The following is a 54,471-nucleotide window of genomic DNA, read 5'->3' as shown; positions in this document are numbered from 1 at the left end:
CACCGGTAGGCCCTCGGCACGAGCCGAGGCGATGGCCCACTCGTGCTCGATCTCGGCCTGGCGCAACCGCCACGCCGCCCGACGCACCCGGCGCCGCAACCGTCGCTCCCGCCGTACCTTGGCCTCCGGGGAGGATCGGACCGGGTTTTGGCGCTAGGAACGCGATCTTGACGATGATTCGGTGACGGCAGGCACTTGCCCTGGTTGAGGGCCATGGCCGACTCGGCCACGGGCCCGCGCTGCAGAAGTATGCTAACGTGCGTTACTATAACAAGCGTTAACCTACTTGGAGGGGGAGCAGTGCTGGATCAACTGGGACGGGCGCTCGCCGCGGAGGACGCCACTGCCGTGTCCGTGGTGCTGGCCGAGGACGTCACTCTGCGGGTCGCGGTGCACGACGAGCCGATCGAGGGGGCCGGTGCCGCCTCTCACGTCATCGGGGCTGTACTCGACGGGGTGCTGCACGACATCGAGGTGTCGGCGACCATCGGCGGCGTCGGCGACACCTCGGTTCTGATGTTCAGCGCCCAGGTCGCGGGCCACCCCGGCCGGGCCGACGGGCTGCTCGTCGCCCGCCAGGACCGGGACGAGCGGATCTCGGATCTCACGGTGTTCGTCCGGCCGCTCGCGGCGTTGCAAGCGCTGGCCGACGAGATGGGGCGGCGGCTGGGTGTGCCGCGCCCCGGCGGTGTCGTCTGATGGCCACCCCATCGCTGCGCAACTGGATCCCGGCCGCGATCCTGTCCTCGCCGCTGCACCCGGTGATGAGCCGGAGGAGTCTCCTGCTGAGCTTCACCGGGCGCCGCAGCGGCGTCCGCTACGTCACCCCCGTCAACTACCTCCAGCGTGACCGCGAGCTGCTGATCACCACGAAGGGGGGGTGGTGGCGCAACTTCGACGGCGGGGTGCCGGTAGAGCTGCGGCTGCGGGGCCGCCGGGTCGCGGCGACGGCCGAGGCGGTGCGCGAGCCCACTGTTGTGGCCGAGGCGCTCACCGCACTCGTGCGTGACCAGCGCGCGTACGGGCGCTGGGCGCGGGTCCGGGTCGGCGCGGACGGCATCCCGGACACCGCAGACGTACACGCGGCTATCGCGAGCGGCCGAGTTCTGATCCGCGTGCTACTGGACGGCGAGACCATCACCCCATGACCGCAACGCACCGCAGGCGCCGTGGCACCGGGCACGAGCTGCGTGAAGTGGTGGTCCAGGTGGCCGCCGACCTGCTGGCGCAGCTCGGCGACGCCGACGCGCTCACCATGCGGGCCGTCGCCGCCGCCGCAGGCGTCACCGCACCCTCGGTCTACCGGCACTTCCCGGACAAGGAGACGTTGCTGCGTGTTGTCATCGCCGAGCGGTTCGCCGAGTTCACCGAACAGCTCGAAAGCGCCGCCGTGTCCGCTGCCAGCGACCCCGTCGCGCGGCTCGAGGCGATCGCCAAGGCGTACGTCCGGAGCGGTCTGGAGCAGCCGGGGCACTACCGGGTGCTGTTCAGCGCCATGAACGCCGGCCCGGCCGGGCTGGGGCTCGAACCCGGCGCTGCGCATCCCGGCGCGGCCTCCTACAAAGTACTGGTCGATGCGGTCAGCGCGTGCCTGTCGCCCGCCCGCCGCGATGCGGCGTTCGTGCTGGCCACCGAGCTGTGGGCTTCCCTGCACGGCGCCATCGACCTGCGCATCACCAAACCCGACATGCCATGGCCCGAGCCCGATGCGCTGATCGAGACGGCATTGACCGCCGTGCGAGCCGCGTCGCCGCCGGGGCCACTACCCGCGGAGTCGCCGTGAACCTGCTCGTCTTCGTCACGCTGGCCGTCACCGGTTTCGTCGCCTGTTCCGAGTTCGGCTCCTATGCCTTCGTCCATCCTGTGCTGCGCCACCTGCCCGGCACCGAACGCATCACCGTCGAGAAGGGCCTGCTCAAGACGTTCGGGCGGGTCATGCCGGTCGGGATGACGCTGTGCGTGGTGCTCGCGGTGGCCGTCGCGATCGAGGGCAGCGGGCCCGGGTGGCTCGCCTGGTCCGCGGTGGTCGCGTTCGCCGTCGCGGTGGGGTTCACCGTCACCGTCAACGTCCCGATCAACATCGCCACCGGACGCTGGGACCCGGCGAACCCGCCCGCCGGATGGGAACGGACCCGCCGCCGCTGGGAGTTCTTCCAGGGCGTGCGCTCCTGGCTGCTGCTGATCGGTTTCGTCCTGGTCTGCGCGGCAGGCACCGCCTGATCAGCGCGCCGCGGCAGCCACGAGCGCGCGTGCGGGTCTGCCTGAAGACGCCCCACCAAGTTCCAGCGCGCCGTACCGGCCCCGCCAGCACCACAGCCCGTTGTCCCGACCTGCGGCAATTCAAGGCAGGTGCTCGCCCCTACCACGTCAAATATGAATACGGAGGCAACCATGGGCTTCTCTCGAATCACCGGCATCGCCGCCCTAGGCTTCGCCATCACGATCGTCCTCGCCAACGCGATCATGGTGCCTGCCGGCCTGCCACTCACAGGTGCCGAGATCGGCGAGGTCACCGCGTTCTTCGGCACCGAGGGCGATATCGTGGCCATCGCGTCCGCGCTCACTCCCGCCGCCTGGCTCCTGGCCACCTTGTTCGGCGCGGGCGCGGTCTCCGCGCTGCGGCGCTTCGAACGCGGCCGGGGCGAAGCGTGGTCACTGCTCGGATTCACCGGCCTGGCACTGCAGAACGCCACCTTCGCCGCGGTCATCGCGACCCGCCTCGCGCTCACCTCGACGGCCGCGCGCGACAGCGCCACGACCGCAGGGCTGTGGGTCCTGCACGACGCGCTGTTCACCCTCAACGGCACCTTCCTGGCACTGGCCCTCCTCGGCCTGTCCGTCGCCGGACTGCGCGCCGCTCTCATCCGGCCCTGGCACGGCGCCCTGGGGCTGGCATCGGCCGCGCTGCTGTTCGGCTCGGCCACCCTCACCCCCCTGGTCATCGACCACGCCGGCCCCCTCGGTCTCCTTGGCCTCGTCGGCTGGCTGATGTGGGTCGCCTGGATCGTCGCGTACGGCATCACCCTGATCCGCCTGAACCCGGCCTCGTTGTCGCACGAGGTGGGCTGACCAGTCGACGAGGGCCCCTCCACGACAGAGTCGGCGTCCTCCTCCCGAACGTGTCCCCAGCCCCAAGGTGAGCCGATCTGCGCAGGTCACGGGACTTCCGAGAAAGTTGGTTCTCGGAAGCGGAGACGGCCACGACTTCCGAGAACACGCACAGCTGAGAGGCGAAAACCCAGCCCGGCACTTCCGAAGACAGGATCGCGCCGCTAGTTGGCGGCTGGGAACACGTTCGGGAGGAGGACGCCATGTCACAGAGAGTGCTACCGCCAAAATCCGGTCCGATCCTCCCCAGAGGCCGACGCGCGGTGGGGTGGTAGGGGCCGGAACCGGCCGCAGAGCCGCATGCCCGGCCGGCGGCACGTCAGCGGCCGCCTTGACCCCTATCAGAACAATTCGGTAATTCTGTAGGGCGATCCAGGCGGTGAACCGTTCGGCGGAACCGTCTGCCTCACACCTGCTGGAGCCCGATCACCCGTAGCATGTCGAGGGCCGTCGCTTCGGGGGTTCCCGGTTCGGCGGAGTACACGAGCACGGTCTGGCTGCTGTCCGGGAGCAGGAGGGTGTCGCAGTCGAGCGTGATCGTACCCAGTCCGGGATGGCTGATGGTCTTGGTCGCGGTACGCCAAGGGGAGGAGTGCCCCTCCCGCCACAGCTCGTCGAATCGCCCGTTGCCACGGCGTAGTTCCGCGATCATCCGGATCAGGTCGGGGTCATTGGGGTAACGGGCCTGTGCGGCGCGCAGCGTGCCGACCGAGGCGCGGGCGGCCGCGTCGTCCTCGTCCGGGCCTGCGGCGACCTGGCAGCGGCTGCTACCGAGAAAACGCTGCCAGATGAGGTTGCGTTGCCGCCGCGGCCACGCGGACATGTCGCCTTGAAGCGCCGCCCCGAGAGGGTTCCAGGCCAGCACGTCGCCCTTGGCCGACAGCACCAGCACGGGCAGATCCGCCATACGGTCCAGCAGCCGAAGCACGCTCGGCCGTACGACCATCGCGATGCGCCCGGCCCGTGGCGGCTCGTGGCCGGCGAGCCGGAACACCAGGTCGCGATCGTCGTCGCCGAGCCGCAGGGCCTGGGCCAACGCGGCGATGACCTGACTCGAGGGCCGCGGCCCGCGCCCCTGCTCCAGCCGGACCACGTAATCGACGCTCAGGCCCGCGAGCATGGCCAGTTCCTCCCGGCGCAGACCCGGCACCTGGCGGCGCGTCCCCGCCGGCAGTCCGACGTCCTGCGGCCGCACCCGAGCCCGGGCTGTGCGGAGTATTTCGGCGAGTCCGGCGCGGTTCACTGTTCAATCATGCCCGTAGATCGCTTCGGCCGGGTGGTACCGCAGGTCCTATGCCTCAGCGGTCCTGGTGGGCCTGGAGCGCTTGCACCGATGATCGGCTCATGACAGAGATGAGGACGGTGGCGTTGGTCACCGGAGCGAACAAGGGGCTGGGCCAGGAGACCGTCCGCCAGTTGGCCGGCCGGGGATGGCAGGTCTTCCTGGCGGCGCGGGACCGGGAACGCGGTCTCCGGGCCGCCGGCACGCTGGCGGGTGAGGGGCTCGATGTGGAGTTCGTCGAACTCGACGTGACCTCGGACGAGTCCGTGTCGGCGGCCGTGAAGGCCGTCGCCGGGCGGCTGGACCGCCTGGACGTGCTGGTCAACAACGCCGGAGTCGGCGGCCCGTTGCTGGATCCGGCCGACATGGACGCCGACGCGCTACGCGCGCTGTATGAGGTGAACGTGTTCGGTCAGGTGCGGGTCACCCACGCGTTCCTGCCGATGCTCCGCGGTTCGCAGCAGCCCCGGATCGTCATGGTGTCCAGCGGTCTCGCCTCGCTGGCCCACGCCGGTGACCCCGCCCGCCCTGAGTTCGGCTTCCTGAGCTTGGACTACGCCTCGTCGAAGACGGCGCTCAACATGATCGTTTCCCAGTACGCCCGAGCGCTGCCCGGGTTCAAGGTCAACGCCGCGGATCCGGGCTTCCCCGCCACCGACATGAACCATCACATGGGCACCGACACCGTCGCCGAGGGGGCCACCGCGATCATCAGGTTGGCTACCTTGGACCCCGGCGGACCGACCGGAGGTTTCTTCGACCGCAACGGTCCCATCCCGTGGTAGGAGCGAAGATGGCAACGATTCTGACGATCGGGCTGCACCCGAATGCGATCGACTACACCAAGCATCCGGGCCTCGATGAGGCGACGCTCACCGCACGGATCGAGCAGGGCCACGCGGCTCTGCGGGCGGCGGGTTTCGACGCGGTGTCGTGTCTGATCGGCAGCGACCCGGACGCAGCGGAGAATACCGTCCGCGAACGGCTGTCCGAGGGCCCCTTCAGCGTGGTCATGATCGGAGGTGGGGTGCGGATGGCACCTGAGCACACCCTCCTGTTCGAACGGCTGATCAACGTTCTGGCGGTGGCGGCTCCCGGAATCCGGTTCTGCTTCAACACTTCACCGGAAACGACGATCGACGCCCTTCGTCGCTCGCTCTAACCCGTGGGGATCAAGAACTCGAATCGCTCCCGGTGCAGAGCCCTTCGCCGGATGCGGCGGAAGGGCCGAGAGGGCAGAGCGGTCGGTCCGGACCCCTGGGACCTCTTGTCCAGCCGACCGCTGTGGCCGGCGACCCTCTCGCACCTGGCCCCGCCCCCCAGCAGGGAAGATGTTCCTGACAACCGCAGCCACGTTGCTGGCCTGACACTCCAAACTCGTGGCGAACGGGGGGACTACAGCAACGCCGCCGTCCCGAATGCCATCTACCTCGGCTGCGGTCAAGGCCCTCATCCTGCGTATGGCTGCGGAGAATCCCCCGGAAGTTCACCGTCGTAACCACGGCGACACCCGCCTCGGCCATGGGACGCCCCCTTCTATGGTGAGGAACGGCGCCAGGGCAGTGCGGCCCCGGCGGCCGTTCCTCGCACCGGCCGTCGCCAGGACACGGCAACTGCCCCTTCCCTACCCGGCGCCCAAGTTCGAGCAGTTCGCTGGGCTGCGCCGATGTCCCCCGTGGGTTCTCCCAGGTCAGCCGGAGCGTTGTTCGCGGATCTTCGTCGAGACCGGCCGTTGCTCGCGTTGGCGGGGCAGGTCCACTTGTTGTGTGACGCCGGGAACAGACCTGGTCCGCCGAACATCCGCCCCATCAGTAGACACAGGAGACGAACAATATGAAAGCCGGGCCAAGAAGACCAGATCAAGCCCTTTGTACGAGGTCCAACACCAGACAGGCCCCGTACTCGGCTGAGCAGCGCACCAGCTCTCCTGTCCCGGCCGGCCGGCAACCATCCCCGATCGTGGGTGACTACCTCATAGACCCCGGCAGATCCACAATCCGGTTCAGGACCCGCGCCCTGTTCGGGCTGCTTCCGGTGCGCGGGACGTTCATGATCGGAAGGGGGGCGATCAGCGTCCAGGACCCGCTGGAGGACTCGTCCGTCGTGGTGGAGATTCCCACGGGCACCTTCACCAGCGGACTGCGGATGCGCGATCGGCACGTGCGTGCGGCGGACTTCCTCGACGTGCACACCTACCCGACGATGTCCTTTCGAGGGGGGCTGCCCGATCAAGGGCAAGCACCGACGGCGTTGCACGGGCACCTGACCGTGCGGGAGGTCGGTCGGCCACTCAGCCTGACCTTCCTCTCCGTGACAAGCACCGATACCCTCCTTACGGCCGAGGCCACGGCCACGATCGACCGCTACGCCTTCGGTCTGACGAAAGGTCGCGGTATGGCCGCCAGGCATCTCAGGATCGCCATCCAGATCGTCGCCACCCGCGACACCTGATGTCCCTCACCCCGCAGTCGGAGACCGTCACGATGGACGGCGGGGCGACAGGACGCGGCGCGCGCAGGGGTCGTAGGTAGTCGCTGAGCGCGGCGTAGCTGCCGCGGTAGCCAAGTTGGTCCATTTGCCCCCCACAACAGTTCCTCGGGTGAGGCGGCATGCGCGTAGCGGATCACGGTGTTGTGGCTCATCCCGAGTTGGCGGGCGATGGCTCGGGGGGCAGAGAGATTTGGAACGGAATCCGGCGTTAACGGGGTTCCCGCTGGTCGGTGAGCCCCTGCTATCTCCCGGTTGCAGAGGAGGCTCGCGCCCAATTCCGGTCGATCTCACAGCGCGACTTTGATCTACGCCGTGTGACGGTAAGTAGCGGTTGGTAACGGTTGTGTTGCTCTGATGACGCTGTGTCTTTTGGGTCGTACGTTGCGTGCATGCCTGTCGACTTCCTGAGCGACTCAGAAGCGGCGAAGTACGGCCGTTACGACGGTCCGCCCTCCCGGGCTGAGATGGAGAAGATCTTCTTCCTCGACAATGAGGACCTGGCCCTCATCAAGGGGCATCGAGGCCGGCACATCAGGTGCGGCTTCGCTCTCCAGCTCGTGACCGTTCGCTACCTGGGGTGCTTCCTGGCTGATCCGCTGGAGGTTGCCGAACGAGGTCTTGGACGTCGTCGCCGCCCAGTTGGGGATCGAGGATCCGTCCTGCGTGAAGCGTTACACCGAGCGGGACAAGACGCGGCTGGAGCACACCTGGGAGATCGCCAAGGCGTTCGGGCTGAAGGACTTCGCCTCCGGTGAGGCAGAGCTGGCGGGCAAGGTGCGGGCGCACGCCTGGAACACCAGCGACGGCCCGACTGCGTGCTTCCAGTACGCGGTGCGCTGGCTGCGGCGAGAACGACGTGCTGCTGCCCGGGATCAGTACGCTGACCCGGCTGGTGGCGCGCGAGCGGGAACGCGCCGCGCCACCGCTATCCGGCTTCCGGGTCAATTCTGTCCGTGTTGCTGCGTGGGACGTCGGGGCCCCGAATAACTGCCCGGCCTCCGCTCAGTGCTTTCCGCCAGCTCTTCCGCCAGTGCTTCCGCTCAGCTCTTCCGCTCACTCAGGACGCAGAACTCGTTGCCTTCCGGGTCGAGGAGGGTCACCCAGTGCTGCTCGTCCTGCACGGTGTCGAGGCGCCGGGCACCGAGGGAGAGCAGCCGGGCGACCTCGGCCACCTGGTCGTCGGGGCGGAAGTCGGGGTGGAGCCGGTTCTTCGACGTCTTGCCCTCGGGGACAGGCACGAAGAGCAGCCCCGGCATCCGGTCCGGCTCAGGCCGGATCTCGATGATCTCCTCAGATTCGTCGACCACAACCCAGCCGAGAGCCTCGGCCCACCAGCGCCCGAGAGCGACAGGGTCGGCGGAGTCGACGATGATCTGTTCCCATTCCAGTGCCATGGGCTTGAGCATAGACAAGACCGGCGGCCCGGCCCGCAAGGGGTCGAGCCGAGCTACGAGCACAAGCGGCCAACGGTCGATCATGTTCGTGACCGCGGAAGTACGGCTGGCCCCGAGTCGTACGGCGGAGCTCGAACCCCCTCGACGTTGCAGCAGGCCAGAGCGCTCAAGATCCACCCATGGCCGGAATTCCCGTCTGGACGGCGGAGTTGCCGCCGCCGACCACCACGACGCGTTGCCCGGCGTAGTGCTTGGGGCTGCGGTAGCCGGCCACGTGCAGGGCTTGTCCGGTGTAGCCGTCCTGGCCGGGCAGGGCGGGGATGTAGGGGTTGCCGAACGAGCCGCTGGCCGCGATCACGCCCATGACGCGCAGCGTCTCCCCGGCGGCGGCGTGCACCAGGAAGCCGCCCGCGCCGTCGGCCTCGACCGCGGTGACACGGACGCCGGTGCGGATCTCGGCGTCCAGGCTGTCGGCGTAGCGCTGCAGGTAGGCGACGACTTCGTCGCGGGTGGGGTAGCGATCGTTATCTTAGGTTCTTGACCTCTTCTCGCAGGTCAGAGCGATATGATCTTGTCAGGCACGTAAGGCACGTTGACCGGCTCTGAAGGCATGTTGCGCCGAAGGCGTGCCCGGGTGTTCGGCGAAGGCGGGCCATGGCTGAGGCGTAGGCGCGTTGGCTGCGTCGCGGCATGGCCAGGAAGGCGGCCGCGGCGAGAGGTGACCTGCCGCCGCGCAACGCGGTGATCTTCGGTGCCGCCCTCATGCCGGTCGCCACGTCGGTACAGCGTCCGGGCGCGATGTACCGGATAACGTGCCCAAGTCGCGCAGCGGCCAGGAGAGTGGAACTCGGCGGCTGAGGGAAGCCGTGCCACGCATAGGCGACCAGGCCGGCAGCGCCCAGGGCGAACCTGTGCCAGGGTCCCCAGCCCATGCACCGGGACCAGCTCAGGATGAGCAGCGTCATCGTGGCGTAGAGCGTGAGGTAGAAGCCGACCGTGATCCACGCGGGCACGATGGACTCCAGCTTGATCCCCACCATGGCGAGCAAACTGGGGAGCCAGAACGCCAGCCCGGCCGCGATGGTGATCGCGAAGACGGTCCACGGGCTGGGCGGCGTGGCCGGGAGGAGGGGGCGGCGGAATCGAACGGACAGGAACGCGGCGATGATCAGGGCGACGACCGTGATCAGCGTCCAGGTGATCTGAGCGGCCGACAACGGGTAGATGGCCGCACCTGCCATGGCGATGGGCACCGCGCCGCCTAGCAGGAACAGGACGGCTGACACGGTGAGGCCGACCTTGGCCCGACATAGTCGGGATCGAACAGCGAACGGGTGAGCAGGCCCTCCTCGATCACGGCATAGGCGAGCCCGAGCAGGATGACCCCCGGCCACCCCAGCCGCCATCGGCGGGCGACCTCACGGATCAGCAGCGCGCCACCGCCATAGAGCGGAATCAGCCCGATGATCATCGGTAGGGCGTTGATGGCGATGTTGCCCAGCAGATACTCGCCGACCAGCGGCGCGAGAACCAGCAGGCCAAGTGCCGGAAGAATGCGTTTGAACACGTCTAACCTCACCGGTTGTAGAGCCTGCGTGCCCACAGATAACTGACCAGGGCGATGCCCGCGCTCCACACCGCCGCCTTCAGGAAGCTGGACCCGGCCGGACGCCCGGCCAGCCCGGTGGCGCACGCGTCGACCGGGCGGTCAGCCGGGTGCCGCCGGGGCACCGACGAGCGACGCTCGGATCACGACGCGGCGTAGTCGGCGAGCGAGGGCTCCAGCATGCCGAAGGCGCTGTCCGCCTCCGCGGTGACGGTGGCGGAGATCCGGGCGTTGTCCTGGCCAGCGAGGGTGAGTTCCTGAATGCGCTGGAACAGGGTGCGGTGCACAGCGCCGAGCAGGGCGGCAGCGGCGCGGGGGGTGATGTCGTCGCGGGTTGCGCCGGTGGCCTCGGCCAGGGCGTCGGCCAGGGCTGCCTCGCGCAGGTCGTGCAGGTCGCGCAGGCGGGCGGAGAGGGTGGGGCTGGTGGCGATCATGCGGGCGAAGTCGGGGCCGGAGAACCCGGCGACCGGTTCGGTGGCCGCGGCCGCGTCGCTGAAGGCGCGGCGCAGTGCCGTCAGGGCCGACTCACCGGCCTGGCGGTCGGTCACGGTGCGGGCCAGGGAGGCGATGAAGGCGTCCTGGTGGTCCAGGGCCAGGTCTTCCTTGCGCGGGAAGTAGTTGGTCACCGTCTTCTTGGCGACCCTCGCGGAGGCGGCGATCTCGGCGATGGTGGTCGGCTCGAAGCCCTGGGCGAAGAAGAGGCGGGTGGCGTGGTCGGAGATGAGCTGCCGGGTCTCCTGCTTCTTCGATTCCCGCAGGCCGGCAGGGGGTGCGGACGAGGTGGCGTCAGTAGTCATGGAGCAATCTTATATCCGTAGCACTTTTATGTTGACACCCCTGAGGGATCCGGGGTAAGTTTACGTCCGTCGCAAGATTTTTACGAGAGGACCGAACTGAAGTGCCGATGCCGAACCCCGCCTCACGCCCCTCCGCATTCCGGCCGTCAGGTCCGACCCCGGCCGAGCGCGACGGCCGCACCCCCGCACCGCCCCGCGGCGACCGGCGCCCGCCCGTCCAGGCGCCCCCCGCACGCGCCCGACGGGTTCCCTCGCCGGTCTGCAATCTGCCGCGCCGCTCCGGCTACTGACCCGCACCCGACCGGCACCCCCAACTCCCCCTCCCGGAAACCACTGAGGAGAAACACCTTGCAGATCACCGCCTCCACCGTCTCGCTCACCGTCGACGACGTCGCCGCCTCCCAGCAGTTCTTCACCACCCACCTCGGCTACACCGAGCAGGCCGCCGCCGACGGCTTCGCCTCCCTGACACGCCAGGATGCGGCCGTCGACATCGTCCTGCTCGCCCGCGGCAACCAGGTGCTGCCGGCCGACCAGCGCGACCAGCACGCCTCCGGCCTGATCCTCGCCTTCACCACCGCCGACATCCAGGACGAGGAGAAGCGGCTGCGCACCGAGGGCGTGAAGATCACCATGCCGCTGCGCGAGGAGCCCTGGGGCGAGCGGCTCTTCCAGATCGCCGATCCCAACGGTGTCGTGGTCCAGTTCGTCGAGTGGACGACGCCGGACGCCTCCTGATCACGCGACTGCGGCCAGCAGGGATCCGCCTCTACCTGCCCGTCACCGACATGAAGCCGCTGCCGTACGCGCTGGTGTGGCGGCGATGCGGAGAACGACCTCATCCGCGCCCTCGCCGGCGTGGCCCGTGACGTGGGACCACTGCCGTGTTGAGACCGTCAACCAGCGGTTAACGATCGTTGCGGTCACCGCCGTTGATTCGCGGTACGGCCCGACGTGATGCTTGGTCCATCCCAAGCACACGCTCATAGGGAGGTAGAGCGGGATATGTCATTTTCTGGTGCTGTGACGTGAACATCGCCTCTTCCGCCGTGTCCCTGACCGTCGCCGACCCGCCCGCTTCCAGCCGGTTCTTCACCATCCATCTCGGCTTCCGCGAGATCCTGGCCGGCGAGGAGTTCATCGCGCTGGGCCGTGACGACGGGGCCGTCGACCTGGTCCTGGTCGAGCGCGACCTCGAGCGATGGCAGCCGGGACAGGGGCTGGCGGACCTGATCGTGGTGTTCACGGCAACCGGCCTCGCCGCCGAGTACGAGCGGCTGCGCGGCGAAGGCGCCCCCATCACCATCCCGCTCCGGCGGGAGCCGTGGGTGAGCTGCTGATGCAACTCGTCGACCCCAACGGCGTGAAGATCCAGCTCACCGAGTGGATCAGCCCCATCACGCACTGACTCCCGGGCCGTGTCAGCGGCCGCGTCAGCGTGGGGACAGCCCGCTACAGCGCGGTCGGCGATGGTGGATGACACCAGCGTCCGTCCGTTCACCTGACTAACGATTTCTGAAGGAGTGCATCACCATGTCGATCACCTTTTCCGAGCAGGACAAGCTCACCCTGCGCACCGCCGCGTGGGGCGCCGTCTCGCTGATGTCCGCCGCCGGCGCCGCCGGCTCGGCGCACAAGGCCGCCACCGAGGGCTCCATCGCCCTGATCTCCGCGACCGGGCCGGTCGGGCACGTGCTGGCCAAGGCGCCCACGGGCGTGAAGTACGGCAAGACGGTGGCGGAACTGGCGGACCAGGTGCTGCCCGCGCTGACCGCGTCCATCAGCTTGCTTCAGGAGCGTGATTCGGCCGAGGCCGACAATTTCCGCCGCACCGTCCTCGTCGCCGTCGAGGCCTCCACCCGGCCTCAGCATGGCGAGCCCGGCCCCACCATGGCGGAGATGGCCCGCAAGATCACCGAAGCCCTCGACGTCGTCTCGGCCGCAGCCGGGCAGGACCGCCCGGAGCTGCAGAAGGTCATTCAGGAGATGGCCGATTCCGGTTTCACCGGGGTGTCGCTGCGCGTGCACGACGAGCGGGGGGAGTGGACCGGCAGCGCCGGGGTGGCCGAGCTGGGCGGGATCGAAGCTCCGCCGGTCGACGGACACGTCCGGATCGGCAGCAACACCAAGACGTTCACCGCCACCGTGGTGCTGCAACTGGTGGCCGAGGGCCGCATCGGGCTCGACACCCCGGTGGACGACTACCTGCCCGAGCTCGGGCTGGACCGGCGGATCACGGTGCGGATGCTGCTGCAGCACACCAGCGGGGTGTTCAACTTCACCGGCGAGGTCTTCGAGGACGGCACGTTCGTGCCGGGCATCCCCGCCACCATGGCCGGCAAGGAATGGGTGGACAACCGCTTCCACAACTACCAGCCCGAAGAGCTGGTCCGGCTGGCGCTGTCCAAGCCGGCGCGGTTCGAGCCGGGCACGGACTGGAGCTACGCCAACACCAACTACGTGCTGGCCAGGCTGCTGATCGAGAAGGTCACCGGCCGCCCGGTGGCCGAGGAGATGCACCGGCTGATCCTCGGGCCGCTCGGCCTGACGGGCACCATTCAGCCGACCAGCGAGACGGACATCCCCGCCCCGCACGCCCACGCCTACTACCGCTATGAGGAGGACGGCCAGACCCGGACGGTCGACGTCACCCGCCAGAACCCCTCCTGGATCTCCAGCGGCGGCGACATGATCTCGACCACCCGGGACCTGCACACGTTCATCTCCGCGTTGGTCGGCGGCAAGCTCCTGCCGGCCGAACTGCTGGCCGAGATGTGCACGCCGGAGTCCAAGGCCGGCTACGGGCTGGGCGTGTTCGTGCAGGAGACACCGGGCGGCGGCACCGTCATCACCCACAACGGCGGCATGGCCGGCCACGCCGCGCTGCTGTACAGCACCCCCGACGGCAGCAAGACCCTGACCGCCACGCTCAACTACGTCGACGACGCCACCATGTCCTTGGGAGCGGCCTTCCAGCAGGCCACCCAGCGCCTGGTCGCCGAGGTCTTCGGCACCGAATAGCCCGTACCGGCTCAATAGCCGCGGCCGAGCACCACAACCACGCCCGGGACGTGCCGGGCGGCGAGCTGACGGGACACCCGGCCGCCTACCGGCCTCCCCACTCCCGCATTGCCCGGCGAACTGTTCGCCGTGAGCACGACACTGAAGACGAGGAACCATGAAGACCCAACCCCTACCGGCGACCAAGGTCCTGCGGCGCGTAACCGTCACGGCGCTGTCGGCCGCGCTGCTGGCCGCAACGGCCACCCCCGGGCCGGCCACCGCGGCCAGCAGCGTGACCGTGCCGGCGGCCGCTGCCGGGCAGGACCGCCCCGACCTGCGGAAGGCCATGCAGGCGTTCGTCGATGCCGGTTTCACCGGGGTGCAGTTGCGCGTGCACGATGAGCGGGGCGAGTGGGCCGGCAGCGCCGGAGTGCGCAAGCTGGGCGCGGCTGCCAAGCCGCCCACGAACGGGCGGTTCTGGACGGGCAGCGTCATCAAGACCTTCGTCGCGACCGCGGTGCTGCAACTGGTGGCCGAGGGCAAGCTCGGGCTGGATGCCCCGGTGGCCGGCTACCTGCCCGAGCTCGGCCTGGACGGGCGGATCACCGTGCGGATGCTGCTGCGGCACACCAGCGGCTTGTTCAACTACACCGGCGACTTCGACCCCGACGGGACGTGGGTGCCGGGCATCTCCGCCGCGGGCAAGGACTGGCTGGACAACCGGTTCCGCAGCTACCAGCCCGAAGAGTTGGTCCGGCTGGCGCTGGCCAAGCCGGCCCGGTTTACCCCGGGCACCGACCAGAGCTACGCCAACACCAACTACAGCCTCGCCGCGCTGCTGATCGAGCAGGTCACCGGCCGCACCTACGCCGAGGAACTGCAGCGACGCATCGTGCGCCCGCTCGGTCTGAAGGGCACCATGGTGGCGGGCGACCGGACGCGGCTGCCCGGCCCGCACGCCCACGGCTACTACCGCTACCAGGACGCCGCCGGCAAGAAGCAGGTAGCCGACATCAGCCGCCAGAACCTCTCCCTGCTGGCCGGTGCCGGTGACCTGATCTCCACCACCCAGGACCTGCACACCTTCATCTCCGCGCTGAACGGCGGCCGACTCCTGCCCGACGCGCTGCTCGCCGAGATGCGCACACCGCACCCCAAGATGGGCTACGGCCTCGGGCTGTTCGTGCAAGACCTGGGCCCCGGCTGCGGCACCGTCTACCAGCACAACGGCAGCCCCCCACACGGCTACGGGACGCTGATGTACAGCTCGCCCGACGGCAAGACGACCGTGACCGGCTCGGTGACCTGGGTGGACGAAGCCACCAGGGGACCGGCGGCGGCCGACTTCCAGAAGCTGGTCGACACGCTCGCCAAGGACGTGTTCTGCAGCGGACAGGCCAAGCCGGCTCAGTAGACGCGGCCGAGCACCGCAGGGTAACGCCTGTTGAGGGTGAACTCCTTGCGCTCGTACCTCAGGGTGAGCGCGAACCGGGCCACGCCGAGCTCGCCCAGCTCGGCGTGGCCGATCCACCTGCGCGTCCCAGGGCCGGGCAGGCACAACCGATCGACGACCGCGTCGGGGACGAAGCTGGCCTACGGGGTTGCTTGCCCGGCCTGGCGTGCCTAGTCGCAGCCTCCGCGGCCGACCACTGTCATGCCCACCAACATGCAGCGCCGACTCACCCGTGTTGAGCACTCCAGGCAATGGCATCGAACTCGGCCATTTCGGCCGAGGGGCAGGACCCGCCGCAAATTTACTTCCACGAAAGGTCGTGGGCCTGTCCGGAGAGCGCGGCGCGCCGGGATCAGCTCCGGGCTCGGGCACGAGCGCGTCTCGGCGATCACCGCCCGAGAACTCCTCCCGAGGACATCGCCGCCGCCTACGTTGAAGACCTGTGACAAGGGCTCGCCGCACAAACCGCACAGCTGCACGGCGTCAGCTTTCAGCTGTGGTCGTACTCCGGTGTCACCACGACGAACGCGCCGGCCGCCGCCAGTCACGACCCCGCCGGAGGCGCCTCGGTAGGACGCCTCCGGCGTTGCTGCCGCTCCTGACGCGTGCCTGATTCTCCTGGCGGCGCGCTGGCTACACGAGCGTCCCGCCGGAGACGTCCAGGTGGTGCCCGGTCACGTACCGGCTGTCGTCCGAGGCCAGGAAGGCCACCGTGTCGGCGACGTCCTCCGGCGTGCCCAGCCGGCCCAGCGGCGACAGGGATGACAGCCAGGCCAGCGCCTCGCCGACCAGGCGGCCCTGGTGCATGTCGGTGTCGATGACCCCGGGCGCCACGGTGTTGACGGTGATGCCGCGTGGCCCCAGTTGCTTGGCGAGCGTCGAGGTGAGCACGTCGAGTGCCGCCTTGGACATGGCATAGTCGATCGCCCCGGGCATGACCATGCCTCGCGTCAGCATTGTACCGATCGTGATGATCCGGCCGCCGTCTCGCAGCCGCGGCAGGCCGAGCCTGGTGATGAAGAACGGGGCCGTGGTGTTGACCGCGAACAGCCGCTCGAAGCCCTCCCGGGTCACGCCGTCGATCTCGGCCTGGCCGCCGAGGATTCCCGCGTTGTTGACCAGGATGTCCAGGCCGTCGGCGTGCGCGTCGAACGCGGCCCACAGTGCTTCGGCGTCTCCGGGCACGCCCAGCTCGGCCTGGACGGCGAAGGCCTGCCCGCCTGCCGCTTCGATGGCCGAGACCGCGTCCTTGGCGGCCGTGTGGTTGCTGCCGTAGTGCACCGCGACCCGGGCGCCCTGTCGTGCCAGCCGGGTGGCGATGGCCCGGCCGATTCCCCTGCTCGCGCCGGTCACCAGCGCTGTCTTGCCGGTCAATGTCGTCATGATCATGCCTTTCTGTTAAACGGTGTAGGGGGTGGTGGCCTTGGCGTCCCGCAGCACGCGCGCCCACCACGTCACCTGGTCCAGGAGGGTCTTGGCGGCCATGGCGGGCCCATGCTGGTCCTTGGGCTGTCCATCGCTGCCGAAGCACTCCCACACGCCGTGGAAGCTGATCGTGTCTCGCGTGGTGACGGCGTGCAGCTCGGCGAAGACCGCGCGCAGATGCTCCACCGCCCGCAGGCCTCCCGACAGGCCGCCGTAGGACACGAACGCCACCGGCTTGGCGTGGAACTGCGCGTTGTGCCAGTCGATCGCGTTCTTCAAGGCCGCCGGGTAGCTGTGGTTGTACTCCGGGGTCACCACCACGAACCCATCGGCCGCATCCAGCCGCGGCGTCAGACCGCTCAGAGCCGCCAGCACCTGCTCCGACGGCGACATGGACGGAGCGGCCGCACCCAGTTGCACCTCCGCCAGATCGATCACATCGACCTCGATGTCAGCGCGTTGCGCCGCCTCGCCGGCGAACCAGGTGGCCACGGTCGAGCCGATGCGGCCCTCGCGGACACTGCCGACGATGACGGCCAGCCTCAGCTGCCTATCGGACATGGTGTGCTCCATTCATCTGCGCGGCCTCTTTCAGGGCCACGAACAGCGTGTTCTCGCTCTGGGATCCAGTCAGCGGGGGCAGTGCCTGAATCAGGAAGACCGGTACGCCGGTGATGCCGAGCCGGCGTACCCAGTCGAGCTGGGCGTGCAGTTCGCCGGTCGGCACGCCGTCCATGACGACACCGACCTCGGCGGCCAGCCGGGCTAGGGTGCCGGGGTCGCCGATGTGCAGCCCGTCGGTGAAGTGCGCGCGGAAGAGGCGTTCCACCATCGGCTCGGCCTTGTGCTGGAGGGCGGCGCTCGCGATGAGCCGGTGCGCCTCGAAGGTGCCGGTGGCGATGGCTTTGCCGTACTCGAACCGCAGGCCCTCCAGTGCCGCGCGCGCGGCGAAGGTCGCCGTGCCGGCGGCGGCCTCGGGACCGAAGGTCTGCTCCAGGACGGCGAGCAGCGGCTGCCCTTCGGTGGAGGCGCCAGGGGCGAGTTCGAAGGGCAGGAACTGGGCCGTCACCTCGACGCCCTCGCTCCGGAGCCGGTCTGCCGCGCGGATGAAGCGGCTGTAGCCGAGGTAGGAGTGCGCGCAGATGACGTCCAGGACGATCTGGGCGTGCACGCTCTGTCGTCTGTTCGGCATGCGGGCCCTCACGCTGCCGCGGTGGCGGGCTCGGCGGGGGTCCGGTCGCGTAGCGGGACCTCGCGGATGAACCAGGAGAGCGCGAACGCGATGACTCCCAGTGCGGCCGCGCCGAGGGCCATGGCATGGATGCCGCTGGAGACGGCGAGGTGCGCCGCTTCCCGCACGGGTGCCGGGAACCGCTGGAGTGCCTGTGCCGTCAGCTGGCCGGAGACGATCCGGTTGCCGGTTTCGGTGCCGAGGCGGTCGATGAGCGTGTCCTGCAGCCGCGCGGTGTACAGGGCGCCGAGCGCGGCCACACCCAGCGAGGCCCCCATGGTGTGCCACAGGGTGACCGAGCCACTGGCCGCTCCCATGTCACGCGGCTCGGCGCTGTTGACGGTGATGATCGTGGTGCTCTGCATCAGCAGGCCCACTCCCATGCCACTGATCAGAGTGAGCCCCGAGGCGAGTGCCAGGTTGGTGCCGGGTTGCAGGACGAGTAGCACGAGCATGCCGGCGGTGAGGGCGGCGCCGCCGAGGATGGGATAGATCCGGTAGCGGCCGGTGCGGCTGATGAGCTGGCCGGTGCCGATCAGCACGGCGACCATGCCGAGCATCGAGGGCAGGATCAGCATGCCGCTGGCGATCGGTGAGGCGCCCTGCACCAGCTGCATGTACTGGGGCAGGAAGGTGGCCGTGACCACCATGCCGACGCCGCTCACGAAGCGCACGATCTGGGCGAGGGTGAAGTTGCGGTCGGCGAACAGCCGCAGCGGCACGATCGGCTCGGCGGCGCGCCGCTCCACGTACACCAGCGCGACCAGCGCCACCAGCCCGGCCAGAACCAGCGCGATGATCGGGCCAGAACCCCAGGCGTACTGCGTGCCGCCCCAGCTCGCGACCAGACTCAGCGCCACCAATGCGACGGTCAGCAGCAGGGCCCCCAGGTAGTCGATCCTCGCCTTGATCCGCCGCGGCTCCAGCCGTACGGCGGTGCCGATGAGCAGCAAGGCGGCGGCCCCGATGGGGAGATTGACGTAAAACGCCCAACGCCAGCTGAACTGCTCGGCGAACAGGCCGCCGAGCAGCGGTCCGGCGATGAAGGCGATGGGCATCATCGTCCCGAACAGCCCCATGAGCTTGCCGCTCTGCCGCGGCGGCACCAATTCGGCGATGAGCGCCAGGGCGCCCACTATCAGGCCTCCCCCGCCCAGCCCCTGCACCGCCCGGAAGCCGACGAGCTGGATCATGTCCTGCGACATCCCCGACAGCCCCGACCCCAGCAGGAACAGCACGATCGCGGCCATGTAGACCGGCTTGCGCCCGTACAGGTCACCGACCTTTCCCCAGATCGGCGTCGAGGCGGCCATGCAGATCAGATAGGCCGTCGCCACCCAGGAGAAGTACTCCAGACCACCGAGATCTCCCACGATCACCGGCAGGGCGGGTCCGAGCATCATGCCGTCCAGCGGGGCCGTGATCATGCCAAGCATCACTCCGATCAAGCCCGTACGAAGAGATAGGTCCACACTTCCTCCATTCGCGTACCCTGTACTCGAAATGAACCATAACCATTCAGGTACGATGTACGCAAACGGAGGGAGAGTGGCAGATGCCTGACGAGAAACCGACCAGCATTTGGATGCTCCCGGAACGTCAGGAGCGTTCCGGGCCCGGGCGACGGCCCGGCTACAGCCGGGAGCAGATCACCCAGACGGCAGTCCAGGTCGCCGACGCCGAAGGGGTGGAGGCCACGACCATGCGCCGGATCGCGTCCGAACTGGGCACCGGCGCCATGTCGCTCTACCGCTACGTGCCGAAACGCGATGACCTGCTCGATCTCATGATCGACATGGTGATGGGCGAGATCGAGCTCCCCGATCGGCCGTCCGGCGACTGGCGATCCGATCTCTCGCTGGTCGCCCATCAGACTCGCGCCGCGGGCCTACGTCACCCCTGGCTGATCACGCTGCTCACCAGTCGGCCGACCCTGGGCCCCCACCTGCTGCGCGTGCACGAGTTCGCGCTCGGCGCACTCGACCGGCTTGGCCTCGACATCGACGACATCAGCAGCTTCGTCGGCATGCTGAACGACTACGTCTACAGCGCGACCCGCCGCGAGATCGGCTGGCTGGAGGAGGCCCGCCGTACCGGCCTGGACCCGGAACGATGGAAGCGGGACTACATCGGGCCGTACGTGCGACAGATCGTCGAGTCGGGCGCCTATCCGCTGTTCACCCGATCCGTGCTGGAATCCAGGACCGCGCACCTCCCTCCCGCGGAGCGCTTCCAGTACGGGCTGGATCGCCTGCTTGACGGGATCGGCGTGCACATCACATCAGACATCTCTCGTTGATCGAGATGGACTCGCCTCCCGATCTCTCCAACAAGCTGCGGGCGGCCGAACTGCCCTCGTACGCGAGCACATCTCACGCGTCGAGGGCGCCCTCGACGCAGAGCGACTACTGGCCGCTATGGAGCTGACCAGGCAGGAGCGCGAACGCGTACGGGACTTCCGCCGGCCCGGCCTCGTCCTTCTTCCGCGCACCGCCGAGGAAGTCCGCGCCGCGCTCCGCCTCGCCGACACCCAGGGCGTGCCGCTGTCAGTGCGCTCGGGCGGGCACGGCACGGCCGGCGGCTCGACCAACGACGGCGGCATCATCATCGACCTCTCCTGCCTGGGTGGCATCCGCGTTCTCGACCGGGACCGGGCCAGGCCAGGGATCGGCTTGCCGATCGGCCGCAGCGTGGTCGTGTCTCGGACCTGGACCAGGCCCTCCCGGCCTACACTCAGCACAACCTTCCGGCCCTTGACCTCGCCGATCGCGACCTCAGTGACGTCAAAGTGGCCCTTCGGGTCGCTCTGGATCGGGGGCTTCGCCTGCGAGGTGGCCGCCTGCGTGATCGGCGCCGCAGTGCGCAACTGACCTGGGGGAACCCCGTTCCAAATCTCTCTGACCCCCGTGACCTTGGCGGCCTTGAGGGAGTCGAGCTGGGTCTGCAGCTGAGCACTGGACATCCACGTTCCGGCCCCGCCAGAAGCTCCTCGCCATAGGGCGGTCCGAGGAGACTGCTGCGCCCGGGATCGAAAATCTGTAGTGACTGGGGTAGACATTCGTTGCGGTTGGGGCTAGTGTTTCTGACATCGCAAGGAACGGATCCACGAGGGCGGCACACGAGATACCGGCGTCACGACGAGCCGCCCGGACGAGCGTGGATAGCAGGAGTGACCGGCAGAAGGTCGGACGTGTAGGGCCAGGCAGTTGATGGGGCCCGACGCGTGGACGCGCTGCCAAGCGGCCATACGGGCCGTAGCAATACCCGCAGAAGTAACCGGCAGAAGGTCGGACGTGTAGGGCCAGGCAGTTGATGGGGCCCGACGCGTGGACGCGCTGCCACATGCAGTACGGAGTGATCGGCAGAAGGTCGGACGTGCAGGGCCAGGCAGCTGACGGGGCCCGACGCGTGGACGCGCTGCCGTGGCGGCCATCGCAGGTCGTCCATGTCATGGAATCAGAAGATGCACAGATAGCGAAGGGAGTGTTGAACGCCATCAGGATCGCCCGCCACCGGTGGAGTTTCGCCGGGCGGGTACCGCAGCTCCACAGACGGGAAGGTGGTCTACGGTCACGCTTACGCGATCCCCGCATCCCCGCCCTCAGCGGGCGGCTGTTGCGGAAACGGCAATTCGGCCTCTTGGCCGGTAGATGGTGTTACACAACCTAGTTGCGGGCCCCGGCGCATCATGGCGCCGGGGCCCTCGTCCGCGTTCGGGAGGTTACATGGATCAAAAATCGACAGCGTTGGCCACCGGGCCTGATAGCAAGCCCAAGGCCACAGCCGCTACTTCCACGCTTGCATCGAGCGCCGCTTACGGCGACAAAGCCCAAGCCCGCATCCTGGCCCGCTCCGACACGGCGGCGGATGCCGGCGCCGAGGCCAAACTCGACGATGAGGACTACCCCGCCTACAGCATGGGCCGGGCCGCGGAGATCCTGGGTGTCAGCGCGGCTTTCCTGCGCAGCCTGGGCGCCGCCAAACTGATCGAGCCGCAGCGCTCCAACGGCGGCCACCGCCGCTACTCCCGCTACCAACTGCGCCTGGCGGCCAGGGCCCGCGAACTGGTCGACCAGGGCACCGCTCTCGAAGCCGCCTGCCGGATCATCATTCTGGAAGACCAGCTCGCCGAGGCGCTGCGCATCAACAACTCCCGCGACCGCCCGGCCGATGACTAGCTGTTCACTCCTGACGCGGCCTTCACCACAGCGAAGCTCCCGCGGAGGCCATCGTCATCTTGGGTAATGGGTCTCTTCTCGCAGGTCAGAACGATATGATCTTGTCAGGCCGGTCCGCGGGCGCCACCGGGCCAGGCACCGAATCGGTGAGCGGCGGGTTGAACACGATCGTCTCTGAGCTCGGCGGTGCGCAGGTCACGTCCAAGGGGCTGGCGGAGGCGGCGGTCGCGCCGAGCAGGCAGGTGGCGGTGAGCAGGGCAGCAGCGAAGAGACGGGCGATGCGGAGCATGGGATGCGCCTTTCTGCGGCCGATGTGTCGGCGGCTCGACATGGGAGCTTGAGACCGACCCTGAACGCCGACCTCGATACCCACGTCATCCGCGCAGCCGAGCACCTAGGCATCGACGACGGCACCCAGTGGCCCGAGGTCGAGGACCGCTATCGGTCCGCGCCCTGTACCGACGTGACCAGGCACTGCCCTACGACCTGCCGCCCACGGCAGTAGAGCGCGCCGAGGACCGCTGGGATGCCGCCACGTGGGCGGAAAACGTACTGGCCGACCCTCACACCCTCATCCTAGAAATCGGCACCATACGCGACATCGACGATCCGATCGACGACCCACACGAGCGCGCGGTGCTGTGCGAGCTGACCATCTGCAGCACCACGAGGGAGCCGCTGCTGGACACGCTGATCAACCCGACGTGGCCGTGGCTCCCGGCCAAGGACCTCGCCAAGCAGCAGGTCACCGACAATCAGCTGCGGGCCGCGCCGACCTTCCACCACCTCCGTCCCACGGTGGCCGATCTGCTGCGCGGCCGCCGTGTCGTGTGCCTGGACCGCGCCCGCATCTACGGCGTGCTGTTCAGCGAGCTGGAATGGTGCGCCGGGGGCGTCTGTGATGCCAACGGCGCGCTACGGGGTGAGCACCAGGACATGCTCACCAGATTGAGCACCGTCCGCTTCGCCTGCCTGCGCCTGGCCCGGTCCCGATTCGTCGGTGCCGGGGACAGCCGATGCCGCCCCCGGCTCGTTGAGGGGATCAGTGAGCCCACCCGAGCATCCGATCGCGCACACGCGGCCCTGAACATCCTCGGGGACAGACCAAGTACGAGAGAAAGGGACAGTCATGTCGCTGACCAGGGCGATCACACAGCCCCGCCCAGCGTGCCGCACGGCCACGATGGGTGTGCTCCGGAGCTGACGATGGCCCGACGCGATGCGCGGGCCATTCGTCGTGGTGGCGGGTCGATGGTGTCTCAGGCGATGGCGGGCTGGAGGAGTTCGATCTCGATGGTCAGCACGCCGAGGGCTTCCTTCTCGGGGCCGTAGATGCGTCGGATGTTGGCCAGTTGCTGTTCGCGGGGGTTCGTCGGCGCCCATCCCATCGACGAACTGGAGCACCTCAAGACGCTGCCCTCCCGCCTATCGGCCGACCACCTGCACCAGCTGACCATGCGCGGCGCCCGCCGGCCGGGCCACCACCCGCATCACCCGCGCTGGCCAGGACCGGCGGCGCCATCAGGTCGTCCCGGTCGGCCAGCCGGTCGAGGCGCAGCGCAACGTCCGCCGCGACGGCTTCATCACCGTTGCCGGCGGCACCTTCCACGTCGCCGCGACCATGCTGGGCAGCGCCTCACCGTCCGGCTGGACGGGCACCTGATGCACGCCATCAGCCAGGGAGCGCTGGTGGCCACCTGGCCTTGTCCCGTGCCCGCCGACCAGCTGGCATCGATGCGCGGCGCCCAGGCCGCGGCCACCCCGCTGCCGCCCCCGCCGCTGTCGGCCGGGTCCACCCGGGTGCAGCGCCGGGTGGGCCGGGACGGCCGGATCATGGTGGGCAACCAGCGGATGAAACTTGGCAAGGGCAACGCTGGGAAGATCGTCACCGTGGTGATCGAGGACACCTACTTCCGCATCCTGCACGGCGAAGAGGAGATCGCCACCCGACCCCGCAGGAACACCGCTCCGATCACCCAACTGAAGGTCCACGCCCGCCACTCCAACCCGGGCGAGCCGTCCAACATGTCCTGAGACCTTCGTCGCCGCCCATGCACGCTGAAGATGTCAAGCATGTCCAGAGCGCACCCGGCCAAGGAGGTCGTGAGACCCCACAATCAGATCGCCCAGCGCGGCATGGACGGCGGCCCGCCGCTCCACATCATTTATCTCAGCCACAATTGACTCAATTATGGCTGGGATATCGTGGAAGGCAATCCGGTGATGTTGGCCTCTCCTCGCCTACGCTCAGCGGCTTTCCCCGGCTCGCTCAGGATGGCCGACGTTTGGGCGCACGACGGCAGGACCCGGGGAACCAGCGGGCCGTGCAGGGCGGGGTCATGTGGCAGTGGCGCCATCGGGTACGGGCACCCCCGCGGTGGCGCAGCGACCGCGGGGTGGCTGTGCTTTACATCGCAGGGCTGACCAGTCCTGTTTGGTAAGCGATGACGACCAGTTGCGCACGGTCGCGCGCACCCAGTTTCGTCATCGCGCGGCTGACATGGGTGCGTGCGGTGGCCGGGCTGAGAAACAACTCGGCACCGATCTCGTGGTTGCTCAGGCCCTGCCCCACCAGGGCCAGCACTTCGCGTTCGCGCTCGGTCAGCACCGCGAGCCGGTCCTCCGCGGCCCGGGCAGCCGTTCGTCGCGCGGTGAACTGGCCGATGAGGCGTCGGGTGATGCGCGGCGCGAGCAGTGCCTCTCCGGCGGCGATCACCCGGATGGCCTGCACCAGCTCGGCTGGTCCGGCGTCTTTGAGCAGGAAGCCGCTGGCGCCGGCTTGCAAGGCGTCGAAGACGTACTCGTCGGTGTCGTAGGTGGTGAGGATGAGGACGCGGACCTGCTCCAGCCCGTGCGTCTCGGCGATCTGGGCGGTGGCTTGGATCCCGTCCACCTTGGGCATGCGGATGTCCATGAGGACGACGTCGGGGCGGGTGGCGCGGGCCCGTTCGACGGCTTCGGCGCCGTTGGCGGCTTCCCCCACCACCGTGATGTCGTCCTCGAGGTCGAGCAGGACCTTGAACCCGGATCGCACGAGACCCTCGTCATCGGCGAGCAGCACCTTGATGGGAGCGTTGGTCAACGGTGAGGCGGCTGCCGCGTTCATAGGCGCGACCCGGTCGGCGCGAGGGGCAGTCGTGCCCTGACTTCGAACCCGCCTGGAATCGGCCCGGCGTCGAGTTCTCCGCCCAGCAGTTGACAGCGCTCGCGCATGCCGACGATCCCGCGGCCGGGCTTGGCCGAGCTGCCCATGCCGCTCGGATGCGGGGCCGGTAGGCGCGGATCCGCGGAGTCATGACCTGGGCCGGCACGGCGGCCCTCATCGGTCACGCGGATCTCCAAGGCCTCGATCCCGGGGCTCAGCGCTACCGTCACCCGAGTCGGGCCGACGTGGCGGACCACGTTGGTGATCGATTCCTGAACGATTCGATAGGCGGCACTTCCCACCGCGCTGGGCAACGGCGCCGCTGGCGAGGTCTCCTCGAGCTTGACATCGAGTCCCGCCTCGCGTGCCTTGGCGGCCAGTTCGTCGATCTGCCCCAGCCCGGGGTACGGTCCCCGCCCGTCGTCGTCACCGTCGTCACGGAGTACCCCGAGGATGGCCCGCATCTCCCGCAGCGCCCGGGAACTGGTCTGCTCGATGGCTCTCAGCGCCTCGCGCGCCATTTCCGGCCGCTTGTCGAGCACGTGCGCGGTGACACCGGACTGGACGTTGATGATCGCTATGGCGTGCGCGACGGTGTCGTGGACCTCGCGCGCGATCCGGAGCCGTTCGGCGTCCACACGCGCCCGCGCTTCCTCCTCGCGAGTCCGTTCAGCAAACTCGGCGCGCTCCTGAGCTTCGGCCGCGATGACCTGTCGGGACCGGACGGACTCGCCAAGGGCCGCGCTCATGACCGACGCGCCGATCCGGAAGTACACCCAGCCGATGGCGGCGCGTGGCTCGATGTCGGCCGCGGCGACCAGCCAGCCGATGGCGAGCACCGAGGTGCCCACGCCGGCGATCACCAGCGACCGGCGCCCGTCCCCGTAGGCGGCGACGGTGTACAGGGCGACGAAGAGCCCGAGCCAGCCGGGCCCGTCCGGGAAGTCAAGGGTGTAGTAGACCAAGCTGGCGAGCGCGGCGGTGACGAACACCGGCACCGGCCACCGGCGGCGGACGACAACGACCACGCCACTCACGACCAGCAGGACATATCCCAGGTATCCGAGATCGGTGAGGGGACGCTGTACCACCTCGCCAGCATTGCGGACCATCGTGCCCTGAACCTGCATCACGGTGATGAAGAGCGCGAGCAACACATCCTGCGCCAGCACCGGCAGGCGCAACGACACCACACGGTGTTTCATGCCGCGATCCTACGGTTCCCGCCCGCGAGAACACTCCGCCCAGACGCGCGACCGCCTACGACGACGGATGTAGCCAGGCACGAGGTGTCTACGCAGAACTGCGTAGACGCTGCCATCCGCTGTCGGAGGCCGCAGCCGCCTCGACGGCGCGATGATCGATTCCGTGAAACCCCTCACAGGCGCTCGCGCTCGTCACCGGCTCCTCGGCCGGCATGGGCCGAGCCACCGCGCTGCACACGCTGCGGGTGCCCGTCATCCGACCGAAAGGATTCTCAATGTCCGTCCTGTTTGTGCTTGCCGCACAGGCGGCCTCGCCAATCTGTACGACGCAGGCAGAATGCGCGGGCCAGGGTATCGATACTTTCCTCGGGACCCCTGAGCGAATCTGGGCCAGCGTGGCCGCACTGGTGGCGCTGGTCGGCGTGGTCATCGGCTGGCTGGCGCTGCGCTCCATCCGTCGTATCGGCAACGGCGGGAGAAGGGGAGCCATCGTGGCCCTGGTGGTGGGGCTGACCGGCGGGCTCAACGGCGCGGTGAAACTGGCTGTCGCCGACGGTGGTCTCGGCACCGGCAACGGAGTATTCGGAGCGGCCTTGGCCCTGGTGCTTGGGCTCGTCGGTGCGGTCCTCGGCGGGCTGGCTCTGGCCCGCTCCCGCCGCACCGAGCTGAGCGGCTGACCGCAGCGAATACAAGCGCGCGATCGAGGCCCTGATGACCGTACATACCTCGATCATCGCACGGCAGCCACTTCTCGTGATCTTGTACGTACAGGCAGACAGCTCTACATCAACAAGTACGGCTGCCCTACTAGTCCGACACCTACGCCAAGGCCGCGGTCCACGTCTGCCGAAAGGTGAACGCCGCGGCCGTAACAGCAGGAGGCCGACGTGTTACACGTGATCGGCGCGGGATTCCCGCGTACCGGAACCAGATCGATGAAGGCCGCGCTGGAAAGGCTGGGATTCGGTCCCTGCTACCACATGGCCGAAATCGGGAGCAATCCCGACCACGTCGACCGGTGGCTGCCCGCCGCCTCCGGTCTGCCGCTGGACTGGGACAGCGTGCTCGGCGGCTACCGATCCACCCAGGACTGGCCGGCCAGTTTCTTCTGGCGCGAGCAGGCGGAGGTCTACCCGGACGCGAAGGTCGTCCTGACCGTCCGCGATCCGCATCGCTGGTATGTCAGCATGCAGGCTCTGATCGCCACCCGCCGGGACGTGCCGCCGGACCTGCCTGAAGCGGGGGCTGCGGTACTCAAGACGATGGAGAGGCTCCGCCCGGTTCTCGATCTCATCGGAGAGTCCACCTTCGGCGATACCTGGGACTTCCAGCGGGGCATGCCCGACGAAGAGATCGCGGTAGCGGCGTTCCACCGTCACATGGCCGTTGTCCGGAAGAGCCTGCCCACGGATCGCCTCCTGGTGTTCGACGTCCGCGAGGGCTGGGAGCCGCTGTGCCGGTTCCTGGGCGTCGACGCTCCCGCCGGCGAGCCGTTCCCGCACCTCAACGACTCCGAGATCATGCAGCGCGCGCTGCAACAACTGTTGACCGACGGCAGCATCGACTCGGCTTTCATTTCCGGCACGCACGACTGAACAGCATCATCGCGCCTTTCCACAGGACCGTCCTGCGGAGGGGCGCGGAGGTCGTCCTCGCCCTCTATCAATGCGATTCCGTGACACCCCTCCCAGGCGCTCGTGCTCGTCACCGGCCCCTCGGCCGGCATAAGCGATCAGCGCGCTGCACATGCTGCCGACGCCCGTCATTCGAACAAAAGGATCCTCATGTCCGTTCGTCACTTGCTAGCCACCGCCGCAGCGGCCCTGCTCGGAATTGTGGGGCTCGCCACACCGGCAGCCGCGCACGTTTTGGCCCAGCCCGTCGGCGCTTACACCTTGACCGCTGGGCGCCTGTGGTCCGCGGTGGCCGCGCTGCTGGGGCTCGCCGGCGTCGTCATCGGCGGGCTGGCTCTGGCCCGCTCCGCCGGTCGTATCGGTAACGGTGGGAGGAGGGGAGCCATCGTGGCCCTGGCGGTGGGGCTGGCCTGCACGGTCATCGGCGGGCTGGTTGTGGCCGCCGCCGAGGGCGGTCCCGGCGCCGGCTACGGAATAGTCGGGGGCTACGTGGGCCTGGTGGTCGGGCCGATCGCCATGGTCGTCGGTGGACTGGCTCTGGCCCGCTCCCGTCGCACCGCCTAATGAAAGGCCGGAGATGCGCTCGTTGGATCTTCCTCGATGGCTGAACGGCTGTCCGCCAGTTCCTCAACCCCGAGATGCGCCAGCACGGCGCTGTGGAAGATCACCGGAGTCGCACCTGCAGGCACCCCAGCTCGTCGTCATCGCCTACGAAACTGGCCTTGTCACGTCGCATATCCCCGAGCAGGCGCCGCCCGGAACGATCTCCGCCGGGACCGACTCTCCTCATTCGAGTTGACTGAGCACACAATTGGATATAGTTATGACTCCATGGAAAATGGGGCCAAACGCCCGTACCGCATGGGCGCCCGCGCCGCCGCCGTGGAGGCCACCCGTATACGCATAATCGAAACGGCGGCCGCGCTGTGGATGCGACGCTGGTACGACGACGTCACGCTGCAGGACATCGCCCACGAGGCAGGCGTGTCGGTGCAGACGATCGTCAACCACTTCGGCGGCAAGGACGAACTGGCCGACGCCGTCGCCGGCATGGTCGCCGAACGAACAGAGCTCACCCGCCAGGCGCCCACCGGCGACGTGGCGGCGATCGTGGCGACTGTGTTCGACGACTACGAACGGCACGGCGACGCCAACGTGCTCTGGATCGCGCAGATCGACCGCGTCCCGGCGATCGCCAGGGCGGCCGCCCACGCGCGCGACCGGCACCGCGCCTGGCTGGAACAGGCCTTCGCTGATTGCCTGCCCACCCCCGGCCCCGCCCGGGAACACGTCCTGAACCTGTACTACGCCGCCACCGACGTCAGCCTGTGGAAGCTGTGGCGGCGCGACCTCGGAGTGTCGCGCCAGGACGCCGAACATGCCATGCACGACCTGCTGGCCGCGATCAACCCGCGAAAGAGGAACCATGAGTAGCACCTTCCTGTTCGCCACCTGGGCCGGCGGCGGAGCGGTACCACCCGTCCTGTCCGTCGCCCGCGCCCTGCACCGACGTGGCCACCACGTCCGGGTGCTGGCGGACAGATCGCTGCACGGCGAGGTGGCCGCCTGCGGCCTGGAACCGATCGCCTGGACGACCGCGCCCCAGGGCGACCCCAGCGACCCGGCCACGGATGTCATCAGAGACTTCGAGGCCCGCACCCCGCTGGGAGAGTTCGCGCGACTGCGCGACCGCATCGTCTGTGGCCCCGCGGCGGACTACGCCCGCGACACCCTGGCCGAACTCCGTGCCCGGCCGGCCGACGTGCTCGTCGCCGAGCACATGCTGCTCGGCGCGTTCACCGGCGCCGAGGCCGCCGGAACCCCCCGGGCCTCGCTGGTCACCACCCTCTACCCGTTTCCCACACCGGGAGCACCACCGCCCGGCCCGGGCCTGCCCCCCGCCACGGGCCCGCTGGGAAGAGTGCGCGACCAGATTGTGACCCGCCTGATCCTCAAACCCTGGGAGAAGGGCCTGCCCGCGCTCAACTCCGCCCGCGTCGCCCACGACCTGCCGCCGCTCGCCTCGGTCGTCGAGGCGTTCGACCGTGTCGACCGGCTGCTCGTGCTCTCGCCACGCGCATTCGACTATCCTGACCGGCGCTTTCCCGCCGATCTGCGGCACGTCGGCCCACGACTCGACGACCCGGCCTGGGCCGGCGAACTGCGACTGCCGGCCGGTGACGCGCCGCTGGTCCTTGTCGGCCTGAGCTCGTCCTTCATGGATCAGCGCCCAGTCCTTGAGCGCATCGCCGAAGCCCTCGGTACGCTGCCGGTACGCGGCCTGCTGACCACCGGCCCGGCCGTGGATCCGGCGACGATCCACGCGCCTGACAACGTCCTGGTCACCGCGGCAGCCCCGCACAACATCGCCCTGTCCCACACCGCGGTCACCATCACGCACGCCGGCCACGGCACCGCCGTCAAATCCCTGGCCGCCGGAGTTCCCTTGGTCGGCGTACCGCTGGGGCGAGACCAACGCGAGGTCGCACGACACGTCGAGTGGCTCGGCGCCGGAACCACGGTGAACAAGAGCGCCTCACCCCGTACGATCGCCCGCGCCGTCGACCGAGTCCTGCGCGACCCGTCCTACCGCCGTGCGGCACAGCGACTGGCGGCTGAGATCGCCACCGAGACGGCAACCGACCGAGCGGTCACCGAACTTGAGGCGCTGACCTGACGAGCCGGCCGCCTTCGGCTTTTCGGCGAGGGTGGCCAGGTCGATGCCGCGGCCGAGGTGCTTGTGCGCATGGACCACAAGGGTGACCGCGACGCCGGTGGCCCGTAGGTCCCGGGCCAGGGTGACGGCGCGTTCGAGTTCGGGACGCCTCGTGGCGTGGGCAGCTCGATCCAGGCCGGCCCGGCGTTGCGCAGCGTGAGGCTCGGCACGTTGAGCACGAGCCACGCCGTGATTGGTCCTTGCAGTACACGATCCGGGTTTTGTCGGGATGCACGTTCGCCAACGGCACCAACGCCTCGGTGATCAAGCGGCCAGCTCGACGTCGGCGAAGTCGACCTCCTTCAGCAGGGGATCGAACGGATCCGGCCGATGACGTAGCTCGTCGGTGGCGTACGCGCCGAAGCGGCTGATATGGGCCCGCAGGTAGGGCGCGATCTGGCCGAGCTGGTCGGCGGTGATGCTCCAGCCCTCGGCGACCAGCTGCCGCACGACGTCGGAGATGTCCAGGGCGTTGTGGAAGACGACCAGGTTGGCCAGCAGCGTGTTGAACTTGATCAGCTTCTCCTGCTCTTCGGGGTCGTTGTCGGCCAGCACCCCGCCGAAGCCGAGCCACTTGGAGAACCCGTTGTAGGACTCGACCTTGTTGGTCGCCGCGGTGACCCGCGCCCGCAGGTCATGGGCGTACGCCTTGATCGTGTTAGGTGACCGTTCGATGTCTGTCAGGTACGCCAGATAGTCCTCGATCGGCTGGATCGGGCTGTCGTCGCCCAGCACGGTCCATGACTCCAGCCCTGTAACGGGCGACACGACCCGCTGTACCTGCATGCTTCCTCCGGTGATCCGCGTAATGGACGGCGGCAGAAACCACATCCAGCAGGCGGATCACCAAGGGAAAGTCGTTCGTCATGGACGTTGTAGACAGCAGCTCAAGCCTTGCAGGTAATGACCGTTTGCGAGAGCCGGCCGTTACAGCGAGCAGTTGCTCGCGAAGACGAACGTCGGGCGGTCCTCAGGAGAGCGGCCAGTTGCGTAGGGCGGCGTCGGCCATCCCCTGGAGTTCGTCGCGGCCGACACCGCTCGCGGCTTGCACGGCGATGCCGAATGCCAAGGTGGCGACGTAGCGGGCCAGTAGCCCCGGATTGGTGTCCGGAGACAGGTCGCCGTCGTCGACGGCTCGCTGGAATCGCTCTCGGATGCGGGAGCAGCCGTTGTTGCGCCAGGCGGCGAGAAGGTCACGGACCCCACGCCCGGAATCACTGGCAGTCAGGGCGCTCTGGACACCCAGGCACCCCTGGGGAGCGGCCGGGCGGGTGGTGGTTCGGACGGTGCCGGTCAGGATCGTGGTGGCGACGCCGAGGGCGGTCGGCTCCTCCAGGGCCTGTGCCAGGTATGCGCCCGGGCCTTCGGTGTAGCGCTCCAGGGCCTTGCGGAACAGTTCCGCCTTGTTGCCGAAGGCTGCGTACATGCTGGTGGTGGAGATGCCCATCGCGTCGGTCAGGTTGGCCAGGCTGGCCCCCTCGTAGCCGTGCTCCCAGAAGACCAGCATGGCCCGCTCGAGAGCTTCGTCGGCGTCGAATCCTCGCGGTCGACCGATGGGGCCGCTCTGTTTGGTCTCCACCCCAGCAGTCTACCACTTCTGCATCGATCGATGCAGAAGTGGTACGTTCGACTTCCGCATCGATCGATGCGGAAGTCCAAGGAGGTTATTCGCATGGGACTACTTGAGGGTAAGACCGCTCTCGTCACCGGCGGCGGCACCGGAATCGGGCTGGCCAGTGCCGTACGACTGGCGGCCGAGGGCGCACACGTGTTCATCACCGGCCGGCGCAAGACCGAACTCGACGCGGCCGTCGAAGTGATTGGTTCGGCGGCTACCGCGGTGATCGGCGACATCTCGAACCTGGCCGACCTGGACCGGCTCTACGAGACGATCCGCAGCCGGGGACGGGGCCTGGACGTACTGTTCGCGAATGCCTCCGTCGCCGAGTTCGTGACGCTTGAGCAGATCTCCGAGGAGCACTTCGACACCCTCTTCGGTATCAACGTCCGGGGCACGCTGTTCACCGTTCAGAAGGCGCTGCCCCTGCTCAACGACGGCGCCTCGGTGATCTTGAACGGCTCTACCAACGTGGACGTCGGCGCGGAGGCGTTCGGCGTGTACGCGGCGACCAAGGCCGCCACCCGTTCGTTCTCGCGGACCTGGGCCAACGAACTCAAGGGACGCGGCATCCGGGTCAACACCATCACGCCCGGCCCGACCAATACCCCTGGTTTGTCGGGGCTCGCTCCCGACCCGGAGCAGGCCGCCGGCCTCAGGCAGCAACTGGCTGCGCAGGTGCCGCTAGGCCGGCTCGGGCGCCCGGAGGAGATCGCCGCCGCCGTGACCTTCCTCGCCTCCGAGCAGAGCAGCTTCATCACCGGTTCGAGCCTGTACGTCGACGGCGGCCTGAACCAGATCTGAGTTCCATGGCCGCACATCCGGCGAGGATGCACCCATCACCCTGATCAACGAACGGTCCCGACGGCACCCCAGCTGCGGCGTCCTCGCCCGACTCCATACAAGACACGAGCGAGGCCACGCCGGCCGACGACGCAATAGTCTCACGAGAGGTTGAGGTAAAGGACCCATGACAGTAATCGGCATCATTGGCGCAGGTGAGGTCGGTAGCCAGGTCGCGCGTGCGGCGATCGCGAACGGCTACGACGTCGTTATTGCCAATTCACGAGGACCTGAGACTTTGAAGGATCTCATTGACAAGCTCGGCCCGTCAGCGCGTGCCGCAACCGCTGCCGGCGCTGCTGCTGCTGGTGACTTCGCAGTCGTGGCGGTCCCCCTCAAGGTGGTCAACGACATGCCTGCGGAGGAGCTGGCAGACAAGATCGTGCTTGACACGAACAACTACATGGTCTGGCGCGATGGCCATATCCCGGTCATCGACTCGGGTGAGAAGACAGTTCACGAGCTACGGCAAGAACACCTTCCGCGATCCAAGGTCGTCAAGGCCTTCAACCACATCCAAGCTCCCCGCATCACCACCGCAGGTAAAGCGGCGGGCACCCCCGGCCGTCTGGCGCTGTCGGCCTCGAGCGACTTTCCCGAAGCCGTGGAACTCGTGACGCGACTGTACGACCAGTTCGGGTTCGACGCCGCCGACAACAGCCCGCTCAGCGAGTCGTGGCGCAGCGGTCCCGGTCAACCCGCGTGGGTCGCGCACGAGCACCAGACCCGTTCCGAACTGATTGCCAACCTCGCCAGGGCGCGACGGATCATCTTGAGGTGAGTCTGTCCCTGGAGCTAACTTCCGTCACGACCTGCAGGAACTGCTCCAGTTCCTTCATCTGCTGGCTGTCGGTCGCGGCCTGTTTCCAACCCAGGTACTTGGCGACCTGGCCCACATGATCGGACTGGGTCTGGGCTCGCTGCCCGTATCCCCGCAGCGCCCCTGGATGCAGGCCCAACGCGGTCGCCAGCCGGGCCACCGCCTCCGGCGGTGCCGACCCCACCTCATCGGGCACAAACCCCAGCCACGGCAGCGTCGCGACCATCACGGCCATCCCGAGCCGATCGGCTGGGCCTCGCCCCCGCCCCGGATCCACGAACGCCACATCCGCAGGCGTCAACGTGAAGTGCGTGATCAACTCATCGCGGCCGATATCCGGGAATGACCGCAACTGCTCCAACTGCTCGCTGGAGAACATCTTCTCCGACACCAACCACCCAACGCTCTAGACCGGACAAACCGGAACAGAACGTAGCGGAAACGAGCTCGGACCCCTACATCGACCCCAGCATCACCGCAGCTCAGAGCTATATGTGTTGGATTCTTCGACAGGACTACTGGGACCCCGTGTCAGCCGAACGGGATGACGTTCCAGGTGGTGGCGCACTGGACGCTGTGTCCATGGTGACGCGGCAGGTGCTGGATCTCGTCGAAGCAGCCTTCGGCTTGTTCGATCACCGGGACCAGCCCGCCGTTTAATGGACGAGGAGGCGGCCCGTCATGCCGACGGCTCGGTGGATGGTGTCGGCGCAGTAGAACTCGTACGTTCCGGGGCGGTCCGCGATGAAGCCGCCGATACCGGTATCGCCGCCGTCGGTCTGCACGAAGGCGTCGAACTCGTCGAGCGTGAAGTTGTGCGGGATGTCGGTGGAGGTCAGGGCGACGGCGATAGGTTCGCCGGCGCGGACGTGGATCTCGGCGGGCTCGAAGGCGAAGCAGTGGCAGGAGACGGCGATGCGGCGGGCGCCTTCAGGGGCGGCGGCGTTGGCGCGGGCCATCTTCTTGAGGTTCATGGTGCCGACAGTCAGTCGGGCCATGTCGCCGAGGGGTACGACGCCGGTGGCGTCGCAGTCGATGGCGAGCTGGGTGGGGTCAGGGAAGGACGCGGTCATGATGCCGCCGAACTCCAGCGGTTCCAGGCGCAGCAGCCCGGCTTCGACGCCGTACTCGATGACGAGGTGGTGGTTGAGACGCACCCAGTGCTCGCCGATGCGGATCTGGTGGGCGAGCGGGTCGGCGGGGATGCTGTCCGGCGGGCAGGCGTCGGTGCGAACGTTACCGTCGTTGCCCAGGCGGCCGCGTACGACGAAGAAGCCGAAGCTGTTGTGGGGCCGGCCGCCGGGGTGGATGTCGGTGGTGTTCTGGTGCGGGATGAGGGTCTTGACGCCGTCGGCGGTGGGCACCTGGCGCACCGGGGAGCTGAGTGCCTGGTGTTCGACGGTGCCGGTCAGATAGGTGCGCAGCGAGGGAAGTTCGGGCGAGGCCTGCGAGGGTCCGGTGCCGCCGTAGTAGTCGGGCAGGATCAGGTGGTGGACGAGCGGCATGCCGAGATACCAGCCGTAGATGGCGCGCTCGCCGGGGGCAGGGCCGCGGTCGGGGGCGCCGGCGATGCGAGCCGCGACGCGGAAGCGGTCGGAGGCAGGGGAGGTGATCCGGGCGTGCAGCTCACCGTCCGGGCGCAGGCGCAGGTGGCCGCGGCGCAGGCCGTACTCGACGACGGCGTGGTTGTCCAGCGGCACCATGATCTTGCCCATGGGGATCGCGGAAGCGGCTTCGCCGTCCGGGGTTTCCACGCGGTGGCGGTGTAGCGTGGCCGGTTCTCCGGGGGCCGGTATGCGGTCCAGGAGCAGGCGGTCGGCGGTTTGCAGAAGCGTGCCGGAGACGCCGGGCTCCTCGGCGGGTCCCAGCGTAACCGGCAGGCCGAGGTGCCAGGCCGTTGTCGCGTGCATCGCACTCCTTGGCAAGGGTGGGGGCCGGTGCTCCCGGCCTCCACGAGAACTATCGGGGTTTGTGTTCGATCCAGCCGACGCCGCCCCAGCCGATGTCGGTGGTGGCGAGCAGGCCGCAGTTCAGACCGAGCTGGATGATTTGACCGCTGGTGAGGTCGCGCCAGGTGCCGCCGAGCTTGATGGCGTAGGCGAGGGGTGCTCCGGCCAGGCTGCCTTCGGGCATCGGGCGGGTGCGGACGGTGGCGGCGGTGGCGTTGGGCCCGGGGATGACCATCTGGCCGTAGCCGTCGGCGATGGACAGCGTCCAGCTCGGCCACACGTGGTCGTGATCGGGCATGTAGCCGACGCCGGGGATGGGCAGGCCGGGGGCGAACGGTGTGTCGCCGATGTTGCCGACGAGGTAGATGGTCATGTCCGGCCGGACGGGCGAGGGGGCGGACGGGCCGGTGCCGACCGGTGCGGGGATCTGGGCGTAGTGGTCGACGACGTAGCCGCCGAACCAGGCGTCGCGGTGCTCGTCCCAGGTGCAGGACGGGTTACCGGGCGGGCAGGCCAGGGCGGGTGAGGCGGTGACGGCCAGCATCGAGGCGATACAGGCGAGCAGGGCGAGCAGGCGTCTCATGCCACGTTCTCCTTGATTTCGGAGGGGTCGGCGAGCGGGATCTCTTTCAGCGCCAATGAGCCGATCAGACACAGCACGCCGACGGCCACGGCGACGAGGAAGGTGGCGGCGACGGCGTGCGCGAACGTCTGCGCGATGCCGTCGCGCACCTCGGGCGGCAGCTGGGCGAGGGCTTGCGGGCTGCGCTGCAGGGCGTTGACCGGCATGTTCGGCGGCAGCGCGTTCGCGGGGACGAACTCGATCAGGTACGCCTGCAGCCGCCCGGTGAAAATCGCGCCGAAGGCCGCCACGCCCACCGCTCCACCGAGCGCCCGGAACAGGCCGGCGGTGGCGGTGCCGCTGCCGAGGTCGGCCCGGGGGACGCCGTTCTGCACGACAACGGTGAGTTGGGCCATGCAGCCGACGCCAAGGCCCAGGACGCCCATGAAAACGGCGGCGGTGAGAGGTGAGGTGGTGGCGTCCATCCGTGACAGCAGCACCAGGCCGAGCGTGATTGCGATCGAGCCGGCGATGGGCCACAACCGATAGCGGCCGGTGCGGGAGATGACGTGGCCGGAGATGACGGAGGTGACGATCAGGCCGCCCATCAGCGGGAAAAGCAGGATGCCGGAGTTGGTGGCGCTCACGCCGAGCCCGATCTGCAGGAACGTCGGCAGGTAGGTGACCGCGGTGAAGTTGACCACGCCGACGAGCAGGATGAGGATCAGTGCCATCCGGGTCACCGGTGCGGTGAACAGCCGCATCGGGATCAGCGGTTCGGCGGCCCGGCGTTCGACGACGACGAACGCGGCCAGCAGCGCCAACCCGGCCGCGCCCAGCGTAATGATCAGCGGGGACGCCCACGGGTATTGCTGCCCGCCCCAGGAGGCCACCAGTAGCAGGCAGGTGAGCCCGGACAGGCCGAGCGCGATGCCGGGCCAGTCGATGACCCGCTGCACACGCTGTACGGGCAGTTTGAGCACCAGCGCGGTGACGAGCAATGCGAGCAGGCCGAGCGGCAGGTTGACGAGGAACACCCAGCGCCAGCTGAACGCGTCGGTGAGGTAGCCGCCGACGAACGGCCCGACGATTGTGGCCACGGCGTACTCGGCGCCCAGGTAGCCCTGGTAGCGGGCGCGGTTGCGGGGTCTGACCATGTCGCCGACGATGGTGATCGCCATCGCGGTGACGCCGCCGCCGCCGACTCCCTGTACGGCCCGGCCGGCGATCATCTGCGTCATGTCTTGGGCCAGCCCGCAGAACAGCGACCCGGCGATGAACAGCACGATGGCGGCCACGAGCAGCGGCCGCCTGCCGTACATGTCGCTGAGCTTGCCGAACAGCGGGACCCCGACTGTGGCGCCGAGCAGGTTGGCCACAATCACCCACGACAGCAGGCTCAGCCCTTGCAAATCCGCGATCATGGCGGGCAGGGCGTTGGCCACGGTCACCGAGTCGAGGGCGACGAGCAGCAGGCCGAGGAGGAGGCCGCCGAAGGCTATGAGGATCTCGCGGCGGCTCAGCTCCTGTCCGGGAGAGTCGGCGCTCATGCCGATCTCACCGTCCTTTCCAGATATTTCATGAAAGAAGGGCCCCGAGTCACGCGCATCCTCCGGCCGGGTCGAAGCGGTGTCATCACGGGTGTTCCGGCTGGCGAGACGGCGGGATGTTCTGTGTGGAGCGGAACAGGTTGGCCGGGTCGTACACCTGCTTGATCGCGGCCAGGCGGTCGTGGACCTGGGAGCTGTAGGCGGATCTGACCCGGTCGGGGCCCTCGCCAAGGCCGAGGTGGTTGACATCGGCACCGCCGGCCGACAGGCGCAGGAGCGAATGCCAGGTCTCGCGCATCCACTGCCGCTCCCGGGTGCCGTCGCCTTCGGCCCAGTTGGCGATGACCTCCACCAGGAAGGAGGCGTGCCGGTAGGAGAAGGGGGTGTCGGGACCGGTGGCGATCGCGCCGCCCAGCGGCCGGAACAGCACTTCCGACAGCGGCGAGGAGGCCGCCCGGGCGGCAGCGACGGCGCTTTCGATCGCGGCATCGTCCAGCGGGCGCAACCATTCTGAGCGCACGTCCCAGCGGGTGCCCTCGGGCGCGGATTCGTCGGTCGAACGCTGGAAGGCGGCGAACGGGGTGGGCTTGATCGTGTCCAGCAGCGGTTCGCCGGTGGCCCGGCGCAGCTCATCCATGGCGGCTCGCGCCTCGGCGGGCGGCCCGAGGTGCAGGGCGGTCACCAAAAGCACGGGCTTGGCGGCGAACGGCGGGCTGGTCAGCACCGCGGCGTAGTTGCACTCGTCGGCCATGGGCAGATCGACCACACGGCGGATGACCTCCGCTGCTCGCTCGACGGGGAACATCAGCGTCCCGGCAAGCGGCTCGGCGCGCATCGGGTGTAGCCGGAAGGTAAAAGAGGTGACGACGCCGAAGTTGCCGCAGCCGCCGCGCAGCGCCCACAACAGGTCGGGATGTGCGTCCGGCCTGACGTCCAGCAGTTCCCCGTCGGCGGTGACGACGCGGGCGGACAGCAGGTTGTCGGCGGCCAGCCCGTGCCGCCGGCCCAGCCAGCCGAGCCCGGTGCCCAGCGTGAACCCGGCTACGCCGACCTTGGAGACTGACCCGCCGGCCGCCGCCAGGCCGTGCGGCAGGGTGACGGCGTCGACCTCGCCCCACAGCAGCCCGGCTCCGGCCTCCAGCACGTCCCCGTCGACGCGGATGGCGCGCAGTCCGCGCAGGTCCATCACCAGGCCGTCGTCGACGAGCGCGTGGCCGGCGAAGTTGTGCCCGCCGGCGCGCACGGCAAGCGGCAAGCCCTCGGCGGCGGCGTGCCGCACGGCCGCCGCCACGTCGGCTGCTGTGTGGCAGCGCGCGACCAGGCGAGGGGTGCGGCGCACGGCGCGGTTCCAGATGCCGCACGCCTGCTCGAAGCCCGGGTCACCGCGCCGGACGAGGTGCCCGCTGAAGCCCTTGATGTTCATGGACGCGGGAGCGTACGCAACGCCCGCGCGCCCGTCGCGGCCGGCGATCCGTCAGATGGAACACACTGTGCGCACGTACTCCAGCGCGGGTGTCTCCAGCCGCATGCGCAGGGCAGTGAACCGCTCGGCGGCCGGGCCGCCCGGCCAGCCCTGCGGCAGCAACTCGTCGGGCAGGCCAGGATCGAGGTAGGGGAACTTGCGCCAGTGGTAGAGGCTGAGCGTGTAGTCGGTGAACGCCTGCCGCCCGTGCGGATGCTCCCCCGCCCACCGCTCGGCCACCGGCTCGGCCCAGCGCAGGAACTCCTCATACAGCGCGGCCAGCTCGTCCAGGCCCCACGTCCGGCGTGCCAGCTCGGCCAGGTCATCGAAGCCGGTGTAGGTGCCTTCGAAGGTCATCACGTACTGCTCGAACCCCAGCTCCTTGACCGCCTTGTCCAGGTCGGGGGCGGTGCGCCGGGGGGCCATCCACAGGCCGTTGTTCAGGTTGCCGAAGCCGAGCCACGACAGTTTAGAGCGCAGCAGGTGGCGCTTGGCCCGCTCGTGCTCGGGCACGGAGAACGAGACGAGCACCCAGCCGTCGCCGAGCCTGGCAGGCAGGTGGTGACCGAAGATGCGCTGGTCGGACTCGGCCAGCAGGGGCAGCGCGGTGTCGGTGAGCCGGAGCCCGCGCAGGCCGTGCCGTTTGTCGGCCTCCAGCAGGCCGCGCTCGCGCATGCGGGCCAGGGCCGAGCGGGTGGCGGTGTCGTCGACGCCGAGCTCGCTCATCAGCTGCACAATCTTGACGATCGGGCACCAGCCGCCGAGTGGCCTGAGGTAGGCGCCGCAAAAGTCCATGATCAGCATTTTCGGCTGGCCGCCCGCGGCACTGTGCGGCGTGGCGGCCATCGAGGGAGTGGCGCCCGTCCAGCGTGTCCGGCTGTCTTTCAATGCTCTCCTTCGTGCTGACGTTCCGCTCACCGAGACACCCCGGTCGCGGGTGCTGTGGCCAGAGTCCCACCCTGGGACGACGGCCTCAAGCCGCCTTGTGACGTCCGGAAGGGGCTGCGAGAACAACCCCTCCCGATTTGTCAATCCTATGACGGTCGTCACGATCGTGACCAATCGAGGTGTTCCATGAAACGTCTCATGCTGACCGGTCTCGCGGCCATGCTGGCCCTCTCCGCGTGCGGCGCCGACACCGGCGGGGCGGCCGCCCCGGTCCCGGATGACGGCGTCGGCTGCGCGGAGGCCCAGGGCAAGAACGTGGGTTTCAGCCAGCCGCTCGCCGACCCCAACTTCCAGGTGCTCGAACAGGTCGTCGCCAAGGCCCTGTCGAAGTACGGTGCGACGCTCAAGCCGGTCAACGCCAATCTCGACCCGGGCAAACAGATCTCCGACATCCAGGCCCTGCTCCAGCAGCAGATCGCCGTGCTCATCGCCAACCCGGTAGACCCCAACGCCACCAAGCCGGTCTTCGACCAGGCCCGCCAGCGGCAGATTCCAATCGTCGCGCTCGACACCGAGATCGGCGGTCCGTTCTTCAGCACCATCAAGGACGACGTCACCCAGGCGGCCATGCAAGGCGCAGAGATCCTCAAGGAGGCGGTCGGCGACGGCAAGGTCGCCGCGATGTACGGGCCGCCCTTCGCCGAGCTCCTCAACTGGGAGAAGGCCGGCTTCGACCAGGCCGCAAAGTCCCATGGCCTCAACGTCGTCGACACCGGCGTCAACCAGGAAATCACCCCCGCCAAGGCCAAACAGCTCACCGACGCCTGGAAGCAGAAGCACGGGGCCGATCTGAAGGGCATCTGGACGTTCAACGACGTCTCGGCCATCGGCGCCGCCTCCTCCGTCGGCGACGGATTCACCCCGGTGATCGTGTCGATCAACGGCCAGCCGGACGTCGTCCCTCTGATCGAGGCGGGCAAGGTCCTGGCCACGTTCTCGGTCCCGTACGAGAAGACCGGGCAGGCGATGGCGTACGCGGCGCTCGCGGCGATCTGCGGCAGGCAGGTCCCGCAGACGATCCACATCCCGACGCAGCGGCTCGACAAGTCCAACGTCGCTTCCTACAAGCCGCTGCAGGAACGGGTGAACGACCCGTTCAAGATCACGCTCGAGGAGCGGGACGGCAAGACCTATGTCAAGGTCGGCTGATGCTACTGAAGGCCGAGGGCGTCTCCAAACGGTTCGGCGCCGTCCACGCGCTCGACCGCGTCAACCTGCTCCTGCAGGCCGGGCAGGTGCTCGCGCTCGCCGGGGAGAACGGCTCCGGGAAGTCCACTCTGTCGCGGATCCTCGCCGGCGGGATCGTCCCGGACGCCGGTCGCATCCTGCTCGACGGCCGCGAGGTGCGCTTCACCGACCCGCGCTCGGCGCTGGAGGCCGGGATCTGCCTGGTCAGCCAGGAGCCCACGCTGGTCCCCCACCTGTCAGTCGCCGAGAATGTGCTGCTGACCAGAATCGGCGGGCCGGGCCGGCTGATCAGCAGGGCGCGGCTGACCCGCGAGGCGCAGCCGCTGCTGGACCGGGTCGGCCTGCGCGTGGACCCTGCCGCGCCGCTGAGCTCGCTGCCGCCGGGCGACCGTGAGCTGGTCGAGGTGGCCAAGGCGCTCGCGCCTGACCCGCGGGTCCTCATCCTGGACGAGGTCACGGCACGGCTGCCCGACCCCGAGCGGCTGTTCAGGGTCATCGATGGGCTGCGCGCCCAGGGCGTCGGTGTCGTGTTCATCAGTCACCGGCTGCGCGAGATGCGCCGGCTGGCCAAGTGCGCCACCGTGCTGCGCGACGGCCGCAACGCCGCCGAGCTCGACTGGATCGACATGACGGATGAGAAAATCTCCGCCGCCATGGTCGGCAGGGACCTCGGCGAGTTGTACCACAAGACGCCGGTGCCCGTCGGACCCATCCGGCTGGAGGTGCGCGACCTGGTCACCGGTCGGTCGCCGAATCCGGTGTCGTTCTCGGTGCGCGCCGGGGAAATCCTCGGCGTCGGCGGGCTGGTCGGCTCGGGCCGCAGCGATCTCCTGGAAACCCTCGCCGGAGCCCGCCCCCGGCGCTCCGGCCGGGTCCTGCTGGACGGCAGGCGCGTCCGAGTGCGCAGGCCGCGCGACGCGCAGCGGGCCGGGATCGTCCTCGTACCCGAGGACCGCCTCAACCAGGCGCTCGTGGGCGAGCACTCCATCACCGACAACCTGGCCATGGCCTGGCACCGCCCGCTGCGCCGCACCGAACGGCCCGCCGACCGGGCCCGCGCCGAGCGCGCCATCAGCGCCTACGGGATCCGATGCGGCGGCACACACCTGCCCGTCTGCAGTCTGTCCGGTGGCAACGCACAGAAGGTCGCCCTGGCCGCGGCGGTCGGCCTGGCGCCACGGGTGCTGCTGCTCGACGAGCCGACCCGGGGCGTCGATGTCGGCGCCCGAGCCGACATCTACGCCATCCTGACCGGCCTGGCCACCCGGGGCGCCGCGCTGGTGCTGGTCTCATCGGATCTGCTCGAACTCATCGGCCTGGCCGACCGGATCATCGTGCTGGCCGACGGCAGGGTGGCCGGCGAACTGACCGGCGAGGAGATCACTGAGGAAGCCGTCGCCCTACTGGCGCTCGGTGGAGGAGACACATGACCGCGCCCCCCACGTTGGCACCCAACACCAAGATCGCGACCCTGACCCAGTACACCGGCGTGCTCGCGGTGTTGGCTGTGCTGGTCGCGTGGTTCGGGATCACCCAATCGCCGTTCCTGACGCTCGACAACCTGGTCAACGTGGCCGAGACGAACGCCGTGCTGCTGATCGCGGCGACCGGGCTCACGTTCGTCATGCTCGTCGGCGGGATCGACCTGTCGATCGGTGGCATGACGGCCTTCACCGCGGTGCTGCTGTGGCAGCTGCTGGCCACTGGGCTGCCCGGCCCGCTGGCCGCGCTGCTCGCGGTGCTGGCCGCGTTCCTGACCGGCGGGCTGGTCAATGGCGGCCTCATCGGCAAGGCCGGGCTGTCGTTCCTGGTCGTCACCATCGGCTCGTCGTCGATCCTGCGCGGTGTCGCCCAGGTGAGCTCCGGCGGCCAGTCCCAGACGGTTTACAGCTATCCGATCATGGCGGGGATCGGGTCGTCGCGCGTGCTCGGCATTCCGGTCACCGTGTGGATCGCCGCGCTCGTGTTCACCGGGGCGGTGCTGGTACTGCGTTACACCGGCTTCGGCCGGATGATCTACGCGACCGGCGGCAATCCGGAGGCAGCCCGCTTGGCCGGCATCCCCACCGCCGGCGTCCGCGTCGCGGTCTACACGATCTGCGGCGGCTTGGCGGGAATCGCCGCCGTGCTCGACGCGGCCCGCACCACCTCCGCCTCCCCCAACGCCGGGCTGGGCCTGGAGCTGGTGGCCGGCGCGGCCGTGCTGCTGGGCGGCACATCGTTCATGGGCGGGCGCGGCAGCCTGCTGGGCACGCTGCTCGGCGTGATCTTCCTCGGGGTGCTGAGCAACGGCATCACGCTGGCCGGGGTGAGCTCGTTCTGGACCAACGTGGTCAGCGGTGCGGTTCTCATCGCCGCCATCGCGCTGGACCGGCTGCGGCTGCGCGGGGAGCGGTCCAGTGGATGACGACCTGCGCCAGACCGTACGCCGCTTCGCCACCCGACACGTCGCCACGCTGGGCGAGCACCCCACGGCCGAAGCGTTTCGAGAGGCGTTCGCCCGTGCGTCCGCGCTCGGCCTGACCGGCCTGCTCATCCCCGAGGAGTACGGCGGGGGCGGCGGCGGGCATCGGGACAACGCGATCGCCGCCGAGGAACTGGGCGCGGCCGACGCCGGCTTCGCGGCCGCCGTCAATCTCTCGGCGACGGTGCCCGGCCTGATCCTGGCCGCCGGTACGGAGGAGCAGCGCCGGGCCTGGCTGCCCGAGATCGCCCACGGGCTGATCCTGGCCGGGGCCATGAACGAGCCGTCGGTCGCCGGATCGGAGCTGTTCCACCCGAGTCCTGGCCCCGAATCCGGCTTCGCCACACGGGCGAACCGGGACGCGGACGGCTGGCGGCTGGACGGGACCAAAGCGCAGTGGGTGACGAACGCCGGGGTCGCGGACGCGTACATCGTGTTCGCCCGGACGGCTTTCGACCGGCCGGGCGTCGTCTCCACCGGCGCGTTCTTCGTCCCGGCCGGGACAGCTGGGCTCACCATCGGCCCACGCTCACAACTGCTGGGGCTGCGCGGCGGGTGGCACGGCGAGGTGCTCCTGGACGGCGTCGGAGTGCCGCCTGACGCCCTCATCGGTCCGCCAGATGGAGCGCTGCCACTGCTGGCGGCTTCGACCGCGGGCATGGCCGTCGGCCTGGCCGCGGTCTTCGTCGGCGTCGCCCGGGCCGCCCGCGACCTGACCCTCACCCACGTGCGGACCCGTAACAGCTGGGGCCGCCCGCTCATCGAGCACCAGGCGGTGGCGTTACCGGTGGCCGACATGGAGGCGGAGGTACGCCAGGCCCGCGCGCTGGTCCGGGAGGCGGCTGCGGCGCTCGACGACGGCGGGGACACGGCGGTGCTCGTCCCCCTGGCCAAGCAGCGGGCGGTGGAGGCGGCGATCGCCAACGCCTCGCGGGCGGTGCGGTTGCACGGCGCGACCGGCGTCACCACGGGCGCGGGGCCCGAGAAGCTGCTGCGTGACGCGTGGACGGGCTACGCCTGCGACTTCACCGGCGACATGCTGCGCCTCGGTGTCGCGGCCGCCCTGCGCTGACGCCTGGTGTCAATCCAAGTGGGCGGCAATGGCCGAGAAGAACGGCGAGTCCAGGTCGGGGTCGTCGTGGCGGTCGAAGCGGGCGCTGGGGGTGGGCGCATCCGACAGGCGGCCGAACCGCCCGCGGTAGAAGACCAGCGGGTCGTCGCCGTCCCCGCCGCCATCGCCCAGGTCCGTCACCCGGACCACGACCAGGTCGTGGTCGCCTGCTCGGTGAACGGCCTCCGGGACGCACTCCAGCCAGGCCAGTGCCCCGTCGAGCACAGGATGGCCACCAGGTGAGGCGAACCAGTCCAGCGCGCCGAACCGGTCGGCCCCCTTCGTGGCGAACAGCCGACAGACCTGCTCCTGATCGGCTGCGAGGAGGCTGACGGTGAACCCGCCAGCGTCCCGCATGGACGGCCACGTCGTGGACGTGTGCGCCACGCAATAGGCGACGAGCGGCGGGTCAAGCGAGACCGACACGAACGAGTTGACGGCGAACCCGTACGGTCGCCCGCCGACGAGCGCGGCGACTACGGCGACGCCAGTGGTGTAGTGGCCCAACACCCGCCGGAAGTCCTTCTCCTCAATCATCGCGTTCTCCAGTTCGTTGACGAGCGTTGCCGGAAGCCTCGCATTTGGACGTCGGGAGACACCCTCCTGCGTACCGCTCAGCGGACCGATCGCCTCTATCCAGTACGCCCTGATGTGGCTAACTTGGTAACGGTCGTCACGAATCCGAAGGAGACCTAGTGGATTCGAACATGGTCGAGATCGACGGTGCCGCCACCCACGTCCTGCGGGCGGGTGATCCCGGCGCGCCGGTGGTCGTCCTGCTGCACGGCGGCGCGCACGGCGAGTCCGCCGAGACCGCGTGGGAACGCAACATGCCTGCCCTCGCCAGAGGCCACCACGTCGTCGCCCCCGACTGGCTGGGGTTCGGCCGCAGCGCCAAGCTGGTGGACTTCGCCGACCGGATGGGCCGGATGATCTCCCATCTGGGCCGGCTGCTGGACCACCTCAAGATCGGCGAGGCGGACCTGGTGGGCCTGTCGATGGGCGGCTCGGCGCTGATCCGCGCGCTGTGCGAGAGCAGCCTGCCTGGCCGTCGCGCGGTGCTGGTCAGCGCGGGTGGCCCGCCGATCGGCGGCCCGATGCGCGAGCGGCTCATGGCCTACGACGGCACCACCGAGGGCATGCGTGAGCAGATCCGGCTGGCCTTCGCCGACCCCGGCTGGGCGCGCGACGACGCCTACGTGGCCCGCCGTCAGGAGATCGCCGCGCTGCCGGGGGCGTTCGAGGCGTTCGCGTCGATGGGCGTACGCGGGCCTACCCCGCCGCCGCCCCCGAACGAGCCTGACTACCGTCGCATCGCCGTGCCGACCCTGCTGATCGCCGGCGCGCTCGACCGGCTCAAGCCGGCCGGATTCGCCGAGGAGGCCGCTCGCCGCATCCCCGGCGCCCGCCTGGAGATTTTCGAAGACTGCGGCCACTGCCCCCAACTGGAGAACGCCGGCCGGTTTGACCGGACGGTGCTCGACTTCCTCACCAACCCACAGGAGAGCGCATGACCGAGGTGACCGAGGTGACCGGCCTGGCGTGCCGGCGGGAAGGGACGGGAGCGCCCGTGCTCTTCCTGCACGGCCACTGGCTCGCCCGCGACTGGACCCCGCTGCACGAGGCCCTCGCCCGGCGCTTCGACCTCATCGCGCCGGCCGCGCCCGGCTTCGGCGACAGCCCCCGCCCCGCCTGGGTGACAGGGCGCGACGACGTGGTGCTCGCCTTCCGCGATCTACTCGACGCGCTCGGCGTGGAGCGGGCGCACCTGGTCGGCTACGGGCTCGGCGGCTGGCTGGCGGCCGACTTCGCCATCTGGTCGCCCGACCAGGTGGCCAGCCTTAGCGTGCTGGCACCGTTCGGGCTGCGGGTGCCGGATCACCCGATCGCGGACGTGTTCATCATGAACCCGGCCGTCTACGACGACGCCTACTTCAACGGCGAGCCGGTCGACGGTGCGGTACCCGGCCCCGGCACGCCCGCCCAGGGCGGGGCCGAAGCGTACGCGGCCCGCTACGGCGACATGGGCATGGCCGCCGCCCTGATGTGGGACTTCCGCTATGACCTGAAGCTGGAGCGCCGGCTGCCAAGGCTGGGCGTCCCAGCGCTGGTGCTGGAGGCCGAGCAGGACCGCATCGTGCCCGTCGAGCACACCGCCCGCTGGGCCGACTTGCTCGACGCCAAACGGACAGCGGTGCCGGGCGGGCACGCCTTCCCGCTGACGAGCCCCGGCCAGACGGCCGCCCACATCACCGCATTCATCCAGGGGGTCCAGTGAACAGGCTCGAATTCCATGTCTTCCACCTGATGCCCTACCCCTTCATCCCACCGGGCGAGGACATCGAGTCGAGCTGGATCACCCTGCCCAACACCTACTTCGAGCCCGAGGTCGCGCATCGGCTCTACACCGACAACCTGGAGCAGCTCATCGCCTGCGAGCGGCTGGGCTTCGACGGAATCATCGTCAACGAGCATCACCAAAACGCCTTCGGCACCATCAACGCCCCGAACGTGTGGGCCGCCTACCTGGCCGCCCGCACGCACAGCATCCGCATCGGCGTCATCGGCAACGCGCTGCCGCTGCACCAGAATCCGCTGCGGGTCGCCGAGGAGATCGCGATGCTCGACATCGTCTCCGGCGGCCGCATCATCTCCGGCCATGTGCGGGGCATGGGTGCCGAATACCACTCCTCCGGCATGAACCCGGTCACCTCCAAGGCCCGCTTCTGGGAGGCGCACGACCTGATCATAAAGGCGTGGACGGAGCCGGGCCCGTTCACCTGGCAGGGCGAGCACTACGACATCGAGCACGTCAACCCGTGGCCAAGGCCGCTGCAGCGTCCCCACCCACCGATCTGGATGCCTGGCACCGGGTCCACCGACACCATCGACGAAGTGGCCAAGCGGCGCTTTTCGTACATGCAGACGACCACGTCCAACTGGGTGACGAAGAAGTCGTTCGCACTGTTCCGGCAGGCGTGCGAGGACAAGTACGGCTACACGCCCGCGCCGAACCAGCTCGGCCGGGTCATCCCCACATACGTGGCCGAGACCGACGAGCAGGCGCGGCGCGAGTTCATGCCGCACGCCATGTGGTTCTTCCGCACCGGCCTGAAGATCCCCATGCACCACCTGATGCCGCCCGGCTACAACACCGCCGAGTCGATGCTGCGCACGATCAAGGGCCGCGAGGCGGCCGGGGTGAAGAACTTCTGGGAGATGTCGTTCGAGGAGCTGATCGACCTCGGCTACGTCATCTGCGGCTCGCCTCAGACAGTGATCGACAAATACGAGCGGATGATCGAGGAGTACGGCCTCGGCATGGCGATCAGCGCAGGCGGGCCGCTCGGCTCGATGCCGCACTGGATGGTGATGAAGAATCTGCAGATCATGGCCGAAGAGGTCATCCCGCACTTCCGCGAGCCCGGCGGGGCGCCGACCTGGCAGCGCGCCGTTCCGCACACCAACGCCGAACTCTCCTCGACGTACGGACGCCCCAAACTAGCCCCGGTGGTGCGCCTGGCCAACGGCCGCGACCTTCCTGCCCAGCTGGGCCACATCCCAGAGATCGCCGACGGGGTCACCGGTGGCTAGCCCGCTCCTCGACAGCCGAAATCGGCTGCGCCTGGCCGTCTTCTCCCCCAACATGGCCGGCGGCGCGAACCTGACACACTCCCCCGACGCTCCCCAGCTCACCTGGGAGGAATCGGCACGGATCGCGCGGATGGCGGAGGCGGCCGGGATCGAGGCGATCATCCCGGTGGCACGCTGGCGCGGCATGGCAGCCCCAGAACGCAGGCAAGCGCACCGCTCGTTCGAGACATTCACCTGGGCAGCCGGGATCGCCGCGATCACCTCCCGCATCCAGGTGTTCGCCACCTTCCACATCCCCGTCACGCACCCGGTGACGGCGGCCAAGCAGATCGCCACCGTCGACCACATCTCGGGCGGCCGCTTCGCGGTCAATCTGGTGGCGGGCTGGAATAGCGACGAATTCCGCATGTTCGGACTCGACCAGCGCGAGCACGACGACCGCTACGCCCTCGCCAACGAGTGGATGACGCTGCTCAAGCGCATCTGGGCGGCCGAGGAGGAGTTCGACTTCACCGGCCGCTACTACCGCGGCACGGCCATCCTGTCCGAGCCCAAGCCGCTGCGGCCGGGCGGGCCGATCATCATGAACGCCGGATTCAGCCCGGCCGGGCAGGACTTCGCCGCCCGGCACGCTGACATCACCTTCGCCATGCTGCCCGGCATCGACGCGGCCGCCGCTCTGGTAGCTCCGATCAAGGAGCGCAAGCCGCAGCTGCGGGTGTTCGCCGCCGCGCACGTGGTCTGTGCCGCCACTGATGGGCAGGCCAGAGCCGAATACGCGCGGATGGTCGGCGAGCTAGGCGACCGACAGGCCGCCGAGCGCGCCATCAGGCTGCTGATCGGCTCCTCCCGCAGCGGTGACTTCGACGGCATGGTGAACGCGGCCATCGCCGGGTTCTTCGCGCTGCCGCTGGTCGGCTCGCCCGAGACAGTCGTGGCGCAGATGGCCGCACTCGCCGACGCGGGCGTGGACGGGCTGGCACTGTCGTGGCTGAACTACGAGGCGGGCCTGCAGCAGTACGCCGATACCCTGCGGCCCATGCTGGAACGTGCCGGATTGAGGCAGGCCTGATGTTGATCACCCTAGTGGCAGACGCGCCGGTGGCAGAGCTCGGCCCGCTGCCCCCCGAGGCCCACCTCGCTCTGGTGGCGCCGGGCGAGCCCATCCCGCCGGACACCGAGTTCCTCGTGCTGGAGCCCGCCTTCCGGGAGCGGCTGACCGAGAACGTGCCGGCCGCCTTGAAGGTCGTACAGACCGTGCACGCGGGCGTGGACTGGGTGCCGCAGCTGCCCGGCGGGGTCACGCTGTGCAACGCGAGCGGCGTGCACGACGGCCCCGTCACCGAGTGGATCATCGGGGTGATCCTGGCCATGGGCAAGCGGCTGCCGCACTACTGGGACAGCCAGCGAGCCGGCGTGTGGGACCACGGCGGCAACCTGAGCTTCGGCGACGGCCCCGCACCCATGTATCTAGGTGAGTCGACAGTGCTCATCGTCGGCTACGGCTCCATCGGCGCGCTGCTGGAGACCCATCTGGCCCTGTTCGGCTGCCGCGTGCTGCGCATCGCCCGGCATGCCCGCGACGGCGTGCACGGCCCCGACGAACTGCCCTGCCTGCTGGGCGAGGCCGACGTGGTCGTCCTGCTCGCCCCGGCCACCGCCGAAACACGGGGCCTGGTGGACGAGGAATTCCTGGAGGGCATGCGGCCCGGCGCGCTGCTCGTCAACGCCGCCCGCGGCACACTCGTCGACACCCGCGCACTGCTCAAGGCGCTGCACGCCGGGCACATCAGGGCCGCCCTCGACGCCACCGACCCCGAACCCCTGCCCGACGGCCACCCGCTGTGGTCGGCCCCAGGCGTCTTCGTCACCCCCCACGTCGCGGGCTCCAGTGCGAGCTGGCGCGAGCGCGCCTACCGGCTCGCCGGCGAGCAGATCCGCGCGCACACAGCGGGCCGGCCGCTGCGCAACGTCCGCCGCCACGGCTACTAGAAGGAACGCCATGACCAACCAGATCGGGGTACTGCTCCCCAACGGCGTGCCGGGCTGCGCCGGCGACACCATACTCACCTGGGCCAAACTGGCCGACCAAGGACCGTTCTCCTCGCTCGGCTCGGCCGACCGCTACGTGTACGTCAACCACGAGCTGATGATGACCATGGCCGCGGCCGCCGCTGTGACCAGCCGGGTGCGGCTGATGACGGCGGCCCTGCTGCCGCCGCTGCGCCCCACTGCCCTGTTCGGCAAGCAGGTCGCCACCCTCACCTCCCTGGCACCCGGCCGGTTGAGCCTCGGCGTGGCGGTCGGCAACCGGGTCAACGACTACGAGGCCTGCGGCCGCGCATGGGCCACGCGCGGCCGCGTCCTGGACGAGCAGCTCGCGTTCCTGCGCGAAATGCGCGACCTCAAGGGCGAGGAGAACCGCATAGGGCCCGAGTGCGGCAAGTTCGAGCTGCTCATCGGCGGTGCCTCCGCCCCGGCGCTGCGCCGCCTGGTCGAGCACGGCGACGGCCTGGTGAGCGCCGGCGTCAAGCCGGAGATCTTCGCCTTCGAAGCACACGCCACAATCAACGCCTGGCGCGATGCCGGCAAGCCCGGGCGGCCCCGGCTGGTCGCCAGCACCTGGTTCTCCCCCTCCGAAAAGCCCGGCGACCTGGCCGACGCACGGCTCGCCTCCTACCTCGCCAAAGGCGGCCCGCCGGAGCCGGTCCTCTCAGGAATCAGCCGGGGACGCGGTGGCGTCGAGAAGGCGGTGCGCGCCTACCGTGCCCAAGGCGCCGACGAAGTCACCTTCTTCCCGCTGGTCGACGACGTCGCCGAGCTGGAATGGCTGGCCGACGTGGTCGCCGGCCTGCCGGAGATCGCCAAGGGCGAGCCCACGCCGGACTTTTCCCGGTTTCCCGGTGAGCCCAGCATGAAGGGCCGCCACGCATGATCGCGTTCCCGGGTGCGGACCGCCCCCTGCCCGACGGCGAGCTGCGCCGCCGCAGGGAAAAGGTGGTGCGCGAGCACATGCGCGCCGAGATGGCCGGCGACCTCGATGCGTGCCTGGCCACCATGCCGGGCGGCGCCGACTATGCGATCAAAGCCACGGGGCGTGAGCACCACGGCGACGAGCAGGTGCGCGAGCTGCTCACCGACCTGCTCGGCGCCTTTCCCGACCTGCGGCTCGTCCCCGAACTGGTCCACCACCACGCCGTCGTCGTCGCGCAGCTCACCGGGCAACAGCCCGCAGCCGACCGGCCCGACCGCGGGACGATGTGATGCGGGGGCTGCGGGTCGAACGGTTCGGGCAGCCACCGGTGGTCGTCGACGGGCTGCCGCGCCCAAGCGCCGCGCCGGGCGGGACGGTGGTGCGGATGGTCGCGGTCGCCCTCGGGCACCTCGACAGGTCGGTCGCCTCCGGCACGTTTCCCACCGTGCTGACGCCGCCGTACATCCCGTGCGGGGAAGGCTCCGGGTACGTGGTCGAGTCCGGGACCTTCCCGGCCGGTGCGCTGGTGTGGATCCGGGGCGCCGGGGCCGGGGTCGGGCGCGACGGGGTGGCCGCCGAGTACGCCTGGGTGCCGGACCCGGCCGTCCACCCGGCCCCGGAGGGCGCCGACGAGCTGCTGGCGGCCTGCTTCTTCTCGCCCGCCACGGCCGCCCACGTCGCGGTCGGGGAGCTCGGCGGCGTCGGGGCGGGGGACCGGGTGCTGGTGAGCGGGGCTGCGGGGTCGGCCGGGTCGCTGGCCGTGCAACTCGCCCTAGCGGCCGGGGCCGAGGTGACCGCGCTGGTTTCCCGGCCCGGGCGGGCCGCGCTGGTCCCGCCGGGTGCCCGCATCGTGGTGGCTGGTCACAGGGAGAACGGCCCCCCGACGGCACCCGGCGGGACCAGCCCGGCCCATCCGCCGGGCATCGCGCCCTCGTCCAGGCTGGACGGCGAGGCCGCCTTCGACGTGCTCGTCGACACCGTCGGCGGGCCGGATCTGAACGCGCGACTGGACGCGGTGCGGCCCGGCGGCCGGGCCGTCCTGCTCGGCTACACGCAGGGCAGGCGAGTCGAGCTCGACCTGCCTGCCCGGCTGGCGCACGACGTGGACCTGCGCTTCGTCAACATGCAGCGCCGTGCCCCGCAGGCGTTCGCCGTCGCCGGCGAGCTGCTGCTGCGGCTGTCGAAGGGGGAACTCACCCTCGCCCTGGACCGCTACCCGCTCGACCGGGTGGCGGACGCCTGGCAGGCGCTCGCCGGCGGCACCGCGGCCGGGAGGGTGGTGCTGACGCCATGATCGACGACATCTTCGTGTTCGACCTGGTCGTCCACCTGCACGACATGAGCGACGCCAACCTGCTCGCCGGAGCGCCGTGGGCGAGCCGGGTCAGGGAGCTGTCGCTCGGCCTCGGCGACGGGCTGCGGGCGGTGCACGGCCATGACCTCGATCACGCGACGCGGGTGTCGGCGCAGACGATGGGCCGCCTGGTGTTCGACGAGTCCCCGACCGATGTCGCCATGGCCCAGGTGGTGCCCGTCTTCGACTGGTATGACGACTGGTGGGCGCCGGTCGAGCTGCAGGCCGCGTTCGCCCGCGCCTTCCCGGGCCGGGCGCTGTTCTGCGGTGGCGTCGACCCCGGCCACCGCGGGGTGGCGGCTGCTCTGCAACACCTGGACTACCAGGTGCGCGAACTCGGCGCCGTATCGCTAAAGTTCTACAACGGCCACGTGGAGCGCGGCTGGCGCTGCGACGACGAGAAGCTCGCCTACCCGCTGTACGAGCGCGCCCGACAGCTGGGCGTCACCGTGCTGCAGTTCCACAAGGGCAATCCGTTCGGCGTGGAGGACGTCGAGCAGCTGCGTCCCAACGACCTGCAGCGGGCCGCCCGCGACTTCCCCGATTTGACCTTCGTCATCCATCACCTGGCCACGCCGTACTTCGACGAGTGCGTCAACATCGCCGCCCGCTTCCCCAACATCCATCTGGCGCTGTCGGCGGCGGTGAACTTCCTGCCGTTCCGGCCGCGGCTGTTCCAGCGGCAGCTCGGCGAGCTGCTCGCAGCGGTGGGGGCCGAGCGGCTGCTGTGGGGCTCGGAAGCTACGCTCGCCGGGCCGCCCGCACCATACCTGCGCGCCTTCATGGACCTGCGTATCGCCGACGACCTGCGCGAGGGCTACGGATACCCGCAGATCACCCGGGAGGACAAGCGGCTCATCCTGGGCCTGAACGCGGCTCGGCTGTTCGGGGTGGCGGCGCCATGAGCGTGCCGCAGGCCGTCGCCGCGCTGTCGCGGGTGCTGCGCGCGCACGGCGGCTCGCTCACCCTCCTCGAGCACGACGACCGCGGGCGGGTGCGGCTGCGTTTCGCCGGCATGTGCGGTTCCTGCCCCGCCAAAGCGACCTGCCTGGAGGCGACCGTCCGCCCCGCCCTGCTCGCCGTCGAGGGCGTCACCGAGGTGAGCGCGGACGGGACTCGCCTCGACCCGGCCGCGCGGGCGCGGCTCCGCCATTTCCTGGAGGATCCCCATGATCGACACCGATTCGGTGCTGGGAAAGGTCAAGCTCATCCTGGAGGCGTTCCGTCCTGACGAGGACCGGGTCGCCCTGGCCGAGCTGGCCCGCCGCACCCGCCTGTCCAAGGCCACCATCCACCGCATCTGCCAGGACCTCATCCGCTGGGGGGCACTGGAACGGGCCGGTAATGGCTACCGGCTCGGGCTGCGG

Annotated in this window: 64 protein-coding genes and 3 pseudogenes (2 of these 67 cut by a window edge); 41 read left to right on the top strand and 26 right to left on the bottom strand. The window is 69.4% G+C overall.

The window, feature by feature from the left end; translation table 11 throughout:
• Positions 1-99, bottom strand: the 5' portion of a protein-coding gene (locus V5E28_RS34505; protein ID WP_336213272.1) for a hypothetical protein. 639 nt of this gene lie to the left of the window's left edge; 99 of the gene's 738 nt are visible here — the first part of the coding sequence; its start codon is at positions 97-99; its stop codon lies off the left edge, out of view.
• A 201-nt stretch (positions 100-300) separates the two neighbouring features.
• On the opposite strand from V5E28_RS34505, the gene V5E28_RS34500 reads away from it, so the two are divergent.
• The 5 genes from V5E28_RS34500 (at position 301) to V5E28_RS34480 (ending at position 3,069) form a co-directional block, all read left to right on the top strand.
• Positions 301-699: a hypothetical protein gene (locus V5E28_RS34500; RefSeq protein ID WP_336213271.1), complete on the top strand. Its 399-nt coding sequence runs from the start codon at positions 301-303 to the stop codon at positions 697-699.
• A complete protein-coding gene (locus tag V5E28_RS34495) occupies positions 699-1,148 on the top strand; it encodes a nitroreductase/quinone reductase family protein (protein ID WP_336213269.1) in 450 nt (149 codons plus the stop codon). The genes V5E28_RS34500 and V5E28_RS34495 overlap by 1 nt, the downstream gene beginning before the upstream one ends.
• Complete coding sequence (locus V5E28_RS34490) at positions 1,145-1,783, top strand: TetR/AcrR family transcriptional regulator (protein ID WP_336213268.1); 639 nt, start codon at positions 1,145-1,147, stop codon at positions 1,781-1,783. Before V5E28_RS34495 ends, V5E28_RS34490 begins: the two co-directional genes overlap by 4 nt.
• A complete protein-coding gene (locus V5E28_RS34485; RefSeq protein ID WP_336213266.1) occupies positions 1,780-2,220 on the top strand; it encodes a DUF1772 domain-containing protein in 441 nt (146 codons plus the stop codon). Before V5E28_RS34490 ends, V5E28_RS34485 begins: the two co-directional genes overlap by 4 nt.
• Positions 2,221-2,391: 171 nt before the next feature.
• Positions 2,392-3,069, top strand: a complete 678-nt coding sequence (locus V5E28_RS34480) for a hypothetical protein (RefSeq protein WP_336213264.1) — start codon at positions 2,392-2,394, stop codon at positions 3,067-3,069.
• Positions 3,070-3,514: 445 nt separating this feature from the next.
• On the opposite strand, the gene V5E28_RS34475 is transcribed toward V5E28_RS34480, so the two are convergent.
• Positions 3,515-4,351 (bottom strand): helix-turn-helix transcriptional regulator, encoded by an 837-nt coding sequence (locus tag V5E28_RS34475; protein ID WP_336213262.1) that lies wholly within the window; start codon positions 4,349-4,351, stop codon positions 3,515-3,517.
• A gap of 101 nt (positions 4,352-4,452) precedes the next feature.
• Between V5E28_RS34475 and V5E28_RS34470 the strand changes: the two genes are divergently transcribed.
• The 5 genes and pseudogenes from V5E28_RS34470 (at position 4,453) to V5E28_RS34455 (ending at position 7,867) form a co-directional block, all read left to right on the top strand.
• Entirely contained in the window at positions 4,453-5,175 is a 723-nt protein-coding gene (locus V5E28_RS34470) for an SDR family oxidoreductase (RefSeq protein ID WP_336213261.1), read from the top strand.
• On the top strand, positions 5,169-5,552 hold the full coding sequence (locus tag V5E28_RS34465) for a hypothetical protein (protein WP_336213260.1): 384 nt from the start codon (positions 5,169-5,171) through the stop codon (positions 5,550-5,552). Before V5E28_RS34470 ends, V5E28_RS34465 begins: the two co-directional genes overlap by 7 nt.
• 797 nt (positions 5,553-6,349) lie before the next feature.
• Complete coding sequence (locus V5E28_RS34460) at positions 6,350-6,841, top strand: YceI family protein (RefSeq protein WP_336213259.1); 492 nt, start codon at positions 6,350-6,352, stop codon at positions 6,839-6,841.
• A 428-nt stretch (positions 6,842-7,269) separates the two neighbouring features.
• Positions 7,270-7,476 (top strand): annotated as a pseudogene (locus tag V5E28_RS49730) (DUF4158 domain-containing protein); the annotation flags it as partial.
• A gap of 22 nt (positions 7,477-7,498) precedes the next feature.
• A complete protein-coding gene (locus tag V5E28_RS34455) occupies positions 7,499-7,867 on the top strand; it encodes a DUF4158 domain-containing protein (RefSeq protein ID WP_442945912.1) in 369 nt (122 codons plus the stop codon).
• Between the two features lie 53 nt (positions 7,868-7,920).
• On the opposite strand, the gene V5E28_RS34450 is transcribed toward V5E28_RS34455, so the two are convergent.
• The 6 genes and pseudogenes from V5E28_RS34450 to V5E28_RS34425 all read right to left on the bottom strand — a co-directional run bounded on the left by V5E28_RS34450 (position 7,921) and on the right by V5E28_RS34425 (position 10,677).
• Positions 7,921-8,274 carry a VOC family protein gene (locus V5E28_RS34450; RefSeq protein ID WP_336213257.1) on the bottom strand — a complete coding sequence of 118 codons (354 nt, stop codon included), beginning with the start codon at positions 8,272-8,274 and terminating at the stop codon, positions 7,921-7,923.
• A gap of 166 nt (positions 8,275-8,440) precedes the next feature.
• Positions 8,441-8,785, bottom strand: a pseudogene (locus tag V5E28_RS34445) (NAD(P)-binding domain-containing protein); the annotation flags it as partial.
• Between the two features lie 13 nt (positions 8,786-8,798).
• Positions 8,799-9,560, bottom strand: coding sequence for a hypothetical protein (locus V5E28_RS34440; RefSeq protein ID WP_336213255.1), 762 nt, complete (start codon positions 9,558-9,560; stop codon positions 8,799-8,801).
• Entirely contained in the window at positions 9,536-9,841 is a 306-nt protein-coding gene (locus V5E28_RS34435; RefSeq protein ID WP_336213254.1) for a hypothetical protein, read from the bottom strand. Before V5E28_RS34435 ends, V5E28_RS34440 begins: the two co-directional genes overlap by 25 nt.
• An 8-nt stretch (positions 9,842-9,849) precedes the next feature.
• Positions 9,850-10,005, bottom strand: coding sequence for a hypothetical protein (locus V5E28_RS34430; RefSeq protein ID WP_336213252.1), 156 nt, complete (start codon positions 10,003-10,005; stop codon positions 9,850-9,852).
• A gap of 18 nt (positions 10,006-10,023) precedes the next feature.
• On the bottom strand, positions 10,024-10,677 hold the full coding sequence (locus tag V5E28_RS34425) for a TetR/AcrR family transcriptional regulator (protein ID WP_336213251.1): 654 nt from the start codon (positions 10,675-10,677) through the stop codon (positions 10,024-10,026).
• 348 nt (positions 10,678-11,025) lie between these two features.
• Here V5E28_RS34425 and V5E28_RS34420 point away from each other — a divergent pair, with 348 nt between their 5' ends.
• The 4 genes from V5E28_RS34420 (at position 11,026) to V5E28_RS34405 (ending at position 15,094) form a co-directional block, all read left to right on the top strand.
• Positions 11,026-11,415 (top strand): VOC family protein, encoded by a 390-nt coding sequence (locus V5E28_RS34420; protein ID WP_336213249.1) that lies wholly within the window; start codon positions 11,026-11,028, stop codon positions 11,413-11,415.
• Between the two features lie 290 nt (positions 11,416-11,705).
• A complete protein-coding gene (locus tag V5E28_RS34415) occupies positions 11,706-12,017 on the top strand; it encodes a VOC family protein (protein ID WP_336213248.1) in 312 nt (103 codons plus the stop codon).
• 193 nt (positions 12,018-12,210) lie between these two features.
• Positions 12,211-13,698 (top strand): serine hydrolase domain-containing protein, encoded by a 1,488-nt coding sequence (locus V5E28_RS34410; protein WP_336213247.1) that lies wholly within the window; start codon positions 12,211-12,213, stop codon positions 13,696-13,698.
• 157 nt (positions 13,699-13,855) lie between these two features.
• The gene (locus V5E28_RS34405; RefSeq protein WP_336213246.1) at positions 13,856-15,094 is read left to right on the top strand and encodes a serine hydrolase domain-containing protein; all 1,239 of its coding nucleotides are present in this window, start codon (positions 13,856-13,858) and stop codon (positions 15,092-15,094) included.
• On the opposite strand, the gene V5E28_RS34400 is transcribed toward V5E28_RS34405, so the two are convergent.
• The 5 genes from V5E28_RS34400 to V5E28_RS34380 form a co-directional block, all read right to left on the bottom strand.
• On the bottom strand, positions 15,088-15,240 hold the full coding sequence (locus V5E28_RS34400; protein ID WP_336213244.1) for a hypothetical protein: 153 nt from the start codon (positions 15,238-15,240) through the stop codon (positions 15,088-15,090). The two genes, V5E28_RS34405 and V5E28_RS34400, sit on opposite strands and share 7 nt — an antisense overlap.
• 526 nt (positions 15,241-15,766) lie before the next feature.
• A complete protein-coding gene (locus tag V5E28_RS34395) occupies positions 15,767-16,516 on the bottom strand; it encodes an SDR family oxidoreductase (RefSeq protein WP_336213242.1) in 750 nt (249 codons plus the stop codon).
• Between the two features lie 15 nt (positions 16,517-16,531).
• A complete protein-coding gene (locus V5E28_RS34390; protein WP_336213241.1) occupies positions 16,532-17,119 on the bottom strand; it encodes an NADPH-dependent FMN reductase in 588 nt (195 codons plus the stop codon).
• A complete protein-coding gene (locus tag V5E28_RS34385; RefSeq protein WP_336213239.1) occupies positions 17,109-17,750 on the bottom strand; it encodes a DsbA family protein in 642 nt (213 codons plus the stop codon). Before V5E28_RS34385 ends, V5E28_RS34390 begins: the two co-directional genes overlap by 11 nt.
• Before the next feature lie 8 nt (positions 17,751-17,758).
• Entirely contained in the window at positions 17,759-19,216 is a 1,458-nt protein-coding gene (locus tag V5E28_RS34380; protein WP_336213237.1) for an MDR family MFS transporter, read from the bottom strand.
• Between the two features lie 128 nt (positions 19,217-19,344).
• Between V5E28_RS34380 and V5E28_RS34375 the strand changes: the two genes are divergently transcribed.
• From V5E28_RS34375 to V5E28_RS34365, 3 genes are all read left to right on the top strand, one after another.
• Positions 19,345-20,088 (top strand): TetR/AcrR family transcriptional regulator, encoded by a 744-nt coding sequence (locus tag V5E28_RS34375; protein WP_336213236.1) that lies wholly within the window; start codon positions 19,345-19,347, stop codon positions 20,086-20,088.
• Positions 20,089-20,206: 118 nt separating this feature from the next.
• Positions 20,207-20,659, top strand: coding sequence for an FAD-binding oxidoreductase (locus tag V5E28_RS34370; protein WP_336213234.1), 453 nt, complete (start codon positions 20,207-20,209; stop codon positions 20,657-20,659).
• A 1,047-nt stretch (positions 20,660-21,706) separates the two neighbouring features.
• The gene (locus V5E28_RS34365) at positions 21,707-21,967 is read left to right on the top strand and encodes a helix-turn-helix domain-containing protein (RefSeq protein WP_336211117.1); all 261 of its coding nucleotides are present in this window, start codon (positions 21,707-21,709) and stop codon (positions 21,965-21,967) included.
• An 85-nt stretch (positions 21,968-22,052) separates the two neighbouring features.
• On the opposite strand, the gene V5E28_RS34360 is transcribed toward V5E28_RS34365, so the two are convergent.
• A complete protein-coding gene (locus tag V5E28_RS34360; RefSeq protein WP_336213232.1) occupies positions 22,053-22,256 on the bottom strand; it encodes a hypothetical protein in 204 nt (67 codons plus the stop codon).
• 128 nt (positions 22,257-22,384) lie between these two features.
• On the opposite strand from V5E28_RS34360, the gene V5E28_RS34355 reads away from it, so the two are divergent.
• Positions 22,385-23,299: a hypothetical protein gene (locus tag V5E28_RS34355; protein WP_336213231.1), complete on the top strand. Its 915-nt coding sequence runs from the start codon at positions 22,385-22,387 to the stop codon at positions 23,297-23,299.
• A 189-nt stretch (positions 23,300-23,488) separates the two neighbouring features.
• Here the strand turns inward: V5E28_RS34355 and V5E28_RS34350 are convergent, their stop codons facing one another.
• Entirely contained in the window at positions 23,489-23,635 is a 147-nt protein-coding gene (locus V5E28_RS34350; protein WP_336213230.1) for a hypothetical protein, read from the bottom strand.
• 21 nt (positions 23,636-23,656) lie between these two features.
• On the opposite strand from V5E28_RS34350, the gene V5E28_RS34345 reads away from it, so the two are divergent.
• Positions 23,657-24,001: a hypothetical protein gene (locus tag V5E28_RS34345; RefSeq protein ID WP_336213229.1), complete on the top strand. Its 345-nt coding sequence runs from the start codon at positions 23,657-23,659 to the stop codon at positions 23,999-24,001.
• 373 nt (positions 24,002-24,374) lie between these two features.
• Here the strand turns inward: V5E28_RS34345 and V5E28_RS34340 are convergent, their stop codons facing one another.
• Together V5E28_RS34340 and V5E28_RS34335 are read right to left on the bottom strand one after the other, a co-directional pair.
• Complete coding sequence (locus tag V5E28_RS34340; RefSeq protein ID WP_336213228.1) at positions 24,375-25,073, bottom strand: response regulator transcription factor; 699 nt, start codon at positions 25,071-25,073, stop codon at positions 24,375-24,377.
• Positions 25,070-26,317, bottom strand: coding sequence for a sensor histidine kinase (locus V5E28_RS34335; RefSeq protein WP_336213226.1), 1,248 nt, complete (start codon positions 26,315-26,317; stop codon positions 25,070-25,072). Before V5E28_RS34335 ends, V5E28_RS34340 begins: the two co-directional genes overlap by 4 nt.
• Before the next feature lie 275 nt (positions 26,318-26,592).
• On the opposite strand from V5E28_RS34335, the gene V5E28_RS34330 reads away from it, so the two are divergent.
• From V5E28_RS34330 to V5E28_RS34310, 5 genes are all read left to right on the top strand, one after another.
• On the top strand, positions 26,593-26,994 hold the full coding sequence (locus V5E28_RS34330; protein WP_336213224.1) for a DUF6223 family protein: 402 nt from the start codon (positions 26,593-26,595) through the stop codon (positions 26,992-26,994).
• Positions 26,995-27,204: 210 nt separating this feature from the next.
• Positions 27,205-27,912 (top strand): sulfotransferase family protein, encoded by a 708-nt coding sequence (locus V5E28_RS34325; RefSeq protein ID WP_336213223.1) that lies wholly within the window; start codon positions 27,205-27,207, stop codon positions 27,910-27,912.
• Positions 27,913-28,101: 189 nt separating this feature from the next.
• Positions 28,102-28,515: a DUF6223 family protein gene (locus V5E28_RS34320; RefSeq protein ID WP_336213221.1), complete on the top strand. Its 414-nt coding sequence runs from the start codon at positions 28,102-28,104 to the stop codon at positions 28,513-28,515.
• A 267-nt stretch (positions 28,516-28,782) separates the two neighbouring features.
• Positions 28,783-29,385, top strand: coding sequence for a TetR/AcrR family transcriptional regulator (locus V5E28_RS34315; RefSeq protein WP_336213220.1), 603 nt, complete (start codon positions 28,783-28,785; stop codon positions 29,383-29,385).
• On the top strand, positions 29,378-30,628 hold the full coding sequence (locus tag V5E28_RS34310; RefSeq protein WP_336213218.1) for a glycosyltransferase: 1,251 nt from the start codon (positions 29,378-29,380) through the stop codon (positions 30,626-30,628). The genes V5E28_RS34315 and V5E28_RS34310 overlap by 8 nt, the downstream gene beginning before the upstream one ends.
• Positions 30,629-30,931: 303 nt before the next feature.
• Here V5E28_RS34310 and V5E28_RS34305 read toward each other — a convergent pair.
• Positions 30,932-31,300: pseudogene (locus V5E28_RS34305) on the bottom strand (Tn3 family transposase); the annotation flags it as partial.
• Between the two features lie 337 nt (positions 31,301-31,637).
• Positions 31,638-32,246 carry a TetR/AcrR family transcriptional regulator gene (locus tag V5E28_RS34300; protein WP_336213215.1) on the bottom strand — a complete coding sequence of 203 codons (609 nt, stop codon included), beginning with the start codon at positions 32,244-32,246 and terminating at the stop codon, positions 31,638-31,640.
• Between the two features lie 93 nt (positions 32,247-32,339).
• On the opposite strand from V5E28_RS34300, the gene V5E28_RS34295 reads away from it, so the two are divergent.
• Positions 32,340-33,089, top strand: a complete 750-nt coding sequence (locus V5E28_RS34295; RefSeq protein ID WP_336213299.1) for an SDR family oxidoreductase — start codon at positions 32,340-32,342, stop codon at positions 33,087-33,089.
• A gap of 166 nt (positions 33,090-33,255) precedes the next feature.
• A complete protein-coding gene (locus tag V5E28_RS34290; protein ID WP_336213214.1) occupies positions 33,256-33,909 on the top strand; it encodes an NADPH-dependent F420 reductase in 654 nt (217 codons plus the stop codon).
• On the opposite strand, the gene V5E28_RS34285 is transcribed toward V5E28_RS34290, so the two are convergent.
• From V5E28_RS34285 to V5E28_RS34260, 6 genes are all read right to left on the bottom strand, one after another.
• Entirely contained in the window at positions 33,896-34,339 is a 444-nt protein-coding gene (locus V5E28_RS34285; RefSeq protein WP_336213212.1) for a DUF4158 domain-containing protein, read from the bottom strand. The genes V5E28_RS34290 and V5E28_RS34285 overlap by 14 nt on opposite strands.
• Positions 34,340-34,604: 265 nt before the next feature.
• Positions 34,605-35,858 carry a cupredoxin domain-containing protein gene (locus tag V5E28_RS34280; RefSeq protein WP_336213211.1) on the bottom strand — a complete coding sequence of 418 codons (1,254 nt, stop codon included), beginning with the start codon at positions 35,856-35,858 and terminating at the stop codon, positions 34,605-34,607.
• A gap of 49 nt (positions 35,859-35,907) precedes the next feature.
• Entirely contained in the window at positions 35,908-36,480 is a 573-nt protein-coding gene (locus V5E28_RS34275; RefSeq protein WP_336213210.1) for a hypothetical protein, read from the bottom strand.
• The gene (locus tag V5E28_RS34270; protein ID WP_336213207.1) at positions 36,477-38,009 is read right to left on the bottom strand and encodes an MDR family MFS transporter; all 1,533 of its coding nucleotides are present in this window, start codon (positions 38,007-38,009) and stop codon (positions 36,477-36,479) included. Before V5E28_RS34270 ends, V5E28_RS34275 begins: the two co-directional genes overlap by 4 nt.
• A gap of 85 nt (positions 38,010-38,094) precedes the next feature.
• On the bottom strand, positions 38,095-39,432 hold the full coding sequence (locus V5E28_RS34265) for an FAD-binding oxidoreductase (RefSeq protein WP_336213205.1): 1,338 nt from the start codon (positions 39,430-39,432) through the stop codon (positions 38,095-38,097).
• Positions 39,433-39,483: 51 nt separating this feature from the next.
• Entirely contained in the window at positions 39,484-40,359 is an 876-nt protein-coding gene (locus V5E28_RS34260; protein ID WP_336213203.1) for a PaaX family transcriptional regulator, read from the bottom strand.
• A gap of 186 nt (positions 40,360-40,545) precedes the next feature.
• On the opposite strand from V5E28_RS34260, the gene V5E28_RS34255 reads away from it, so the two are divergent.
• Genes V5E28_RS34255 through V5E28_RS34240 form a run of 4 tightly spaced genes read left to right on the top strand, consistent with a single transcriptional unit; the run spans position 40,546 to position 45,143 of the window.
• Positions 40,546-41,568, top strand: a complete 1,023-nt coding sequence (locus V5E28_RS34255; RefSeq protein WP_336213201.1) for a sugar ABC transporter substrate-binding protein — start codon at positions 40,546-40,548, stop codon at positions 41,566-41,568.
• The gene (locus V5E28_RS34250; protein ID WP_336213200.1) at positions 41,568-43,037 is read left to right on the top strand and encodes a sugar ABC transporter ATP-binding protein; all 1,470 of its coding nucleotides are present in this window, start codon (positions 41,568-41,570) and stop codon (positions 43,035-43,037) included. Before V5E28_RS34255 ends, V5E28_RS34250 begins: the two co-directional genes overlap by 1 nt.
• The gene (locus tag V5E28_RS34245) at positions 43,034-44,014 is read left to right on the top strand and encodes an ABC transporter permease (RefSeq protein WP_336213199.1); all 981 of its coding nucleotides are present in this window, start codon (positions 43,034-43,036) and stop codon (positions 44,012-44,014) included. The genes V5E28_RS34250 and V5E28_RS34245 overlap by 4 nt, the downstream gene beginning before the upstream one ends.
• Positions 44,007-45,143: an acyl-CoA dehydrogenase family protein gene (locus V5E28_RS34240; RefSeq protein WP_336213197.1), complete on the top strand. Its 1,137-nt coding sequence runs from the start codon at positions 44,007-44,009 to the stop codon at positions 45,141-45,143. The genes V5E28_RS34245 and V5E28_RS34240 overlap by 8 nt, the downstream gene beginning before the upstream one ends.
• A 9-nt stretch (positions 45,144-45,152) precedes the next feature.
• Here V5E28_RS34240 and V5E28_RS34235 read toward each other — a convergent pair whose 3' ends face one another.
• Positions 45,153-45,719, bottom strand: a complete 567-nt coding sequence (locus tag V5E28_RS34235) for a flavin reductase family protein (protein ID WP_336213196.1) — start codon at positions 45,717-45,719, stop codon at positions 45,153-45,155.
• Positions 45,720-45,877: 158 nt separating this feature from the next.
• Here V5E28_RS34235 and V5E28_RS34230 point away from each other — a divergent pair, with 158 nt between their 5' ends.
• The 11 genes in view from V5E28_RS34230 to V5E28_RS34180 are tightly spaced (at most 10 nt apart) and all read left to right on the top strand, a layout consistent with a single transcriptional unit that may run on beyond the window.
• Entirely contained in the window at positions 45,878-46,696 is an 819-nt protein-coding gene (locus tag V5E28_RS34230) for an alpha/beta fold hydrolase (protein ID WP_336213195.1), read from the top strand.
• The gene (locus tag V5E28_RS34225; protein WP_336213194.1) at positions 46,693-47,460 is read left to right on the top strand and encodes an alpha/beta fold hydrolase; all 768 of its coding nucleotides are present in this window, start codon (positions 46,693-46,695) and stop codon (positions 47,458-47,460) included. The genes V5E28_RS34230 and V5E28_RS34225 overlap by 4 nt, the downstream gene beginning before the upstream one ends.
• Positions 47,457-48,776 carry an LLM class flavin-dependent oxidoreductase gene (locus V5E28_RS34220; protein ID WP_336213192.1) on the top strand — a complete coding sequence of 440 codons (1,320 nt, stop codon included), beginning with the start codon at positions 47,457-47,459 and terminating at the stop codon, positions 48,774-48,776. The genes V5E28_RS34225 and V5E28_RS34220 overlap by 4 nt, the downstream gene beginning before the upstream one ends.
• Positions 48,769-49,848 carry an LLM class flavin-dependent oxidoreductase gene (locus V5E28_RS34215; protein ID WP_336213191.1) on the top strand — a complete coding sequence of 360 codons (1,080 nt, stop codon included), beginning with the start codon at positions 48,769-48,771 and terminating at the stop codon, positions 49,846-49,848. The genes V5E28_RS34220 and V5E28_RS34215 overlap by 8 nt, the downstream gene beginning before the upstream one ends.
• Complete coding sequence (locus V5E28_RS34210; RefSeq protein WP_336213190.1) at positions 49,848-50,768, top strand: 2-hydroxyacid dehydrogenase; 921 nt, start codon at positions 49,848-49,850, stop codon at positions 50,766-50,768. Before V5E28_RS34215 ends, V5E28_RS34210 begins: the two co-directional genes overlap by 1 nt.
• Positions 50,769-50,778: 10 nt before the next feature.
• Positions 50,779-51,711, top strand: coding sequence for an LLM class flavin-dependent oxidoreductase (locus tag V5E28_RS34205; RefSeq protein WP_336213188.1), 933 nt, complete (start codon positions 50,779-50,781; stop codon positions 51,709-51,711).
• Positions 51,708-52,040, top strand: a complete 333-nt coding sequence (locus tag V5E28_RS34200) for a nuclear transport factor 2 family protein (protein ID WP_336213186.1) — start codon at positions 51,708-51,710, stop codon at positions 52,038-52,040. Before V5E28_RS34205 ends, V5E28_RS34200 begins: the two co-directional genes overlap by 4 nt.
• Complete coding sequence (locus V5E28_RS34195) at positions 52,040-53,044, top strand: quinone oxidoreductase family protein (protein ID WP_336213184.1); 1,005 nt, start codon at positions 52,040-52,042, stop codon at positions 53,042-53,044. The genes V5E28_RS34200 and V5E28_RS34195 overlap by 1 nt, the downstream gene beginning before the upstream one ends.
• Positions 53,041-54,009, top strand: coding sequence for an amidohydrolase family protein (locus V5E28_RS34190; RefSeq protein ID WP_336213183.1), 969 nt, complete (start codon positions 53,041-53,043; stop codon positions 54,007-54,009). Before V5E28_RS34195 ends, V5E28_RS34190 begins: the two co-directional genes overlap by 4 nt.
• Positions 54,006-54,335: a NifU family protein gene (locus tag V5E28_RS34185; protein WP_336213182.1), complete on the top strand. Its 330-nt coding sequence runs from the start codon at positions 54,006-54,008 to the stop codon at positions 54,333-54,335. The genes V5E28_RS34190 and V5E28_RS34185 overlap by 4 nt, the downstream gene beginning before the upstream one ends.
• Positions 54,274-54,471, top strand: the start of a protein-coding gene (locus V5E28_RS34180; RefSeq protein WP_336213181.1) for an IclR family transcriptional regulator. 564 nt of this gene lie beyond the right edge of the window; 198 of the gene's 762 nt are visible here — the first part of the coding sequence; it begins with the start codon at positions 54,274-54,276; the stop codon falls past the right edge of the window. Before V5E28_RS34185 ends, V5E28_RS34180 begins: the two co-directional genes overlap by 62 nt.

The organism is Nonomuraea sp. LPB2021202275-12-8 (genome assembly GCF_037044575.1).
Classification (GTDB): Bacteria; Actinomycetota; Actinomycetes; order Streptosporangiales; family Streptosporangiaceae; genus Nonomuraea.
Note: the sequence above shows the minus strand (reverse complement) of the source record. Positions and strands in the feature narration are given on the sequence as shown.

Bases quoted from the DNA above. Each gene is read 5' to 3' on its own strand.
- V5E28_RS34235 (WP_336213196.1), bottom strand. From the start codon at position 45,719: ATGATTGAGGAGAAGGACTTCCGGCGGGTGTTGGGCCACTACACCACT.
- V5E28_RS34425 (WP_336213251.1), bottom strand. From the start codon at position 10,677: ATGACTACTGACGCCACCTCGTCCGCACCCCCTGCCGGCCTGCGGGAA.
- V5E28_RS34390 (WP_336213241.1), bottom strand. From the start codon at position 17,119: ATGTCCGATAGGCAGCTGAGGCTGGCCGTCATCGTCGGCAGTGTCCGC.
- V5E28_RS34470 (WP_336213261.1), top strand. From the start codon at position 4,453: ATGACAGAGATGAGGACGGTGGCGTTGGTCACCGGAGCGAACAAGGGG.
- V5E28_RS34450 (WP_336213257.1), bottom strand. From the start codon at position 8,274: ATGGCACTGGAATGGGAACAGATCATCGTCGACTCCGCCGACCCTGTC.
- V5E28_RS34480 (WP_336213264.1), top strand. From the start codon at position 2,392: ATGGGCTTCTCTCGAATCACCGGCATCGCCGCCCTAGGCTTCGCCATC.
- V5E28_RS34335 (WP_336213226.1), bottom strand. From the start codon at position 26,317: ATGAAACACCGTGTGGTGTCGTTGCGCCTGCCGGTGCTGGCGCAGGAT.
- V5E28_RS34275 (WP_336213210.1), bottom strand. From the start codon at position 36,480: ATGAGACGCCTGCTCGCCCTGCTCGCCTGTATCGCCTCGATGCTGGCC.
- V5E28_RS34270 (WP_336213207.1), bottom strand. From the start codon at position 38,009: ATGAGCGCCGACTCTCCCGGACAGGAGCTGAGCCGCCGCGAGATCCTC.
- V5E28_RS34205 (WP_336213188.1), top strand. From the start codon at position 50,779: ATGACCAACCAGATCGGGGTACTGCTCCCCAACGGCGTGCCGGGCTGC.
- V5E28_RS34405 (WP_336213246.1), top strand. From the start codon at position 13,856: ATGAAGACCCAACCCCTACCGGCGACCAAGGTCCTGCGGCGCGTAACC.
- V5E28_RS34210 (WP_336213190.1), top strand. From the start codon at position 49,848: ATGTTGATCACCCTAGTGGCAGACGCGCCGGTGGCAGAGCTCGGCCCG.
- V5E28_RS34200 (WP_336213186.1), top strand. From the start codon at position 51,708: ATGATCGCGTTCCCGGGTGCGGACCGCCCCCTGCCCGACGGCGAGCTG.
- V5E28_RS34190 (WP_336213183.1), top strand. From the start codon at position 53,041: ATGATCGACGACATCTTCGTGTTCGACCTGGTCGTCCACCTGCACGAC.
- V5E28_RS34490 (WP_336213268.1), top strand. From the start codon at position 1,145: ATGACCGCAACGCACCGCAGGCGCCGTGGCACCGGGCACGAGCTGCGT.
- V5E28_RS34265 (WP_336213205.1), bottom strand. From the start codon at position 39,432: ATGAACATCAAGGGCTTCAGCGGGCACCTCGTCCGGCGCGGTGACCCG.
- V5E28_RS34315 (WP_336213220.1), top strand. From the start codon at position 28,783: ATGGAAAATGGGGCCAAACGCCCGTACCGCATGGGCGCCCGCGCCGCC.
- V5E28_RS34385 (WP_336213239.1), bottom strand. From the start codon at position 17,750: ATGCCGAACAGACGACAGAGCGTGCACGCCCAGATCGTCCTGGACGTC.
- V5E28_RS34225 (WP_336213194.1), top strand. From the start codon at position 46,693: ATGACCGAGGTGACCGAGGTGACCGGCCTGGCGTGCCGGCGGGAAGGG.
- V5E28_RS34185 (WP_336213182.1), top strand. From the start codon at position 54,006: ATGAGCGTGCCGCAGGCCGTCGCCGCGCTGTCGCGGGTGCTGCGCGCG.
- V5E28_RS34195 (WP_336213184.1), top strand. From the start codon at position 52,040: ATGCGGGGGCTGCGGGTCGAACGGTTCGGGCAGCCACCGGTGGTCGTC.
- V5E28_RS34330 (WP_336213224.1), top strand. From the start codon at position 26,593: ATGTCCGTCCTGTTTGTGCTTGCCGCACAGGCGGCCTCGCCAATCTGT.
- V5E28_RS34375 (WP_336213236.1), top strand. From the start codon at position 19,345: ATGCCTGACGAGAAACCGACCAGCATTTGGATGCTCCCGGAACGTCAG.
- V5E28_RS34250 (WP_336213200.1), top strand. From the start codon at position 41,568: ATGCTACTGAAGGCCGAGGGCGTCTCCAAACGGTTCGGCGCCGTCCAC.
- V5E28_RS34340 (WP_336213228.1), bottom strand. From the start codon at position 25,073: ATGAACGCGGCAGCCGCCTCACCGTTGACCAACGCTCCCATCAAGGTG.
- V5E28_RS34295 (WP_336213299.1), top strand. From the start codon at position 32,340: ATGGGACTACTTGAGGGTAAGACCGCTCTCGTCACCGGCGGCGGCACC.
- V5E28_RS34290 (WP_336213214.1), top strand. From the start codon at position 33,256: ATGACAGTAATCGGCATCATTGGCGCAGGTGAGGTCGGTAGCCAGGTC.
- V5E28_RS34365 (WP_336211117.1), top strand. From the start codon at position 21,707: ATGGGCCGGGCCGCGGAGATCCTGGGTGTCAGCGCGGCTTTCCTGCGC.
- V5E28_RS34360 (WP_336213232.1), bottom strand. From the start codon at position 22,256: ATGCTCCGCATCGCCCGTCTCTTCGCTGCTGCCCTGCTCACCGCCACC.
- V5E28_RS34410 (WP_336213247.1), top strand. From the start codon at position 12,211: ATGTCGATCACCTTTTCCGAGCAGGACAAGCTCACCCTGCGCACCGCC.
- V5E28_RS34255 (WP_336213201.1), top strand. From the start codon at position 40,546: ATGAAACGTCTCATGCTGACCGGTCTCGCGGCCATGCTGGCCCTCTCC.
- V5E28_RS34395 (WP_336213242.1), bottom strand. From the start codon at position 16,516: ATGACGACATTGACCGGCAAGACAGCGCTGGTGACCGGCGCGAGCAGG.
- V5E28_RS34310 (WP_336213218.1), top strand. From the start codon at position 29,378: ATGAGTAGCACCTTCCTGTTCGCCACCTGGGCCGGCGGCGGAGCGGTA.
- V5E28_RS34245 (WP_336213199.1), top strand. From the start codon at position 43,034: ATGACCGCGCCCCCCACGTTGGCACCCAACACCAAGATCGCGACCCTG.
- V5E28_RS34495 (WP_336213269.1), top strand. From the start codon at position 699: ATGGCCACCCCATCGCTGCGCAACTGGATCCCGGCCGCGATCCTGTCC.
- V5E28_RS34280 (WP_336213211.1), bottom strand. From the start codon at position 35,858: ATGCACGCGACAACGGCCTGGCACCTCGGCCTGCCGGTTACGCTGGGA.
- V5E28_RS34320 (WP_336213221.1), top strand. From the start codon at position 28,102: ATGTCCGTTCGTCACTTGCTAGCCACCGCCGCAGCGGCCCTGCTCGGA.
- V5E28_RS34380 (WP_336213237.1), bottom strand. From the start codon at position 19,216: ATGATCACGGCCCCGCTGGACGGCATGATGCTCGGACCCGCCCTGCCG.
- V5E28_RS34370 (WP_336213234.1), top strand. From the start codon at position 20,207: ATGGAGCTGACCAGGCAGGAGCGCGAACGCGTACGGGACTTCCGCCGG.